This window comes from Deltaproteobacteria bacterium RIFCSPHIGHO2_02_FULL_44_16 (genome assembly GCA_001798185.1).
Classification (GTDB): domain Bacteria; phylum UBA10199; class UBA10199; order 2-02-FULL-44-16; family 2-02-FULL-44-16; genus 2-02-FULL-44-16.
Genome location: MGRM01000026.1, coordinates 1 through 48,121 on the forward strand (window position 1 = coordinate 1; position 48,121 = coordinate 48,121).

At 43.0% G+C, this 48,121-nt stretch carries 36 protein-coding genes; 10 read left to right on the forward strand and 26 right to left on the reverse strand.

Translation table 11 applies throughout. The features are described 5' to 3' along the window. Nucleotides 1–152: 152 nt before the first annotated feature. Nucleotides 153–1,334, reverse strand: a complete 1,182-nt coding sequence (locus A3C46_00110; GenBank protein OGQ21634.1) for a hypothetical protein — start codon at nucleotides 1,332–1,334, stop codon at nucleotides 153–155. A 121-nt stretch (nucleotides 1,335–1,455) separates the two neighbouring features. Beyond that, nucleotides 1,456–1,869: a peptidylprolyl isomerase gene (locus tag A3C46_00115; GenBank protein ID OGQ21635.1), complete on the reverse strand. Its 414-nt coding sequence runs from the start codon at nucleotides 1,867–1,869 to the stop codon at nucleotides 1,456–1,458. A 208-nt stretch (nucleotides 1,870–2,077) separates the two neighbouring features. On the opposite strand from A3C46_00115, the gene A3C46_00120 reads away from it, so the two are divergent. The 3 genes from A3C46_00120 to A3C46_00130 all read left to right on the forward strand — a co-directional run bounded on the left by A3C46_00120 (nucleotide 2,078) and on the right by A3C46_00130 (nucleotide 5,284). Next, nucleotides 2,078–2,287, forward strand: a complete 210-nt coding sequence (locus tag A3C46_00120; GenBank protein OGQ21636.1) for a cold-shock protein — start codon at nucleotides 2,078–2,080, stop codon at nucleotides 2,285–2,287. Nucleotides 2,288–2,354: 67 nt separating this feature from the next. Next, a complete protein-coding gene (locus A3C46_00125) occupies nucleotides 2,355–4,160 on the forward strand; it encodes a GTP-binding protein TypA (protein ID OGQ21637.1) in 1,806 nt (601 codons plus the stop codon). Between the two features lie 68 nt (nucleotides 4,161–4,228). After that, nucleotides 4,229–5,284: a hypothetical protein gene (locus A3C46_00130; GenBank protein OGQ21638.1), complete on the forward strand. Its 1,056-nt coding sequence runs from the start codon at nucleotides 4,229–4,231 to the stop codon at nucleotides 5,282–5,284. Here the strand turns inward: A3C46_00130 and A3C46_00135 are convergent. The 6 genes from A3C46_00135 to A3C46_00160 all read right to left on the reverse strand — a co-directional run bounded on the left by A3C46_00135 (nucleotide 5,251) and on the right by A3C46_00160 (nucleotide 8,230). After that, the gene (locus tag A3C46_00135) at nucleotides 5,251–5,430 is read right to left on the reverse strand and encodes a hypothetical protein (GenBank protein OGQ21639.1); all 180 of its coding nucleotides are present in this window, start codon (nucleotides 5,428–5,430) and stop codon (nucleotides 5,251–5,253) included. The genes A3C46_00130 and A3C46_00135 overlap by 34 nt on opposite strands. A gap of 106 nt (nucleotides 5,431–5,536) precedes the next feature. Further along, nucleotides 5,537–5,944 (reverse strand): hypothetical protein, encoded by a 408-nt coding sequence (locus A3C46_00140; GenBank protein ID OGQ21640.1) that lies wholly within the window; start codon nucleotides 5,942–5,944, stop codon nucleotides 5,537–5,539. After that, nucleotides 5,941–6,273 (reverse strand): hypothetical protein, encoded by a 333-nt coding sequence (locus tag A3C46_00145; GenBank protein ID OGQ21641.1) that lies wholly within the window; start codon nucleotides 6,271–6,273, stop codon nucleotides 5,941–5,943. Before A3C46_00145 ends, A3C46_00140 begins: the two co-directional genes overlap by 4 nt. A gap of 103 nt (nucleotides 6,274–6,376) precedes the next feature. Then, a complete protein-coding gene (locus A3C46_00150; GenBank protein OGQ21642.1) occupies nucleotides 6,377–6,547 on the reverse strand; it encodes a DUF1328 domain-containing protein in 171 nt (56 codons plus the stop codon). 345 nt (nucleotides 6,548–6,892) lie between these two features. Continuing rightward, nucleotides 6,893–7,465, reverse strand: a complete 573-nt coding sequence (locus tag A3C46_00155; GenBank protein OGQ21643.1) for a hypothetical protein — start codon at nucleotides 7,463–7,465, stop codon at nucleotides 6,893–6,895. Nucleotides 7,466–7,579: 114 nt separating this feature from the next. Next, nucleotides 7,580–8,230 (reverse strand): hypothetical protein, encoded by a 651-nt coding sequence (locus tag A3C46_00160; protein OGQ21668.1) that lies wholly within the window; start codon nucleotides 8,228–8,230, stop codon nucleotides 7,580–7,582. A gap of 204 nt (nucleotides 8,231–8,434) precedes the next feature. Between A3C46_00160 and A3C46_00165 the strand changes: the two genes are divergently transcribed. Then, nucleotides 8,435–10,789, forward strand: a complete 2,355-nt coding sequence (locus A3C46_00165) for a hypothetical protein (protein OGQ21644.1) — start codon at nucleotides 8,435–8,437, stop codon at nucleotides 10,787–10,789. Between the two features lie 64 nt (nucleotides 10,790–10,853). Here A3C46_00165 and A3C46_00170 read toward each other — a convergent pair whose 3' ends face one another. Both A3C46_00170 and A3C46_00175 read right to left on the reverse strand, forming a co-directional pair. Continuing rightward, nucleotides 10,854–11,573 (reverse strand): DNA methylase, encoded by a 720-nt coding sequence (locus tag A3C46_00170; GenBank protein ID OGQ21669.1) that lies wholly within the window; start codon nucleotides 11,571–11,573, stop codon nucleotides 10,854–10,856. A gap of 48 nt (nucleotides 11,574–11,621) precedes the next feature. Next, nucleotides 11,622–12,218 (reverse strand): hypothetical protein, encoded by a 597-nt coding sequence (locus A3C46_00175; GenBank protein OGQ21645.1) that lies wholly within the window; start codon nucleotides 12,216–12,218, stop codon nucleotides 11,622–11,624. A 221-nt stretch (nucleotides 12,219–12,439) separates the two neighbouring features. Between A3C46_00175 and A3C46_00180 the strand changes: the two genes are divergently transcribed. The 4 genes from A3C46_00180 (at nucleotide 12,440) to A3C46_00195 (ending at nucleotide 22,792) form a co-directional block, all read left to right on the forward strand. Then, complete coding sequence (locus A3C46_00180; GenBank protein ID OGQ21646.1) at nucleotides 12,440–16,858, forward strand: hypothetical protein; 4,419 nt, start codon at nucleotides 12,440–12,442, stop codon at nucleotides 16,856–16,858. A gap of 2 nt (nucleotides 16,859–16,860) precedes the next feature. After that, a complete protein-coding gene (locus tag A3C46_00185) occupies nucleotides 16,861–21,144 on the forward strand; it encodes a hypothetical protein (protein OGQ21647.1) in 4,284 nt (1,427 codons plus the stop codon). Nucleotides 21,145–21,306: 162 nt separating this feature from the next. Next, nucleotides 21,307–21,582 (forward strand): hypothetical protein, encoded by a 276-nt coding sequence (locus A3C46_00190; GenBank protein ID OGQ21648.1) that lies wholly within the window; start codon nucleotides 21,307–21,309, stop codon nucleotides 21,580–21,582. Between the two features lie 76 nt (nucleotides 21,583–21,658). Then, a complete protein-coding gene (locus tag A3C46_00195) occupies nucleotides 21,659–22,792 on the forward strand; it encodes a hypothetical protein (protein ID OGQ21649.1) in 1,134 nt (377 codons plus the stop codon). 78 nt (nucleotides 22,793–22,870) lie between these two features. On the opposite strand, the gene A3C46_00200 is transcribed toward A3C46_00195, so the two are convergent. From A3C46_00200 to A3C46_00210, 3 genes are all read right to left on the reverse strand, one after another. Further along, nucleotides 22,871–23,659 carry a hypothetical protein gene (locus A3C46_00200; GenBank protein ID OGQ21650.1) on the reverse strand — a complete coding sequence of 263 codons (789 nt, stop codon included), beginning with the start codon at nucleotides 23,657–23,659 and terminating at the stop codon, nucleotides 22,871–22,873. Nucleotides 23,660–23,769: 110 nt separating this feature from the next. Beyond that, nucleotides 23,770–25,833: a hypothetical protein gene (locus A3C46_00205; protein OGQ21651.1), complete on the reverse strand. Its 2,064-nt coding sequence runs from the start codon at nucleotides 25,831–25,833 to the stop codon at nucleotides 23,770–23,772. Beyond that, nucleotides 25,812–27,974: a hypothetical protein gene (locus A3C46_00210; GenBank protein OGQ21652.1), complete on the reverse strand. Its 2,163-nt coding sequence runs from the start codon at nucleotides 27,972–27,974 to the stop codon at nucleotides 25,812–25,814. Before A3C46_00210 ends, A3C46_00205 begins: the two co-directional genes overlap by 22 nt. Nucleotides 27,975–28,377: 403 nt before the next feature. Between A3C46_00210 and A3C46_00215 the strand changes: the two genes are divergently transcribed. Beyond that, entirely contained in the window at nucleotides 28,378–31,590 is a 3,213-nt protein-coding gene (locus A3C46_00215) for a hypothetical protein (GenBank protein OGQ21653.1), read from the forward strand. On the opposite strand, the gene A3C46_00220 is transcribed toward A3C46_00215, so the two are convergent. From A3C46_00220 to A3C46_00255, 8 genes are all read right to left on the reverse strand, one after another. Next, nucleotides 31,587–32,873, reverse strand: coding sequence for an adenylosuccinate synthase (locus A3C46_00220; GenBank protein OGQ21654.1), 1,287 nt, complete (start codon nucleotides 32,871–32,873; stop codon nucleotides 31,587–31,589). The genes A3C46_00215 and A3C46_00220 overlap by 4 nt on opposite strands. 87 nt (nucleotides 32,874–32,960) lie before the next feature. Further along, on the reverse strand, nucleotides 32,961–34,340 hold the full coding sequence (locus A3C46_00225; GenBank protein ID OGQ21655.1) for an HslU--HslV peptidase ATPase subunit: 1,380 nt from the start codon (nucleotides 34,338–34,340) through the stop codon (nucleotides 32,961–32,963). After that, the gene (locus A3C46_00230) at nucleotides 34,337–34,867 is read right to left on the reverse strand and encodes an HslU--HslV peptidase proteolytic subunit (GenBank protein OGQ21656.1); all 531 of its coding nucleotides are present in this window, start codon (nucleotides 34,865–34,867) and stop codon (nucleotides 34,337–34,339) included. Before A3C46_00230 ends, A3C46_00225 begins: the two co-directional genes overlap by 4 nt. A 92-nt stretch (nucleotides 34,868–34,959) precedes the next feature. Further along, nucleotides 34,960–35,862 carry a tyrosine recombinase XerC gene (locus tag A3C46_00235; GenBank protein ID OGQ21657.1) on the reverse strand — a complete coding sequence of 301 codons (903 nt, stop codon included), beginning with the start codon at nucleotides 35,860–35,862 and terminating at the stop codon, nucleotides 34,960–34,962. Nucleotides 35,863–35,902: 40 nt separating this feature from the next. Beyond that, nucleotides 35,903–36,835, reverse strand: a complete 933-nt coding sequence (locus A3C46_00240; GenBank protein OGQ21658.1) for a hypothetical protein — start codon at nucleotides 36,833–36,835, stop codon at nucleotides 35,903–35,905. Nucleotides 36,836–37,059: 224 nt separating this feature from the next. Next, nucleotides 37,060–40,386: a hypothetical protein gene (locus A3C46_00245; protein OGQ21659.1), complete on the reverse strand. Its 3,327-nt coding sequence runs from the start codon at nucleotides 40,384–40,386 to the stop codon at nucleotides 37,060–37,062. Next, a complete protein-coding gene (locus A3C46_00250) occupies nucleotides 40,383–40,670 on the reverse strand; it encodes a hypothetical protein (GenBank protein OGQ21660.1) in 288 nt (95 codons plus the stop codon). Before A3C46_00250 ends, A3C46_00245 begins: the two co-directional genes overlap by 4 nt. Further along, nucleotides 40,667–40,903, reverse strand: a complete 237-nt coding sequence (locus tag A3C46_00255; GenBank protein ID OGQ21661.1) for a hypothetical protein — start codon at nucleotides 40,901–40,903, stop codon at nucleotides 40,667–40,669. The genes A3C46_00250 and A3C46_00255 overlap by 4 nt, the downstream gene beginning before the upstream one ends. Before the next feature lie 121 nt (nucleotides 40,904–41,024). Here A3C46_00255 and A3C46_00260 point away from each other — a divergent pair, with 121 nt between their 5' ends. Further along, nucleotides 41,025–42,068: a hypothetical protein gene (locus A3C46_00260; protein ID OGQ21662.1), complete on the forward strand. Its 1,044-nt coding sequence runs from the start codon at nucleotides 41,025–41,027 to the stop codon at nucleotides 42,066–42,068. Between the two features lie 23 nt (nucleotides 42,069–42,091). Here the strand turns inward: A3C46_00260 and A3C46_00265 are convergent, their stop codons facing one another. The 5 genes from A3C46_00265 to A3C46_00285 all read right to left on the reverse strand — a co-directional run bounded on the left by A3C46_00265 (nucleotide 42,092) and on the right by A3C46_00285 (nucleotide 47,824). Next, nucleotides 42,092–43,231, reverse strand: coding sequence for a hypothetical protein (locus tag A3C46_00265; GenBank protein ID OGQ21663.1), 1,140 nt, complete (start codon nucleotides 43,229–43,231; stop codon nucleotides 42,092–42,094). A 26-nt stretch (nucleotides 43,232–43,257) separates the two neighbouring features. Then, complete coding sequence (locus A3C46_00270) at nucleotides 43,258–45,540, reverse strand: DNA topoisomerase I (GenBank protein OGQ21664.1); 2,283 nt, start codon at nucleotides 45,538–45,540, stop codon at nucleotides 43,258–43,260. 86 nt (nucleotides 45,541–45,626) lie between these two features. Further along, entirely contained in the window at nucleotides 45,627–46,712 is a 1,086-nt protein-coding gene (locus A3C46_00275) for a DNA protecting protein DprA (protein ID OGQ21665.1), read from the reverse strand. Between the two features lie 32 nt (nucleotides 46,713–46,744). Further along, the gene (locus tag A3C46_00280) at nucleotides 46,745–47,035 is read right to left on the reverse strand and encodes an integration host factor subunit beta (protein ID OGQ21666.1); all 291 of its coding nucleotides are present in this window, start codon (nucleotides 47,033–47,035) and stop codon (nucleotides 46,745–46,747) included. Between the two features lie 153 nt (nucleotides 47,036–47,188). Next, nucleotides 47,189–47,824, reverse strand: coding sequence for a hypothetical protein (locus A3C46_00285; protein OGQ21667.1), 636 nt, complete (start codon nucleotides 47,822–47,824; stop codon nucleotides 47,189–47,191). Between the last annotated feature and the right edge of the window lie 297 nt (nucleotides 47,825–48,121).

Genomic DNA, 48,121 nt, shown 5'->3' on the forward strand with positions numbered 1-48,121 from the left:
CGTCGACCAAAAAACAAGGGAGTTTGAGACGATAATCTAACAAAAGTGTTACCTATGTGCTTTTAAAAATCTGTTACCTATGTCCTTGGTTGCACATTGTTCAAAATGTGAAAAGTCAAGACTTGACCCCATGAGTGAGACCCCATGATTGATTAAACATTCTGGCCAGCGGCAAAACCGGACGACCAGGCCCACTGAAAATTGTAGCCGCCAAGCCAGCCTGTGACATCGACCACTTCCCCAATAAAAGAGAGACCTGGAACTTTTTTTGATTCCATGGTCTTTGAAGAAAGCTCGTTTGTATCCACACCGCCACGCGTTACCTCTGCTTTCGAATAACCAACTGTCGACGTCGGAAAAATTTTCCATGCTTTGAGCTGCTGCGCACAATCATCCAGGGCTCGATTCGAAGCACTGGCTAAAATCGTCATTTTTGGAAAATACTGTTCACAAAAGATTTCGCAAAAATGTTGTGGAAAAAATTCACGGAGAAGACTTTTTATCTCTGCATTTGGTCGTGCCTCCCTTTTTTCATACAACCATTTCTTAGCATCAATCTCTGGCAAGAGATCCATCGTCACTGCATCTCCCGAGTTCCAGTAAAGTGAGCCTTGTAGCGCAGCCGGGCCACTGAGTCCCACATGTGTAAACAGAATATTTTCGCGAAATGATGCGTGATCACAGGAGAGAGAAACATCCAGAGAGATCCCCGCCAACGCAGAAAAAGGCTTCCAGGCTTCTGAAGTAACACGAAAACCATCGAGAGCTGGAGAAAGAGATGTAACACGAAGTCCAAACTGTTTTGCCATGCGATAGCCAAAATCCGTGGCACCGATTTTAGGAATCGACAATCCACCGGTAGCAATCACAACACTTGCCACAGCATAGATTCCTTGACTTGTTTCCATGACGAAGCCGGCATGATCTTTTTTGAGAGATTTTACAAAAGTCCCCAACTGAAACGTGACTCCAGCTTCACAACATTCATTGACAAGCATCGAGACAATCTGTTTGGCGGAGATGTCACAGAAAAGCTGACCCAGCTTCTTTTCGTGATAGGAAATGCGGTGTTTTTCAACGAGCGCTATAAAATCTTGTGCTGTAAATTGTGAGAGTGCTGATTTACAAAAATGGGGGTTTTCAGAGACGTAATTTTCAGATGCAGCATTGATATTCGTAAAATTACATCGACCGCCACCTGAAATGAGAATTTTTGCGCCGATCTCTTGAGCATGATCAAGAAGCAGAACATTTCGTCCACACTTCCCCGCCTCAATCGCACACATGAGACCTGCAGCCCCTGCTCCAACAATGAGCACATCAATTTTTTTCATTGGGCGGCCACATCAAGGGGTCAAGTCTTGACTTTTTACTTTTCGATTGAGTCGCTCAACAATTTTGTTCAAAAAGTAAAAAGTCAAGACTTGACCCCATCCACAGGATGACAAAGAGAAATTACTTTACGCTGAGAAGTTCGACATCAAAAATAAGATTCGCATTCGGAGGAATGGCCCCGCCTGCACCACGTTCACCATAACCAAGCTTTGAAGGAATATAGAGAGTTCGCTTCCCACCGATCATCATCCCCGCAACTCCTTCGTCCCAACCTTGAATGACTTGACCGACCCCTAAAACGAAATCAAAGGGAGCGCCATGATCTACGGAGCTATCAAACTTCTTCCCCTTCTTGCCATTCTCATCCAGCCAACCCGTGTAATGGACGACCACTTTCTTCCCTTTTGCTGCTGCTGTCCCTGTTCCTGCCTTTTGATCCTCGTACTTCAATCCCGTTGCTGTTGTTACCATTTTTCCTCCTGCAAATGCTAAAAGTGGAATAAAAAGAGCTCCTGCAATAAGAATACGCTTCATACCGCCTCCTTTTTGGTGAAAATGACCAAAACGCTTTTAGCAGGTTGCTCAAGGAAGTTCAAATAAAAACACTTGCTTTTTTCAGGGGATAGACTACATACGCCTCGAATTATTAACGCTTGTAGTTTGTATCTGAATTCGAACAGGTGAAGTCATCACAGTAGAAATCGTTACACCAAAGACTACAAGCACATTTAAGGAGGACAGTATGTCCAAGAAGAAAGGAACCGTAAAGTGGTTCAACAACAGTAAGGGTTTCGGTTTTATTACCCCAGATGATGGCGAAAAGGATCTTTTCGTCCACCACACCAGCATTTTAGCGGAAGGGTACAAATCCTTAGCTGAAGGCCAAAGAGTTGAATTCAACGTTGGCCGCGGTCCTAAAGGCGAAAACGCCACAGATGTTGTGGTTATCTAACTTTTGAAACCAGCATTCTGAAAGAAAAACCGTCAGGGCAAAACCCTGGCGGTTTTTTATTCCTCTTATGAAAAAAGCTCGAAACGAAAAAATTCGCAATATCGCCATTATTGCCCATGTCGATCATGGCAAAACGACTCTCGTCGATTTTATGTTGCGACAAAGTGGCACCTTTCGCACAAATCAAACCGTCAATGAACGCGTCATGGACAGCATGGATTTAGAGCGTGAGCGCGGTATTACCATTGCTTCCAAGAATTGCTCGGTGCAATGGAAAGGCGTAAAAATTAATATTATCGATACTCCGGGCCATTCTGATTTTGGAGGTGAAGTCGAACGTGGCCTCAAAATGGTGGATGGAGCAATTCTGCTTGTCGATGCTTCCGAAGGTCCCCTTCCCCAAACACGTTTTGTCCTTAAAAAAGCTCTGGAAGAGCATCTGAAAATCATTGTGGTCATCAATAAAATTGACCGCAAAGATGCACGTCCACAAGAAGTGCTCGATGAAATTTATAGTCTCTTTATTGATCTCGATGCGAATGATCATCAAATCGAGTTTCCGATTCTGTATGCCATCGGGCGCGATGGCATTGCGCAAAAAACGCTCGAGGATCGTGGCGAAAATTTAGAACTTCTTTTTGATACGATTGTCAGTGAAATTCCACCACCAAGCTATGATTCCGATGAACCCTTTCAAATGCTCGTCACGAATCTCTCTTACTCAGACTACCTCGGTCGTTTAGCCATTGGCCGCATCATGAATGGAAGAGTCGTTAAAAACGATCAACTCGCTTGTCTTGGAAGCGATGGAGCGCCTCGACGATTGAAAGTTTCGAGTCTTCAAACGTATGAAGGGATTCGTGTTCAAGAAGTCGATGCTGTTGAACCAGGCGACATTCTGATTCTTTCAGGTATAGAGCAGGTGGAAATTGGAGATACGATTTGCACGATTGAAACACCAAAAACCTTAAAGCGCATTGTGGTTGATGAACCGACCGTCTCCATGAAATTTATGATCAACACTTCTCCTCTTGCTGGTCTTGAGGGGAAAATTGTTCAATCCCGAAAAATTCGCGAACGCCTTCTCAAGGAAACACTTCATAATGTTGCGCTTCGTGTTGAAGATGCGGCAACGAGTGACAGCTTTATCGTTAAAGGTCGCGGCGAGTTTCAAATGGCCATTCTCATTGAAACGATGCGACGAGAAGGATTTGAACTGAGCGTTGGCCGTCCCGAAGTTATCCTCAAAGAAAAAGATGGCAAACAACTTGAACCCATCGAGCATCTCTTTATCGATATTCAGGAAGAAGATACGGGAATTATCACCGAAAAAATTTCTCGTCGCCTTGGGCGTATGCTCAACATGGTGAACCATGGCACCGGACGTGTCAGGCTTGAATTTTCAATTCCTTCACGTGGTCTTATTGGATATCGAAATGAATTTTTGACCGACACCAAAGGTACAGGATTGATGAATTCCTATATTGAAGGTTACGAACCGTATCGCGGTGAAATCAAGAGTCGTGTTTTGGGATCGCTTGTTTGTGATCGTGCTGGCAAAACCGTTCCTTACGCTCTTTTTCATTTAGAACCACGAGGGATTCTTTTTGTAGAATCAGGAATGCCTGTTTATGAAGGGATGATTGTAGGAGAGCACAATCGTCAGCAGGACTTGAATGTGAATGCATGCAAAGAGAAAAAGCTGACGAATATGCGTGCAGCAGGTCGAGATGAAAATATTCTTTTAAGTCCAGTCACTCCCATCACTCTCGAGCGAGCCATCACGTTTATTCGCGATGATGAACAGGTTGAAGTCACTCCTCAAAGCATTCGCTTAAGAAAAAATATTCTTTTGCAACAACAGCGTAAATAATTTTGATATTTTTTCATCTTTGCACTATGTAAAGAGAGAAAAAACAACAAGGAGATCAAATTAAAATCATGAAAGACGTCATCACCCAAGAACGCGCTTTCTTTTTTCTTCTTCTTTTCCTGTTCGTCATTGGTATTTTGATTATTTCTCCCTTTTTAGAAGCTATTCTTTTAAGCATCGTTTTTGCTGTGCTTTTTTATCCTCTTCATGAAAAATATCTGCAATGGACATCGGGAAGAAAGAATATTGCCTCCCTTCTTTCCACTGCTTCCTTTCTGATTATACTTATTATCCCCATCTCCATTTTACTGCACTTAACGGCCGTCCAGCTTTCCCATATCCTTGTAACTCAAACGCAAACACAGGAACCAAGTTTATCTGAATCCGTTTTTTATTTTCAGAAAAAGATGATCGTCGGCGCAAAAAAAATTGAATCCCTTTTAGGAATGCAATTTAATTTGGTTCCTCTTATTAAAGAAAGAACACACCAACTTACCCAAGTTTTTGCAAAACACATTCTGGCAATCATATCTGGGATGGCAAATGTGGCCTTAGATTTTTTTGTGATGATGATGCTTTTATTTTATTTTTTTCGACAAGGACCTGAGTTTTTGAGCAAGGGAATCCATCTCTCTCCTCTGAAGGATCGATATGGGAAAAAATTAACAGATGAAATCAAAATCACTATTAAAGGAGTTTTTTATGGAAGTTTTTTCGTCGGTTTTCTTCAAGCAACCTTCGCCAGCATTGGGTATTATTTCGCTCACGTGGAAAATTATTTATTTTGGGGAATTATTACCTTTATTGCTTCCTTTCTTCCCACCATTGGCACTGCCCTTGTCATTATTCCCTTAAGCTTCGCTCTTCTTTTTCAAGGACATGTCAAACATGCCATTTTTCTCATTGCTTATGGAACGTTGATTGTTGCAACCCTTGATAATTTACTCAGACCATTTCTCATTCATAGTCATGTGCATCCGGTTATTCTTTTGCTTGGCATTGTCGGAGGCATTACGCTTTTTGGTCCTCTTGGGTTACTTTTAGGACCCATAATTATGGCAACTCTTATTGCCGCTCTTCGTATCTACGCTCATGATTTCTCTGGGGTGGTTTCCACATCATGACCGAAGAAAGAATAAGATTGATAAAAGTCTCTAACATCATCAGCTTCAAATAAGGTTTCTTTTTTGAAACTTTCATTTCTTTTTTTTGCCTCGCTCTGCTGGTGATTAAAAACGTGGACAACGCTGTCCCAACAGTGCTTGTCCATGGATGTTCTTGAACCAAGCCGTTCACATTCAAAGCACTTCGGAAGTATGAAGCCAAAACATGAAAATCTTGTTTTAGCTGCGCTTTACTGGCCTCACATTGGTGCATCAAAGTTTTTTGATTTGTTTTGTGCATTTTAATTTCCGCGTCCAAAAAAAATACCTAAAAAGAAAACTACCGAATGTTAACCAAAAAAGACCGGAAAGAAATGAAGCAAGCCAAACCTGAATATTAAAAAATGAAACAAGACCAAAAACGATTCCATATGAAAGAAACATGACACCCATTAAAAGAGTAACCAGAGAAGAGATAGCAACAAGTACCGAAAGAAGAGATTGAAAAATAAAACTCTTAAAAGAAAACTTTGCGAGATCTACACGTGCTCGGAGATAATCTAAAACATGAAGAGCAACCTCGCGTAGCTGTTCTAGAATCTGGGATGCTTCCGCTATATTCTCCTCTGTTTTTCTTTGATGCGAGGATGACGCAGGAGAAGACGTGTCCTCAGATTTCATCTACGTCTCCACAATGCTCCTAAGACGAGACCAATTCCCGCAGCAATAAGGAGTGACTTCACCGGGTTTTCTCGGATGTGGCCCTCCATGTTTTTTTCCAATCTTCGCGCACCTTGAATTCCTTCACGATAATATCCTTTTGCATTCTCACCCAAAAATTCCATGGTTTCACTTGCGAGTTCTTTTGTTATTTTTCCCATCTCCTGCACATTGTGACCAATAGCAGCAGCCTTTTCCCGTAGATCCGTACTGTGTTGTGAAAAATCTGATCCTCTGAACTGCTGAGCCTTGTCTTGAGTCTTATCTGATGTTTTTTCTTGTTGTCCCATAAGAGACCTCCTTGAAAGGAAAAAGTGAAATTCGTATTTCAATAACTAATCCTGATTTCGATTACAGTCAAGCATTCCACAACATATTATACCCTTCCCTCTTTCAAAACAGTGGCTTACGCCATGAGGGAATAAACAATGAAAGAATAAAAAGTATCAGAAAAATAAAGAAAAGAATTTTTGCGATACCCATGGCACTTGCTGCGATACCGGTAAAACCAAAGACAGCGGCAATGATCGCAATGACAAAAAAGATAACGGCCCATGATAACATAATGGATCACCTCCTTTGATTGTTACAAACCAAACACTCTATTTTCAGAAAAATTACAAGCTGAAAAAATAAAACGTTTTTCAAAAATCAACAATATGAACGACTTAGGGCGTGTCCTCATTTTGAGCGTAACTATTTGAAACAAAAGAAATCTCGACTATTTGTCATCCCCGCATGCTTAAAGCGGGGATCTCCTTCAAACACTGGAGATTCCCGCCTTCGCGGGAATGACATTTTACCAAATGAGGACACGCCCTAGAAAATAAAAAAAATAATTTTTTATTTTCGTTCGTTGAGACAAGATATTGAAGTTTTTTACAGAAAAGGGAAGTAGATTGCTGTATTTCAATCAATTTGAGTCTGTGAGTTGAGTTGCATATAGGTTTCAAGAACTTTCTTTTGATACCCGCCGTAAGGGACACCACGTTTTCCATAATTTTTTGCAACTGATGTAGGACCGCGATTATACGCCATTAAGGCTTTGCTCAAATCTCCATGAAATCGTGTCAGCAATTCGGTCAGATAATGAACTCCGACATGAATGTTAAAGGAGATATTATGTTGAAGCTCTTTTTCTCTGCTGGGATCAATACCGAGTTCATCGGCGATATCTTCCACCACAATCGATTTTACCTGCATAAGCCCCATCGCTCCACGATGCGAACGAGCAGATGTGCGAAAATGACTTTCCACTTTCATCATCGCCAGGATTAAAACTGGATCAATATCGTAGTCTTGTGAAAGCTGAAAAACCGTCTCCGCAATTTCATTGCGCGTCATTTGATCTAAGAAAATAGCTTCTTCGTGGAGAATAGAATCTATTTTCCACTGAAGACTTTGCTTTTGAAGTGCAACTCCAAATGCAATGCCAAGGGCGCACAACCAAATAAAGGAGGTATAGGTAAAGAGACGTTTCATACCTCCTCACCAAAGCAATTTTCATACCCTTTGTAGGCACAATATAACCCATTAATATATATAAGTTTTTTTCTACCCAGGCTTTTGTTCTTGGGGAGAGCGTCCCCCAGACATTCAGGCTTTTTGAAGTCGATGGAGAACAATTCGGAAAATCATGGGGAGCATTGAAATAAAAATAATACCGAGAATAACAAACTCAAAATGTTTTTTCATCACCGGAATATTCCCGAAATAAAATCCTAAGAGGAGAAAAGAAAGCACCCATACGATTCCGCCCGTAATATTAAAAAGTGCAAAGCGTGGATAATGCATTTTTCCGATCCCCGCTACAAAAGGAGCAAAGGTGCGGAAGATGGGAAGGAAACGCGCAAAAATAATGGTTTTGCCGCCATGACGATCATAAAACTGTTGCGTGGAGATCAAATGTTTTTTGTTGAGCCAACGACTTTTTTCACTTCGAAAGATGCGAGGACCAATGCGAGAACCGATCATATAATTGACCGCGTCACCGAAGATGGCAGCGGCAATGAGAACCATAAGTAATACGGATAATTTTAAAACGGTTTGATCCGTAGCAGCCAAAGCTCCAAGCGTAAAAAGAAGAGAATCTCCAGGCAAGAAAGGAGTGACGACGAGTCCTGTTTCGCAGAAAAGAATCAAAAAAAGAATGACATAAATCCAAAGACCAAAAAATGAAATCCAGGTATTGAGATGAACATCGAGATGGAAAAAAATCTCGATAACATGCTGAAAGAAATGAAGAATAGTTTCAAACAGATAAGCCTCTTTCTGGGTCAAAAGAACCACAGTGTTAAAACTTATTTCTCAATAAAATTCAATGGGAACAAAAAGTATTTCTTATTTCTTAGATAAGATCATCGTGGAAACTCTTTGAAATAATAAAGCATTTTGACAATTTGGTTTTGAGAAAAAAATCTGTAGAATGCTGTTTATAACAAGGGGGAACTTATGAATCGCAGAACTTTTATACATTCTAGTCTTCGTATCTGGTCGTTATGCGCAATGCTTCTTACGTATGGTTGCGGCAACGAAAATAGTACCAGCACGGGTTCAGGAACCGCGCTTGAACTCGCTGAAAAAGTGAGTGTCGTTGATGCCTCGAGCACTCTTGCTGGTTCAGGATCGCTCTCCAAAGCGCTTGTGAGGCTTGCAAAAACAAATCCTCCAAATGCCACAGCGACATCGGAATGGTCTACTGACGAGACACAAAAATTTGTCGCAGAACGATCTGCTGAAGCATTTGATATCGTCAATGAAATTCTTTGTATGATCGCACAAACCGGATATCAGGAAAAGCTCGGCAAAGGAAATTATAAAGCTTTCATTGACATCAATCAGTGCGATCAATCCAATGATAGCGCCGCGAGCGCAGGGCAGAATTCAACGAATCAAACTTCAGGTTCAAACAGAACAGATTATGAAACATGGCTTGTCCATTCTGCGACTGATGGCGATAACCATGTTCTCAAAATGTGGATTCGTGAAGGAGCGGACGATTATGAACCTGCGAAATTGATTTGTCTTAAAACTGTGATTTCTGAAAGTGTCAGCGATACCAATCCCTACGGAATTTTCATATCAACCTTTGCCGCTTACCCTGGAGCAAACACCACATGCGAAGGAATTCCTATCTTTAAAGGATTTTTAAAATCAGAAAAAGATGAGAATGAAAAAGTTCTTCTGAAATTTATTGTTGATGGTGGATTTGCAGGATCGAGTGGTGAATCAACGTTCAGCGAAAAAGCGGTTTTGGATCGAGCTGCTGATGGAAAGAGCATGCAGGGACGAGTCGCAGGAACAAATTCTTTTGGTGGAAAAGCAGATACGTATGATTTCGGTATCGCCTCAAACGAAGAGGTCTTCATGCGAGAGGATGAAGGCTCGACCGTTTGTTTGAGTAGAACAGACTTTCATGAGTCTGCATGGCGTTATGGCGTTTATGATGCCGATGGAAAAAGAGTGACGCGTAATTCCGGATTCCCTATTAAAACATCGGATGGCGCTCATGGCTGGATTGGCTACTGGGGACTCTGGATCGACAATGATGCAAACGTCAGCAATGGCGATACTGTTTATAAAGAAGTTTTTTCAGAAGATGGGGGGACCGCCACACCTTACACGGTCGTCAAAATTGGCGCAAAACTGAAAAAATATACACGACAGACTGCTACCTTGAACTTCATCAAAAATATTCCTCTCGACTGGTTTGATAATGCAAGTATGACGAATTATCGCGTGAAATGGAACGGAAGCAAATTTGTAAAATTTGCAACGATGTCGCAGAGCGACTGGTTCTGGAAAAATATTACAGAATCAGATCTCGATCTCTCCGAACTTGATTTCGGCGAACTGAACTTCTGGAGTCAGGCTATAGGGGGACAGGTTCGCGTCCCGCTTCCCAATTGCACCTGGGATGATGTCGAAATGAAGAGTTCATGTGGATCGCCTGATAACGACACAGAGGTGATTTATTTTACTGAAGATATTGTTTATCCGGACGATACGGTTCCCTCTTCATTCCGATGCTACGACAATTGCCCAAAATACGATGCCTCATCCGGTGTCGTGAACCATGAAAGTGACTTTAGCCCCGAGGCGACTGGACACACATATACTTTTGCCGACATGTTGTTAAAAGATACAGACGATAATTCCTTGCTCATGACAAGTGAAAGTGAATCGATGCAGTGGGGATTTAATAGCGGTCCGTTGTTTGAACCAACAGCGGAAAATCTGGCCTTGCTCGCATGCGATTGGGATCCAACCGAAACGTGCGGTTGGAAAGGCTGGAGTGTCCTCTCTGAGTATTACACCTACGAAACTGGTCCAAATCAGTGGAATCAATTCAGTGGACTGAAGGATTCTTCCGGAGTTTTCCTTGCCTTCGAAGCGCCTCTTGCTGTTGAATATACACATTCACAAACCGATACATCCGCAATCGATTATAAGTACCATGGTGTCAAATTTTTCCTCGATTACGGCGGATTCGGCGACCTTCAAGGTATACCTGGAGTTTGTAGAAGTATGGATACGGGAGAGGTCACAAACTGTTCAGATGGCAGCGACATCCGATGGTCTCCAGAATTTATGGTTCCTGAAGGAGCCACCATGACTGCTGGTGGAGCTACTTACTATGTAAAACCGCTTGAAGTGGAACAGGTGATGAAAAGCACGACATGTCCTTCAGGCTTAAGCGTTACTGACTTTGATCTCCCGGAGATCAGTCTCTGGGAAGATCCGGCAATCGGAGCTGAACCAACAGTGGAAGGAGCGCCAGCAGTGATTGGCGGAGTTCTTCAGTAATATTCTTCAAAAAAGAGTAACCTATGGTAGGGGCGCACGGTGTGCGCCCCTATTTTTTTGCGCCCTATTCTTCTTTTTTCATGATGAAAAGATAATGAAATCCACGCAGAAAATAATTCCCTTCAATCGCTGCCGTATGCCAATGACGACGTTTCATGCTTTTGTTATGTCGCGTCACAGAAATAATATCGATCGGTTTGAATTGTTGAGAAAGCAGCTCAAAAAGTTTAAAGCCAATCGGAATAAACGGTTTCCCTTTTTTAAACGTATCAGAAACATAGAGTCCCATGTAACGACGATTTTTAAGAACGCGAAATATTTCAGAGAAAACTTTTTCCATGGCTTCAAAATATTCTTCACCATGAGCATCAAGTTTTCCAATACATCGCGGATCGTCTGAATATTCAAGATGAGTGGAATAAGGTGGATCGATAAAAACAAAATCTGCACTCTGATCAGGAAGCGGAAGATGACGGGCATCGGCTTGAACAACATCTTCACGCGCAGGAGCGAGATCAAATCCTCTTCCCACACGTTTTAAGTCTTTGCAGACATCAAGAGTTGTTCCACTTCCGCACATCGGATCCACAATCGTGTCCCCTTCTCTCGTATAACGAGAGAGAAGATTCCAGATCACATAAGACGGCGTCGCTCCTTGATAGTTTTTAGAACCTTGTTCACCGACGCCATAATGTTGTGAAGGGTATTCCCAAAGAGTCGTTGTTTGAAGTGCCAGTTCCGGTTTTTTCAAACGTCGAAATGTTTTTCGTTGAGGTTTCTGCATTCGAGTTGATGAAGGCATGTTGCGAAGAATTGCAAGCGCTTTTCACTTTTACTTTTTTAATTCTGAAGCTCTTACGTCTAAGGCTTTTTTCGCTGCATTGATAAAGGGTAAAAGAACAATCTCGGTTTTGAAGCGAGAACGATCCACAAATTCCAATTCTGCATAGATGTTGTTTGTTCCTATTTCCTGAAATGTGATCGTGACTGGTGGCCACTCACTAGTATCTTCATTCCAATCAAGAAAGAGATTTCTTAATACATCCCGAAGAACGCTTTGTGCTACGTGTGCTTTTGGCTGTGCAACAGTAGCAAGCGCTATCAAGTGTTCCCTTGTCATAAAATCTCGGCTCAAAATTCGTGCACGTGCTCGAGCATAATAAAGTTTAAAAATCGGAGATTGAGTCGCTGACCAAAAATTCATGCGACATTTTCCTTCATTTCCTGCTTTTCCCGGATCAGCTTGATAAATGATTTCGAGGACACGTCCAAATTCTGTTGAAAGCGGATCGACTCCATCCGCAGATGCTTCCATCTGCGAAACACATGTCCTGGCAGTATTGGAACATGTACCAGCGTTTTGACCCATTTCTGCTTTGAGTCCCTTAGTGCAATCTGATGACCTTGCTACTTTTCCAGTTCCACTCATAATGTTCTCCTTGATACTGCTTTATCGTCACGGGACGTAAAATGTTGCGTTGAAAAACAAAAGATATTATAAAATCATCAATTATTTCAATGAGTTAAAGAAAATAAAAGAAGCAGAAACAATTTCTCTGATCTACCGATAATGCTGAGGGGCACAGATGTCATTCCCGCGAAAGCGGGAATCTCATGAGATCCCCGATAAAGACATTCGGGGATGACAATATGATCTCAATTAAAACTCCAATTATTTACGGCAACAGCGATGGTCTAGAATCCTATCGATATAAAGACGCGATCGACAAATCTCGTCGGCAGGAAAATGTTGTAGGATTTCTCACAGACATCTATGAGAACGTCTCCGCATGGCTCGAAAAATATTCTGATGATCGTGATTTTATGAGATGGAAACAAAACCGCGCTCAGATTCTTCAAGATTGGGAAAAACAGGTCGAAGACTTTAACCACAATGGTTATCTCGACATTGCCTGGAATGTCATTAAGGGAGCAGTCGCAACGTTTACAGACTTATTACAAACAAAAAAGAGTTCACCAGCAACCGGTCGTCTTCCGAAAGACTATGCCCCAGAATGGGACGACGATGAGAAGTATCTTGTCTCTTTATATAATATTGTTTCCATTCAAGAAGCTGGCGCTTACGTCTTTAACGGTCGACTGTCTCGTGCAGAGCTTCATTCCAAATGGACACTTCTAAATACGAGAAAAGAAAAAATCGCAAGACTTCCAAAAATAATTCAAGCGAATCCTTATGATCTTGCAATCGTCGGGAAGCAACTCGATCATCAATTTAACGACAAACATGCTCTCTCTTTTCGCGATCTCAATACTCTTGCTGCCATGCTTGAAGATTATCTTTCTGTCTATTTTACAAATAATAATTTAAAAGCTTACGGTTATCAAAATGTCAGCGCTCGCTCTCTTCTCACCGATTTTCAGAGAGATCATCTGGGTCGTGCACACATTAATTGTGGAATATTTGCAAAAATCGGTGTTGCACTCTTTCAACATCTCGACCTGACAAAAATTTCCTTGGGTCATATTGATGGCTTTATCGATGGCGAACGTATTGGACACTTAGTTGCTTTTGCTCATTACCGTAATCGTCTCACCAACGAAAAAACGATGCTCGTGATTGACAACGCACAAGTGAGCCTCGTGCCACTCGCGGAAAAAGACGATTTTGAAGAAAAAGCACGTGAATATGCAGAAGCAGTTCCATTTCGTTCGTATGATAAATCTCGTTCTATTTCATTTGAGCTGCAACAGGTCGAAACGGTGGAGATCGAAGAATATCACGAAATGACAGCTCTCCCCTCTTCCCAGAAAAAAGAATCATTTGAGCTTCCAGCCTCAGCTGCAGGCGTTAAGCTTCTCATTCCGATTCCGTCGAGCGGAAAACAAATGAGAGATCTTTCCATCAAAGGAAAAGTCTTCCATATCTCTTCAGAACTTCTTGAGGATGGACAAGTTTTCTACTCGATTGAAATTCCCCATGAAGGTCGGACAGTTTTTGGGCTTTATGAACCTTGGACAGATCGCGCAAAATATAATCTCTCTGCACGTTTCCGTCTCAATCATGCTGAAATGCTTGCCCTCGCTTCTGATCTGGACCGCGCCAAGAAAAAACAAATGATGGGCGCAATCTCTCAAGTGACAGAAGTTTTACGTGATACTCGCGATACTGAATTACGACTTCAACTTTTGGATATCGTTTTTCACATCATGGAAGAGGTTGGATATTTGCCTGGCTTTGATCGCTATTTTGAAAATGAAACCGTCTCTCAAGCTGAATATGAAACACAATTGCGCCGCTTGGCAAACATCAATTTGCAAACACGGTTTGAAAATCGATTCTACCAGCTCACTCCCTCAACTGACGTCAGTAAAGCGGCATTTCAAAAAGTAGGATATGACCTCAGCGATCCTCAAAGAACATTGAGAGATAATGAATCAGCACTGGCTGCTCACCTCCTGGCGGAGTCACTGAAAACCCTCAAGGATCACCTTGAAAGCATCGAAGCACAGCATGTTCTGGATCGACTCTTTACGCTCTATCAACGCACGAGAGATGCTTTTGTTGCACACTCTTTGGATTTTTTATTTCTCCAGGCAATGGGTTGGAGTGAAGAAGCAGAAAAAGAAATAGAAAGACGTTATGAAGCTTTTTATCAAACTGGAGATGGAATGCTCAGGCAATTGAGAAACAAGCCGTATGAAGAGCTTTCAGTTCATGAAAAATCGCTGATCACGTATCGTTTTGAACTTGCAACTCGATTTTCGAATGAAAGCGCTGAACGATATGCGGATCAGGTTTTTGCACAATATACTTCGGTGATCGCAGAGGGTTTCACTCGTTATCGCTTTCCGGCTTCGACTCTTCATGATAGATATCGCTTTGCCGTTGCAACCTATAGCCGGTTAAAAAGAATTTCGAATCCTCTTTCAGAAGAACAAAAAGGAGAACTCATCGCATCTGTGGCATCTGTCATTGCATACGATCTCTCTTTTCATGATAGGCAACTGATGCGTGACCTCTGGGAAGAGATGCTTCAATATTCCCCGCCCTCTTCAGTACGACAGACGAAAATTATCGGACTCTTATTTATGCGCACATACGAAGGCGCTCCAATCACGAGTAGGCTCTATAAAGATGCGATTTGGCCATCGCTTCGCATGCCACACAATCAACCTGAAACTTTTGCCCGAGTTGCACGTGATCTTGCTTGGACACCGGAAGCAGCTGCACTGCTTATTGCCGATCTTTCAAAACCTCCGACTGAATGCAATACTCTGGCACCAGCGCTCTTTGAGCTGCTCGCTCTCTTTCTTGAGCGTGGAATCCTTTTTCAAGGAGAGGTGGAAAAACTTCTCGCAGAATTTTTGAAGAGGCTCGGATCACAAGCACATGATAAATATTTAGCTCTCGCCATTGGATATCTTGCAAAAAATAATAGAGCATTAGCAGATAACATCTACACAAATCTTGTGGTAAAAAAAGAAGAAGAAAAGCGTAAAGGTGAAAGAGATCCAGCAGGCATGGTCACGCATTTTTCACAAGCACATATCCCTATGGAAGCTTATGAAAATAATTCTGCGGTTCTTGCCTCTGCTTCCCTTCTTTGCGAAGGAGAGAATGTTCAAGACGAAAGATGTCTTCAGTTCGGACGCAATTTTGGAACACTACTTCGTACAGCGCTCACGGATATCACTTCCGTACAACTTTCGTCAGAAGCAGAGCATGGATTCAAGAGAGTTCGAGAAATTTTCCGCATTCTTGAAAAGCGCCCGGCCCTGCAACAAGGGATCAAAGATGAACAAATCATTCTTGTTCACGATCTTTTTGAAACACTTCTTGTGCATCCCAACCGACGCATTCGTGATACAACCATCTATCTTATAGCGGAATTTTCAGACCTTGCCGCACTGTATAAAATCGATGTCAGCGAGCTTGAACAAAAAGCGCGCGAACGCCTTGAAAAACAACAGATTCCTCTTGGTCCGGTTATGCGCTACGAAGATATTGTTTCTGCTCTCACTCACAACCCGGACCATTTCTATAGACAACAAGCCGCAACTGCAACGACGTACGTTGTCGTGAATGCTCATGCACTCTCTGAGCTTGATGGAAAAACAGAAGTGCCAGAAGAGATTGCACGAAGAATGCAACATCTCTATGCGCTGACACAAACTGACACATCTTATCGCGTTGCTGCAGCTGGCGAGCGCTCATTACGACTTGCCACAGGCGCTGTTGAATCTTATCGGAGTGCACCTGAAGCTTATCCCTGCCCAAATCAAATTGAGGGAGCACAGCTCTGCTATCGACAGGTATTCCGAACGGACCGCGGATTTCACATGGTCCCGGTCATTCTTGAGGATGATGCTGATATCAACCATGTCACCCAGTTAACAGGATCACTTGAAGCTTATTATAAAACCTATCCCTATCAGCAACATTCCCGTTACTTTCATGCGCTTGAAGGAACGAAAAATCAGCAAGCAGATGTCGTTGTCGATGATTTTGATAATATGCAGAACATCCCAAGAAGTCCACGTCTTGCGTTTGATAGATGGGATCCTGTTCTTCTTGACGTAGACATGGATGAAGTAAGTATGGATGAAACTCGAAAACCTTTAGAAGCAGGTTCGGTTTTTTATACGCTGCGTGTTGGAAAAACGACGCAACTGAACGATCTTGTATCTCAAAATGCAAAACCCGCGTTTGGTCAGGCTTCAACTGAACTTCGCAGGCGCTTTATGGAACTTCATCTCCTTTCAAAAGAAAAAGCATCGCATGCAAATGAAATAGCGCAGCTACCTGAAGATGATTTCCATCAACTCTGGAAAGGGTGGCACGACAACAGTGAAATGCTCTGGACCCAGGCAGTCTCAAAACATGAGGAGGGAAATTCACTTCCCATGGAAAAATTGCTCGTGATGCTTCAGATCCTCACCTCAGAAACATCCGATCTCTTTCTCTTCTCATCATCCTCTTCTGTAGGGAAATGGAATATTATCTATGATGGCACGCAAACAGGTCGTATTCAGAGAATTAAAACACAGAGGAAAGAATTCCAATTTTCTTATGGAGCTGATGGAAGACTTTCGTCGTTACAAGGATAAACATGGCGATACAAAGTAAAAAATTTTCGATTCTTTATTTCTCTGACGGCATCGAATCCTATCGCCACATGCATGAGATTGATGAAGAACGTCGGGAGAAAGCGGTGAGTGCTTTTCTGAATGATATTTACGATGTCATAACGCCAGCGTTCAACTTAAATGCGGCAATATTTCGTGAAACGAATATCAAACAATGGAAGGAAGATCGCGCAAAAATTATTGCTGCATGGCGGCCTTATGTGGAAGACAAGAACAATAATGGTTACCTTGACATCGCAGGAAACATCATTGAAGGATCGCTTCTTCTTTATGACCCAAATAAAAAAGTGCACGGTTATTTCCCAGACGCTGGAAGTCTCGTTGCACTTCAGAATGCAGGCGCATTCATCTTAAACGGAAGGCTCCCCGCAGACGTTCTCGATCCGAAATGGCAAATTGCTTCTGAAACCAGAACAAAGAAAATAAGTCGCCTTCCTGCAAACGTACAAAAAAATCCCTATCAGCTCGCAATTGCAGGGCAAACGCTTTTTCGACGCTTTGGAGACAAAACCCTCACACGGAAAGATCTTCAGGATATGGCGTCAATCCTCTCTGATTATCTTCCAGCTTATTTTGTAAATGCTGGAGCAAGTGGTCCTATTTATGGAATGAACATAACACCCACGAGCGAACTGACCGACTTTAAGCGAGATCGCATGGAGCGTGCTTTAGTGGACTGCGACATTCTGGCAGGTGTCGGCGCGGCGCTTCTGAGAAATATAAGAGCATTTGAAATTTCATATCGAGAAATTTCCGGAAAAAAAGGGGCAGTCGGTCATGTTATTGCAGTTGCTGAGTATACGGATCCTTCTGGTGAACGTTCTGCCTTGATCGTCGATAATGAGATTGTCTCCGTTGTTTTGCTTGAAAAGGATGAATCTCTCGAAAAAAAGATCGAAGAACACGTTGCTGCACAATGGTCTCACAATTATGATGCATCTGAGCCCGTAAAGATTACCTTTCATCCCGGTCCTGTATATGATGAGAGTCTCAAAAAGAGTGACGAGATTGACGCATCCCTTGCACAGTATACTGTCGCCTTTGACGTTCCTCTTCAACAGTATCATGCAACTTTTCAATTTTCTCTTGAAGCTGGAAAAACTATCACAACGACATCTGCTGTTCATGCCGGAATAACGTATCATACAACATTAGAACGCATCAACGATGGATATGTTCTGTATACAGTGAAACCTCAAGGAAATGGGCTTTCGGTTTTTGGACTGTATGATCCCTATATGCGCACCGCCAAATATGCCATTCCCACGACGATTCCCCTTAATCGCGCAGAAATGAAAGCTGTGGTGCTCGACCTCGAAAAATTAAAAACCCACACCTCAAGATTCGATTCTCCCATAAGTCAGATTCTCGGTAATACGCGCGATGAAGTTCTTCGGGTTCACCTTTTAGATCTTTTTTTCAACATCATGAATGAAATTGGCTGCGAACTTGATCTCTATTCCTATTTTGAAAATCCGCTTGCTCCTGAAGATGAAATAGCTCAACAGCTCAGACGTCTTTCAACCATTCCACGACATCCTTTGAATGATTATTTGAATCTGAACGGTCCCATACCCGCAACGATGAGTAAAAATGCGAAAGAGGCATTTCTTCGCGTGGGAAACGAGCTTGCTCAGAAACCCGGTCGTGAAGCGGAAGTGGGAGCTTTTCTTCTCGGCGAATACTTAACAGAAACAAAAGATACTCTTTCAGATTCGGAAATTGATGGCTTACTTGAAAGCCTCCTTTCTCTGTATCAAAGTTCAGAAAATACTTATCTCTGCATCTATATCGTGAAACTTTTTTTAAGGCTCGTGGAACCGCGAGACAGATTACAGAAAAAAATAGAAGAGAAATTTTCTGCTGCGCTGAAAAATAAAAACAAACTTTTCCAACATGTCCAAACAATATCTGATGAAATACTAAAAGAACATGAACGTCGAGCCATTGCATATCTTTATACACTTGCATCTGCATTTGCTTCAGATGCTGCCACAGCGGAAGCAGATGCGATCTTCAAACAGTATCCTTCCATTTCGCTCATGAGTCTTGAATGGAATGCCAAAAATTCCTTGCGTGGACCAGCCGAAGCAGCGCAGATACTTTCCACGTATGAACGAGCCAAACGACTTCGAGGAATACTTTCGGAAGCAGAGTCAAGAGCTTTGACACAACAAGTTGCTCAAGAAGTGCTCAAGGCGGATCCAACCAATGCCTCCGCGATTTTCTCAGGAAATACTCTGCTTGATCTCATCTGCGAATTTGAAGAACTTTCTGATCCTTCAGAAACAGAGCAAGCGCTTCTCAGTCTTTTGCAGATTCCTCTTTATCATCAACGTCCAGTAACTGAAGAATTTTATACCACACATATTCGTCCCATTCTCAAACGCGGTTCAACTGATAAGCAAAGCAATAAACTCGCTGATGTGTTTATTCGCATGAGCACGAAGCTGACCTTTACTGCGACAGCAGCTACTCTTTTTACGAAAGACATTGTGGATTTCAAAATCATCGACACGTGTTATACCTATCTCGATATTCTGAAACATTTTCTGAGCGGAAAATTTTTGTCACCGCAACAAACAGTTGCAGCATTTGCACATTATCTCGATTCTTTATACAGCTCTGATATACAGCAAGCATGCAAAACACAGGCTATGAGATCGCTGCCAGATGCAGACCGAACCATAGCTGATCTTCTTTACCGCGAAATTCTCAACAAACCGCGCAAGACACATCCATCAGGAAAAATGCCAGATGGGATTTTGACCTATGCTCCCGGGACTTATGTTGCTGAACCTGGCGACTCGACAGCAATCCTTATCGCTTCTGCATCGGCGATGTGTAATGACAACGAAAGCGACCATGAAGAAGAGTGCAAGAAGATGGGTCGTTTGCTTGCCGCACGTTTGCTGCTTTCACTGGAAAAAGTGAAAACTGCCAAAGGACCGAACGATGCTGGCGAAGCCAACGCTCAGTTTCCTGAATTTTTACGGCTTCTCAATCATCGTGATATCCTTCTTCATGAAATGCGAGATGAGCAGGTGATTCTTGCTTCCGATCTTTTTGAAGAACTTCTCGTTCATCCCAATCGAAGTGTCCGTGATCAGGTTCTCCGCAATTTCGATTGGTTCCTCCAAATTGCCGAAAAAAAAGGACTGCAGTTTCCAGAGCTTGCCAAACAGGCAATGATTGTTCAAGCACGACAAAAGATACCGATTGGTCCCGTGATGACATATCGTGATCTCAAAACAGTTCTTGCAGAAGATCCGAATCATGATCGCCGAAAAGATGCGGCAGGTGCTATCAAATATCTCGTCATCAATCAGAAAACTCTCCAAGAACTTCATGGGAAAGAAGCTCCACCAGACGATTTGGTGAGAGATGTAAAAAATTTGATTGCGATCACGCAATCAGACACTTCTTATCCCGTCGTCGAAGCTGGAGAACGCTCTCAACGTCTTATCGAGTCAGTGGTCGAATCGTATCGCACAGAACCTGAACTTGTTGCTTGCGAAGATGAAGTAGAAACAAAGTCGTGTTATCGCTCTACCTACAACACAGAGCGAGAGCCAGGAATTGTTCCCGTCTTACTTCGAGAAAATGTGGATGAGGCAAAAGCGCAAGAGACAGTGAAAGTAATTGAAGCTTATTATCGAAGATTTCCGTATCAACAACATACCCATTATTTTTATGCGATTGAATTTTTAGGGAAACCCTCGGGTAAGGGCGAAAAAGCGGTGAAAGTTATCGTTGATTATCCTGACATTCGTGATCGAAGCTCTGCCAACCTTACTCTCCAGGTGGCATCAAATGCTGCATATGAAGATATCATTGCTCATATGGCCTATCCTGCTTTTGGACAAGCGCCAGAGCACTTGCGGAATAACTTTATCAACAAAGGTATATTCGCTACGTGGCAAGCCACGGATGAATTTTATAATCTCTGGAAAGCCTGGCTCTCTGACAGTCAAGGAGTGTGGGAGAAAGTTTACTCGGAATTTCAGAAGAATACCCCGGATTGGGACAGCCCTCTTGCACAACTTTTGATCATGATCCAGATCATGTCCTCTGAAGCAGAAGAAATTATCACCTTTTCTGCTTTCGAAAAAAATGGATCGTGGAAAATTGAATATGATCTTGCAAGAAAAGGAAAAATTCGGTCGATCACGATGGGAGAGAAAAAATATCAGTTTTCCTATAATAACTCTGGAATGCTCATAAAAGTCATGACTTCCGCTTCATAATTTTGTATTTGTTGTCCAAACTTATTTCAAAACATTTTCGCTGATACGGGTCCTGTCACCTCAGTCGTTCCACCTCCCCGCTGACGCGGGGCGCCCCTTGGATCCGACCTCGGTGCCACCCGAATCATTTGTCAGTTTTGAAATAAGTTTTTGGAATAAAATATGACCGATATTAATGACATCACTATCACTTACGAAGAAGATGGCGTCGAACTTGTGAAAGAGGTCGATAAAATCATTCTTGCGCGCGGTACCTGGCCAACGATTCTTTTCAAATATCTCCAATGGGATCCAAAAAAAGAAACGTATAGTGAAGAAAAATATACGCTGCGCCGCTATCGTAAGATCGGGGATGAATACCGTCAACAGTCCAAATTCAACATCTCCAATCAAGAACAGGCTCGACAAATTATCGAAGCTTTGAGAAAATGGCTGTGACGTCATCCTCGCGAAATCGGGGATCCAGGTCTGGATTCCTGCTTTCGCAGGAATGACACACGGGGAGTAAAATAAAATGAAAATCAAAACTCTTATCAAACGCATTGAGTGGGTCAATTTTCTTTTTCTGCTTTTGAGTCCTCTTGTCGGTATCACCGGAACAATCTGGATTTTCATGCACGGCGGCCCGCATCCGGCAACCATTGCTCTTCTTCTTCTCATGATGGGCCTTACAGGGCTTGGAGTTACTGCAGGCTATCATCGTTGTTTTACGCATTGCAGTTTTAAAGCGCATTGGGCGGTCAAACTCTATTTTCTTCTTTTTGGGGGAGCTGCCTTCGAAGGCTCAGCGCGCGAGTGGTGCTGTGCTCATCGCAAACATCACTCTGATGTCGATACAGACGGCGATCCATATAATATTCAAAAAGGATTTTGGTATGCACATATCGGTTGGGTGGTATTCAAATCAGATCAATCTGATGAGTCGTGCATTCCCGATCTTCTTCGCGATCGTTTGATTACCTGGCAATCTCGTTATTACATTCCTCTCGCGGTCTGTATCGGTTTTGTTCTTCCAACAGCTCTCGCTGCTCTTTGGGGAGATCCCATCGGAGGTTTTTTTATCGCCGGCGTTCTCCGCGTTGTCATCAACCATCATTTAACATTTCTCATTAACTCCTACTGTCACTTTTTTGGGAAGCAAACGTATTCTGATAAAGATTCCGCGCGCGATAGTTGGCTCATGGCCTTTTTCACGTACGGCGAAGGCTATCATAATTTTCATCATGCCTTTCAAACAGATTTCCGAAACGGTTTTCGTCCTCACCATTTTGATCCCACGAAATGGTTCATTCATGCGCTGCATCGTCTCGGACTCGCTTCTGATCTTCATCGTGTGCACCCTGAACGCATTCTCAAAGCAAAGCTTGCGATGGATGAAAAACGTTTGCGAACCCTTACGCCTTTTCAACAAAGGTTCCACGACGGAGAACAATATATCTCGAAGGTACGTCAGAATATTGAAGATCAATATGCCAGACTTCTGGTCCTCAAGGCGCAATATCGTTCCATGAAAAAGGAAAAAATGATCACGATGCGTGAAAAAATAGAAGAATTAAAAATAGAGATTCGAACGGTTCAAGAAGAGTTTAATGAATCCATTTTACTTTGGCATTCATTGTTAAAAGGAAACTTAAAACCTATTTCATAATTTTTGTCATCCCTGCGAAGGCAGGGATCCAGCACTCAATACTTTCTGGATTCCCGCCTTCGCGGGAATGACAACGATTCAAGGAATACAAACAAGATAAACAATCCACGTCGAACAATCTTCCACTTTTTCTTGAGGACGGAAAATGCCATCGCCTCCACCGCGTTTATTGTCTCCTTCCCAATAGACAATTGTTTTGCGAAAACCAGCTTCTTCCAAAACATCTCGCACTTCCGGAAGAGTCCAATACCGCCAATCATAGGTAAACACACGCTTTCGAAGGCGTTCGCCTTTTTCCTTAAAATGAATTGAAAAATATCCCCGATGAGTAATTGGATTAAATCGTTCGCACTCCCAGATGTACTTCATCCCACGCCACTTACTCTCCTCACGAGCGACTTCGACCACTTCACTCCCACCCATGGTATCCAGAACATAGAGACTGTCACGTTTCATCGATTTTCGAACTGAACGAAAATAGCGAAGGAGCTCACGTCGTTCCTGAAAAAACCAAAATGAAAAATTATAAGCGATCACAATATCTGCTTTTATCTTTGCATGCGTCACATCGGCATTGAGATATTTCAGACGCTTTTTTTGACGTTCCGTTAAACGTTTAACGTGGCGCTCTCGTCCACTTTCAATCGGTTCAAGATCGAGATCAATGCCGACAGCGGTGTGTTTCTCACTCTGTTTGACCCATTCTGAACAGAAATAACCCGTGCCACAAAAATCTTCTCTCAGAGAAAGGGGCTGGCGCCCTTTCCTGAGCTTGGAATAAACTTTATTCAGAAATTGAATTTCGAACGTCGGTTCTTGGACAAATATTTCGTAAGCAATGTATTTATCAAACGGTTTTTTCACGATGTTCTTGTAACTCGAGAATATTTTGAATGAAGATGAAGATCAGCGTAAAAAGTCATACATCCCCTCTTCATCTATTCATGAAGGAATGAGAAGAGAAAAGCAAGGGAGGATCATTCACTGGAGGGTGAACCAATATACTGCCATCTCAGATTTCTCCAGATGAAGATAATTTGATGCGCTGCTTTATTGAATTCAGCTTGAGTCCAGTCTTGACCAAGATTTACTTTCCATCGCTGTCCCTTGATTTCAATCTCATAACCATTCAGAAAATCATGTTTTAGTTTTTCAAAATCCAGTGAGCTTGAGACGACCGAAAGAAAAATTTTTACCTTGTTAGGTGGCCGCCGCACTCTACTCCGACGTTGACCACGCTGTTCATCCCAGTCGGGCATTTCCATATGAACCTTGTAGGCACATCCAACACCACCAGTACAAGCTGTTGTCGTTCCTCCGCTTGCACCAAATTGAAGTGAATAGACCTTCTGATCGCGACCATCTAACAAATCGGAACTGATGTAACGAAACGTTTCTAAAAAAGACGAAGGAACTGGAATCGTAAGATCGAATTTGCTTTCGAGGGCCACATTCACAATACGAAATGTGCGATGGAGAGTAGTAGTCGGATTGGTTGGTTCTCCATAAACGATCTGAGAAGCCCCTTTTGCTTCAATCCAAATTTCATGCGTAAATTCACCGCATGTATAGAAAATTTCTGAGTGGAATGTCCTGGGAACTGGGCCCCCGCCAAAGTTATATCGATTCTCGCCAATTTCTTCTACACTCCAGGGTAAATAAGGTAATTGCGCGGCCGCTTGACAATCGGGATTGCTATTGTTGAGAAACCTATTTTCTGTGCGTATGGAAAAGGTATGCGGTCCAACCAAATTTTGAACCGAAAAATCTTCTTCATATTTGCTGTAAAGTGGCAGATAAATCAAAACATCATTTCGCCGCTCTCCAAACCCTTGAGCGCTGTTTGTTGGAACTTTTGATACACGCACACGATAGGATTTTTGTCCTATGACATTCCCACCGATATCAAGCACACGAACTGGAATGGAAAGTTCATTCTCATAATAAGCTTCTTTCACACGAAGATAGAGAATTTTCTTGAATTCGCGATCCGGAAAAAGCGAACTTTGGAACGATAATTTTTCATGAGTATCAGGTTGAGCGGTTACGAATGACGCTCCACTATAATAAGATATTTCTTCGACTCGTTTTTCCAATGCGCTTCCTAATTGGGAAATATCATAATCATATTCGACAGTGTAATCAGAACGGTGACCAATCACTTCTATTTTTAAAATCTGTTTCTCATCAAGCATAAAAAGTTCTTCCGTTGCGACAATCGGTTTCTCCGATGAACGAAGTGAAGTGCTCGTGAAATCAATAAGGTCTCCATCTGTTGGACCTGACTGCAATAAGGCTCCAATACGTGATGTCTGCATGATCGTCACGTTCGGTTGAAATTTATTTTGACGTGGCTCGGAAACACTTTGATGATAATGTGCGTAACCTTTATAAATTTTAATTTCAGCAGTTTCTGAAACTGTTAGCTCAAAAGTCTTTGAGACTTTGACACCTCGACTGTCTGTCACCATCACATCTACTTTTGAAAACTTTCCAACATTGAGCGCTTTTCCTTTCAAGAGAACATAACCATCCTGATCACAGGTGAGCTGTCTTGATGGATCCTGCAGACATGAAGCTCTAGTCGACGCTTGATCTTCGAAAAAGAGTCCCGCTGGCGCATTGAAAAGATCCCATGCATAAGGCGCAACACCACCCACCACACTTAACGTTTGAGGTTGTTCTACATTAAACACTTGTGCTGAAAGTGGACTTACAGTTCTGATTTCAAGATCTGCGACTGTTGTTCCTCCACCCCCGCCATTTCCTGCACCACCGTTACCACTGCCTCCACCACTACTACCACCAGATCTACTTCCTCCACCCCCGCCACCACGAGCTATGCGATCGCGAATTTGTTCTTCACTTTCTTCATTTCCATTATTCCCTGTGACGTTTTCATCGCTCTCAAAAACAGTGACCGTCCCACCTTGAGAAGGATCATCCTTCACACGAACCGCTGCAGGGTCAGATGAATTGCCACATCCCACAAAAAGAAAACTTATAAAAAAAAGCGCTCTTACTTTCCGATGTATCGCCACTGAATATTCTCCCAGGTAATCTTATAGCCTTCATAGCCTTTGGATCTTGACACTTTTTCAGCCTTGCTCCAGTTGCGATCTAGAGACACAGCCCATGTTGAACCTTTTATTTCAACAGGAGACCCTGTCAGAAAAAATTTCAATGCGTTTTCTGTCGTTATTCCAGCTTGAGATGCGAATTCAATTGTTACTTTTGTAGGTGGACGACGAAGTGTTGCTCGTTTTCTATCATATTCCACATCGACATCGGGAATGAGCACAGTAGCCAGTTCTGCACAAGAATCTTCTACATTTCCTGCCACTTGTGGACAATCATTTGAGAAGGTCATTAAATCACGAGTCCTGGCATAAACTGCCTCACCATATGAATCCAGTAAATAAACTTTTAAGCCACGATTAACTTCACCTGGAAGAGGTATCGTCGCTATAAAATTTTGTTCTAAGGCGACATTACTGACGTGCACGAGGCGATTGAAGAGATAAGATGAAAACGCATGATTACTGATGCTCTTTGGTTGTGGACAAGAATCTTTAGCTTCGATCCAAACCGATTCATAAAAATCGCCACAGAGGGAAATACGATTCATTGTTTCCGGTGTCGATAAGGAATCTGTTCGGTAATGTGTAGCACCATAGAAGAGATAACTGTCATTTCCGTTGGAAATAATGGACCAGCTCCTATTGATCATTTCTTTAGCAAGCGCGGCACAAACCGGATCGTCATTTCTAAATCTAAAATCTTTGTAAGAAATAGAAAATGTATACGGCTTTATCCCACCTCGAATCATAAGCCCTTCTTCATATCCAGCAAGCAGAGGCAAATGAATATCATTCAATTGAGTAAAAGATTCGACAGAAAAAGGCGGCGCTGAAACGCAGGGATCGACTCCTCTCACTGTGAATGTGTCTTCTTTGATATTGCCCAAAGAATCACGAACACGTATGGGAATTGTCAGGTTCTTTTCATAATGGTGATGCTTCACACGCAAATAGAGAGAACTTGTAGTACTAGAAGAAACTGGAGAAGCATCCCCTACTGAAACTTTGGTACCGTCTGACTTCGCTGTATAAACAATAGGAGCTTGTGGTACAGAAATTGCTTGAACTCGCTTTTCATGTGCGTTTCCCCATTGCGAGGAATCATCATCAAACTCCCATACATATCCAGTTCCATGTCCAACAATTTCAATTTTTAAAATTTCATCCTTTGCAAGAGATATAGTACCTGACGATATGATTGCACTTGGTGCTTCATCATATCGATCAGGGGTGGATGTGAACGCAATTAAATCTCCTTTTTTGGCTTTCGGTTGCAACAAAGCACTTAAATCTCCTTTTTTGGCTTTCGGTTGCTGCAAGAGAGAAAAAAGTCCTCTTGAGTTCAGAGTCTTTTGAACAACGGAGCCATTTGAGGGATTGACGTCCTGATCTTCTGAATCTTCTCCTTGATAATGACCATAACCTTTATAAATTTTAATTTCAGGAGTTTCTGAAACGATTAATTCAAAAGTTTTTGATACTTTCACTCCTCGACTGTCCGTTACGATCACATCGATCTTCGAAAACTTTCCGACATTAAGAGGTTTCCCTTTCAAGAGAACATAGCCATCTTGATCACATGCTAATTGTCCTGATGGATCCTGAGAACATGATGGAGCACTTCCTGAACGTTGATCTTCCAAAAAAAGCCCTGAAGGTGAGTTGAGCATATCCCACGCATAAGGAGGAACACCACCTGTGACCTTTAATGTTTGAGGTTGTTCAACATTATAAGAAAGTCCTGAAAGAGGACTCGATGTTTGGATCTCAAGTGGCGCAACTGGACCACTTCCGATTTCATTTTGACACGCGCTGCTGCAGCCATCACCGCTTACTGTACCACCATCATCACACTGTTCTCCAGTTTCAGTGCGCTGATTCCCGCATATCGATCCGCTTCCACCTTGTTCCCTATCACGACCAAGTCGATCGCGTAATTCATCTTCACTTTCTCTCTCTCCTGTTACATCTTCATCTGTTTCAAAAACCGTGACCGTTCCACCTTGAGAAGGATCATCCTTCACACGAACCGCGGCAGGGTTAGATGAATTGCCACAAGAAACGAACATCATAAGACAAAGAAGAAATAAAAAACGTCGCATTGAAACTCCTTGAGATATTTCTTCGCCCTTTGAGAGTTAAGAAAAGCAACTTTTATGCCATAAAAGATCGTTATAACTCTATGAATTTTATAGTTCTTTTTTGGTGTTGCGGACTGGCCCTGGGGGATCAGGTCACCGAAAACACCTTGAAAGGAGAGAAAAGAGACCACAGAGAACGAAGACAAACTTGTCGATCTTTGAGCCAAATTGTTTCATAATGATGAAACTTAAAGGCTGTCATCGCGAGCCCGAAGGGCGTGGCGATCTCATTTTTGTCATCCCCGAATGTTGTTATCGGGGATCCAGGACTGGATTCCCGCTTTCGCGGGAATGACTCATTGGGATTGCTTCGTCGTTGATGCTGCTCGCAATGACACATTTTAAAATTTTCCAAGGAGATTTCATGAATATGAGAAGAAGCATTCTTTGGATACTTGTTACATTTCTTTCTGCCTGCGCTGGTTCCTCTTCTCCGGTTTCTCCACCACCTTCCCCCTTTCCTCCTTTACCCGCGGTAACTTCGACTTGCGGTAACAGTCTCATTGAAAGTCCAGAACAATGCGATGATGGAAATCAAATCAATACTGATGAATGTCTACCATCGTGTCTCTTACCAACATGTGGCGACGGATTTGTAAGAGCAAATCAGGAAGAGTGCGATGATGGGAATACAACCGATACTGATACGTGTAACAATCTATGCCGACTCAATCCAGCAAATGGAAATAACAATGTAACGAATAATAATACGACGAACAATAATTCAAATAATAATCAAACAACACAAGCTGTGTGCGGTAATAATATTCTTGAAGGAAGTGAAGCTTGTGATGATGGTGGTACTGTCAACGGAGATGGCTGTAGTAGCGCATGCAATTTGGAACAAGTCAGTGGTGACAACTCAACGCTGTCGATTCCTCTTATTGTCAATGATGCGAATAATACAGTAAGTCGCGATCCAGTTCTGACTTCATTTTTAATTCCTCTCAGTCGAGGAGCAAATATTTTCACCACCAACAATTTAGCCGTACGAAATATTCAAGGGGCTCTTCTTCCTGCACAATTTGAAATCTTGAGTCGCTGGGGCGCATATAATGATACACAAGCACCGATACGATTTGCTTATGCCTTCGTGCGTTCAACCCCTCCAGTCGGTGGTCAAACCACATGGCGCGTGACGAATGAAACACCAGCGCCAACACGATCTCCAGGAATTGTGACGCAAGATACAAACGGGCAATGGATTATCACTACAGGCCCTGCTCGATTTACGATCAGTCATCAGCGAAATGCTCGTAATTATTTTGAAGGTCTTTCTCGTGTTGAACTTCAAAATGGAGGAACGTTTCAGACCGTGAGTCAAATCACCGGAAGCGGAACCGCCGGTTTTTTGATGCAACACAATGGCAACAAATCAACCGAGTTTAATGCACCGTGGTATTTGGAAATGGAACGGAGTGGTCCTGAAGTGGTGACGATTGCAGCACGGGGTTACTATGTGAATGCTGCAGGTCAAGGGGATGCCAATGGAGATGGACAGATTGATATTGGCTACACCGTGCGACTCCATTTTTATGCAGGTTCCTCAGCCGTTAAAATTGACCACACGTATTATCATTTCGATGTCAATAACTCGAATGCTGATGGCGCTTCAAACACAACAGTCGTTGATCGTTCATGGATGCGCATTCCGATCAGTGCTCTTCCAAGTCAAGCGCTTGTTCGAGCTGAAACAAGTCGTTTGGTCAATGTCACAACTCCAGTTCGTGTGGAACAACTCAAACGAGTTCCTCTGGATGCAACGCTTCCATCAAACCCCGATGCAGGAAGCGCTGTAACGGTGACCACTCGCTACGCTCTTGAAACAAATGGCAGCACGGCGGTAGTCCCTGGCCGAGGAGCTCCGCGTCCATTTCTGGCTGTGGTAACACCACAATATTATGCGATGGGAACAATTGCTCGCATGGCAGTTCGTGAACCTCAAGGCTTACGATATAATCCTACGGCACGAGCATTGGAACTCGATTTCACCTCTTCACGAATGCAAATCGGCGGAGCGCGAGGTATTTGGTCAACTGCGGTTGTCGATTTTGGTCTCACACGAAATAATTTAGAAGCCCGTGCAGATCAAATCCAACTCCATGCTGAAGCGCCACTTCTTGCGACACCAAATCCGAACTACGTCAATGCAACACAGACGATCGGTCCTTATGCCACAAATATTCAAACTCCGTATGCTCGATTTTTTCCTCTCTTGGATTTTATCCATCGTAATACAAATACAAATCTTCAAATCACGGGAAATACTGGATTACAAACGTGGCCAGACCTTCCCATTACTTCATGTAACGCGAACGGAAACTGTCGTCAGCCCACTGATCCTGAACAAATGTTTGAAGGGGGACATAATAATTATTGGAATTGGTCGAAACCTGGCTTTGATGAATTCTTCCGCACAGGCCGAAATAATTTCGTTTACGATTTCTCGCTTGGTGAAGCGATTTCATTTGTCGAAACATTTGATATTCGCACCGATCATTTTCTTGATGGACGCCAAGGACGAAACGAAGCCTCAACCGTCAGAGGTGTTGCACCTTGTTACGATTCTTCGCGCGCTTTTGGAGATCCGTATCGGGAAGGCTTAGGTCATCGCATCAACTGCCCAGCAAGCTATGAATATAATAAAACGTTTAAGCTCGCCTATCTTGCAACTGCAGATCGTCGATTTGTCGATTTCTTTGAAGAGGCGGGCGTCACCGCCATCAATCGATTTGGACTTCCGCCGGTTGACAGACCAGATCAATATCACAAACTGCAATTCAATCGTTTTAGCGAACAACGACTTGAAAATATTGCCAATGGCGCTGAGTTTTCTCGTAGCACCGTCGATAGTCCCTATTTGCTGAACACTCTTCGACAATATGTCGATTTCATGTTGCCTCGCGCTCTTATCGATGGACATTCCTGTAATGCGCCAGATCCAAATGTAAACGCTCCTGATCAGCGAGGATATAATTCGGTGCTTGCTGGAACTGGAGCGGGACAATGTGGATCAGCACAGGGCTGGATGATGCCGACGCCGATTGAGTGGACCCTTCGTGTCTCGCGTCTTTTAAATCATGTCCCTCTTCAGAATTGGATCATTCGACATGCACAGCGAGCAGCCGAAAATCATACCGTCCTTGGAACAAATGGACTCCCCGATTACTCACAGCGACAAGCTTCGGTTCCAGGAAACAATAATCGTAATGGTTGGCGCACTGTCTATAATTGCTCAACAACAACGACGGGAATTGGAACGTGCACAAAGTTTACCGATCCTGCTTTTGAAAATAGCGGATATTTTTACGATGATGGTCTGATGGCGTTTCTCAATGTTTTTGGATTTATTCTCGCAGCGGATCCGAGCGATCCCAATCGCATTTGCCAATGGCTTCCAACAACCTACGCACAACATCTGAATGGACTAGCTGGAACGCAAGATGTTCAAGGAAACTTCGCCGGGAGTACCGATTTTGCCGGAGGAGTGAACGGTTATGTTTGGGGAAAACCATCTGGTCAATCTTTTGGCATGGCCGCTGAAGCCGTTGGAGCGCTCACTGCGTACTGTCCTTAAAAAAACGTATGCAGATGAATCGTGTGTTTTCGATCAGGTCCAACTGAGAGAAGTTTGATCGGAAGACGAAGCTGTTGTTCGATATAGCTCACATAATATTGCGCTGCGCCCGGAAGCGCTTCGAGATGATCGGCTTGAGAAATATCTTCATTCCATCCTTCGAGTTCTTCATAAACAGGTTCGCATTGTAAAAGTTCTTTTTCAGATACCGGAAAACGATCAAGTTTTTTCCCCTTCAGTTGATACGCAACACAGAGCTTGAGTGTTTTCATCCCCGAAAGGACATCGAGTTTTGTGAGTGCAAGAGACGTCAACCCATTCACACGACATGCATGCTGCAACAAAGGGACATCAAACCAACCACATCGTCGAGGTCGTCCAGTCGTGGCCCCAAACTCACTTCCCTGCTTTTGAAGCCACTCACCCTTCTCATCCGTGAGTTCAGTAGGAAAAGGACCATTTCCGACTCGTGTAGTATACGCCTTCGTCACCCCCAAGACCTCGTTAATACTGGTAGGACCGATACCAGCGCCTGTACAAGCTCCGCCTGCGACTGTATTCGATGACGTGACATAGGGATAGGTTCCATGATCCACATCGAGCGCTGTCCCTTGCGCTCCTTCAAAAAGAACTTTTTTCTGTGCTGCGAGCGCTTGATGAAGTGGAAGAATTGCATCTCGAATAAAGGGCCGCAATTTCTCTCGCCAGAAAGCGCCCAGCTCAAGAAGAGTTTTTAATGAGAACTCTTCTTCTCCAAGAGCTTCGAGCATACGGTTTTTTTCCGGAAGAACTCTTTGCAATTGTTCTTCAAAATCGTTTTCATGAAGAAGATCGTACATTCGTATTCCAAGACGCGCGACTTTGTCTTCATACGTAGGACCAATCCCTCGCATCGTCGTCCCAATCGCTTTATCTCCCTGTTTTTTCTCGCGGAGTTTTTCGATACCACGATGATACGGAAGCACGAGATGTGCCTGTTCGCTGACAATCAGTCGTGTCAGATCATTCAAATATCCTTTGGATTGCATGAGTTCGATTTCTTGAATGAGGACTTCAGGATCAACGACGACACCATTTCCGATAATACAGAGGCAGGCGATATGAAGAATACCCGAAGGAAGGAGATGAAGAACGGTCTTTTCTCCATTGACGACAAGTGTATGCCCAGCGTTCGCTCCACCTTGATAACGCACCACAAGATCAGCTTGAGGCGTGAGAAGATCGACAACTTTCCCTTTGCCTTCATCTCCCCACTGAGCTCCGATAACAACGAGGACAGACATGAACATTCCTTTCATTACGAATTTGTCATTCCCGCATGCTGTAAGCGGGAATCTCATGAGATCCCCGATAACAACCTTCGGGGATGACTAAAGAATATAACGACTTAAATCTCGATCGCGAACAATCTCCGCCAATTGTTTATTGACGTAATCACGATCAATAAAAATATCTTTTTCAGTTCGTTCTGGCGCACTAAATGAAATTTCTTCTAAAAGTTTTTCCATAATGGTGTGAAGACGACGTGCACCGATATCTTCTGTCTGAGTATTGACCTCAGCTGCCACTTCACACAAGAGAGAAAGCGCTCCTTCGGCAAATTGAAGGTTCAACTTTTCTGTTCCCATGAGAGCACAATATTGTTTTGTCAGTGAATTTTCGGGTTCTTTGAGAATGCGTAAAAAATCTTCTTTGGTAAGAGATTTCAGCTCCACTCGAATGGGAAAACGTCCTTGAAGTTCGGGAATCATGTCGGATGGTTTCGATGCATGAAAAGCGCCTGCTGCAATAAAAAGAATATGGTCGGTATTCACCATTCCATATTTTGTCGTCACCGTAGAGCCTTCGACAATCGGAAGAATATCGCGCTGCACTCCTTCGCGAGAAACATCGGGACCGTGACGAGACTCCCCTTTACCACTTACAATTTTGTCGATCTCATCTAAAAACACGATTCCATTTTGTTCAACACGATCGACGGCATCGGCAATGACATCATCCATATCAATGAGCCGAGCAGCTTCTTCTTGCGTGAGAAACTCAAGCGCTTCCGAGACTTTTACTTTTCGACGTTTCTTTCCTTGAGGCATCATATTCGAAAACATGTCGCGTAAATTGGCATTCATCTCTTCAATACTCGTCGCAGCAACGACTTCAATTGACGGCATCGGTCCGCCTTTCGAGGTCGATTCGAGTTCCACCGTTCGTTCACCCAATTTTCCGTGACGAAGCATGTCGCGTAATTGTTCTCTGGTTTTGAGATGACTCGTCTCTTGTTCCTTTATTTCTCCTTCTTCGGTAAACGAAAGTGTCGATTGAGGCAGGAGAAGATCGAGCAGCCGTTCTTCAGCAAGCTCCTGCGCTTTCACCTGAACTCCTTCTTGCGCTTCATCTCGAACCATTTTCACCGAAATATCGGTCAACTCGCGAATAATAGATTCGACATCTTTTCCGACATAACCGACTTCGGTAAACTTCGAAGCTTCCACTTTAATAAAAGGAGCACGCGCAAGTTTCGCAAGTCGCCGTGCAATTTCTGTTTTTCCAACGCCTGTAGGTCCGATCATAATAATATTTTTCGGTGCAATTTCATTTCGGAGACTTTCATCGACCTGTTGACGTCGCCATCGATTACGAAGCGCAATCGCCACAGCTCGTTTTGCCTCTTTTTGTCCGATAATAAAACGATCCAGCTCCGAAACAATTTCGCGTGGAGTCATATTGGTATTTTTTGAAGTGATTTCTTTCATGAAATTTCCTCAAGAGTAATTTTATCGTTGGTATAAATACAAATATTGGAGGTGATCATCATCGCCTCATGCGCAATTTCTCGCGAGCTGAGTTTGGTATGCTGAAGGAGCGCGCGTCCCGCCGCAAGCGCATAAGGCCCGCCAGACCCTACAGCCGTAATATCATCATCTGGCTCCAAGACATCCCCATTTCCAGAAATCGTAAATGTTTTATCTCGGTCAGCCACAATCATCATGGCCTCAAGTTTGCGCAAGACTCGATCGGTTCTCCAATCCTTCGCAAGTTCAACTGCAGCGCGAGTGAGATTTCCACGATGTTCATCAAGTTTTGCTTCAAAACGTTCAAAGAGCGTAAAAGCATCTGCGCTCGAACCTGCGAACCCTGCTAATACTTTTCCCGAAAGCATGGTGCGAACTTTTTTAGCACCGTGCTTAATGACGGTTGATCCGAAACTGACCTGACCATCGCCTGCCATCGCAACATGATTTTGTCGTCGGACACATACAATTGTGGTCGCGTGAAACATTTTTTACCTCGACTATTGACAATGGACCACTGACCATTGACCAGGTTGAATAAAAAAGTCCATAGTCCATCGTCAATGGTCCATGGTCACCATTACGCTTTCGGGTGGGACTTATCATATACTTCGATCATCTGATCAATACCAACATGCGTATATTTTTGTGTGGTGGAGAGACTCGAGTGTCCCAAGAGTTCTTGAATCCCACGCATATCTGCGCCAGCTCCGAGCAAATGGGTTGCAAAGGTGTGACGCAACACATGAGGCGTCACCGATTTTTGAATTCCACTTCTTTTCAAATATTTGAAAAGCATTCTTTCCACACTTCGAACCGAAAGTCTTCCTCCTTGTCGATTTAAAAAAACAGCCTTGAAATCACGATCGCTCGTAAATGCAGATCGCTTTTCAAAATAGAGGTGAAGAGCGTCAGCTGCTTTTTGGCCAACGGGAACAATTCGTTCTTTTTTCCCTTTTCCTAAAACACGAAGACTTCTTTCCGAAAGATCGATATTAGCAATATTTAATCCCACTAATTCACTCACGCGAATCCCTGAAGAATAAAAGAGCTCCAGAATCGCACGATCACGAGATCCCATGGGTGTCAGATTGTCAGGGACATCTAACAAAAGCATCATTTCATCGACAGTTAAAAATTTTGGAATTCTTTTGGGAATGCGTGGCGTGGCTACTTCTTTTGCCGGATTTTCCTGCATCCAACCACGACGTTGGCAATAGCGAAAAAAAGTTCGAAGAGTCGCGAGTTTTCGCGCCACCGACGACGCTTGTTTCTCTTTTAAAAGATCGGCCAAATACTGACGGACCGTATCGACATGGATATCGGCAATCTTCTCTTTTCCTTGAGTTTTTAAAAAAGCAAAAAATTGCTGCACATCGGCCAGATAGTTTTTATGCGTATGCTCCGAGAGCTGACGTTCATCTTTTATATATGAAGAAAAGGCGAGAAGAACTTCGGAAAGAGAGGGAAGCTTTGAACTCATAAAATGGTGCTAGCCTTTAAAAGAAAGAAGTGCAACGAGTTTATCGTCGCATAATATTGCGAGGCAGGAACATGAGGAAGAGAGCTAAAAGGTATAAAAAATAAGGAGAAATTGACTTTTGAACTCCCTCTGAAAGGCTGCAAGAAGGTCCGCCCACTCCCTCTCGAACCCAGTTTGGGAGCACGGGAACTTCATCTACGTGTTCGTTATCTGCAGGAGCAAGATTGCCTCCTCCTCCGCCACCTCCAAAGTTTCCTGCTCCCGTGGTCTTCGTGGAGCATGAGAGAGCTTGAGGATCAAAAACGTCCGGAATGCCATTCTCATTCTGATCATTCTCCCCCTCTTCTTTGTCAGAGCAACCGTCATGATCAGAATCATCATCGCGTGCATTGGGAATCGTATCACAATCAATATCATCAACTGAGGTAGGCCGCAGACAATTTCCACTTCCGACAATTTTTTTGATGTCAAAATCGGGAAATCCATCGCGATCAAAATCACCATTATTTTCGATTCCATCCTCAAGACCATCGGCATCGCTATCGAGGTGAGAGGGATCCGATTCATCACGAGCGACCCAGCCGTTTCCATCACGATCTTCTTCGCCATCGGATAAACCGTCTCCATCAGAATCAGTATTCAGCGGATCCATCTCCTTGGGCCTCGCGTAATTTGTGCCACCCGGAGCAAGACCATGACATCCTGATTCTCCTTTTGGAGAGATGATCTGAAGCTCTACTCCATCAGACAGGCCATCTTCATCTGAATCGCATTGCTCAGGAGAGGTTCCCCTGCGGATTTCTTCAGCATCTTCCACGCCATCACCATCTGTATCTTTTTTCTCTTCGCTCTGCGCTACTTCATCGTCATTGATGGCATCACCTTCTGTGACAGCGTGAGATACACCCTTCGAAAGAAGAATAAAAAAGAAAATAAAACCGCATAGCAAACTAAAAGGAATTTTTCGTTTCATATTTCTTTTCACCTCCCCAACATGAATTTACCAATAACTGACAGTCAGTTATTGGTATCTCCAAAATGCTTATAGTTCTCTATCGGCTTCAATCAAAAAAAGTTGTCTTCTTTAGGTTTTCTGCAAAAATCGATAAACTTCTTTACGGTGGGCTATAAGGAGGATGTCAAGTTTTCGCTTTTTTTGAACGTGAATACAAAAAAGAATTCTATGCATTTGGATTTTTAGTCAGCAGAAAAGAGAAAATGATAAATATAAATCTTTCCGGTATTATTGTCAGCGGATGCTCCCGTATAATAATAAGGATCTGAAATAATAATGTCATTAAACCCATCGCCGTTAATATCCCCTTCATTTCGAGAAGCGGATGCTCCATAGGCGTAAGACTGATCTCCCTCAGGAGGAACAAGTTTGAGATCCGCATACAAAGGAGATTCAAATTTAGACCATTTTCCCGACAATTCAGACGCGCCTAATATGATGAAGGTTTGATTATATCGTTGAAAATCATATCGATGGTTCGTCGGAGATGCCCCTACCAAGAAATCATTATATCCATCATGATTGAGATCTCCAATCGAGGAAAACCACGCTCCAAACATAGGTGTCGTAAGCAAGAGTGGATTATAAATTGTAGATCTAGAATAATCGTTTGCTGGGGTAGCTGATCCGAAGAAAAACTGTAGAGAAGGGCTAAACGCCCAAACATCTTGGAGTGATGGCGCCCCACCAATAAGAATGTCATCCATCTGGTCTCTATTGACATCATTTACAAGAGCGATTCGATGTCCCCCTAGAAAAGAGGTATTCCCAGGAGTAATTATTCCAGTATGCGGTATATTTTTACCCAAAATGAGCCTTACACATTGGTTGTATCCGCCACAGGAAACCAGGAGATCATCCCGGCCATCACCGTCAACGTCCTTCCCTGAAGAAAGGTCACTTCCAAAAAGAGTTGCACCCGCTACACCCTGTATATGAACGTCGGCCCGAGAGATATTTATGTTGCGTGACCAAGTAGAAGAATTCTTTCCGTAAAAAATGTAGACTTTTCCTCTTTTAGAACTCGCAGTAGAGGAATCTCTCCATCCAATTGCTGAGAGAGCAATATCCTCGATGTGGTCAGCATCAAAGTCTCCTACAGCGATGTCGAACCCTAAAAGCCCGTATTCTTGCTCTCCAATCCATGAGACAAAGCGACGCGGGCCACCAGTCAGTGGTCTTCTGAGCACTTCATTTATGGGCAACGAACTCAAGTCCCTACCAAACACCAGATAAACCTTTCCTACCACTGGCTCATTAGGTGCACTATAGCCAGGTTCGCTAATGAGAATTTCGTCCAACCCATCTCCATTGAGATCTTTGACAGGAAGAACCTTCCACCCGAAATAAGTATCTACATCTTCTGCTACCCAAGAAGCATGTTGAATTTGTGTAATGTTTGTATTCAGGCCATAAGATGCCCGGTTTCCAGGAATCAAATAGACTTTCCCTTTATCGTGAGTGGGTATTCTATCTCGGGGAGGTAAATCAATGAATCCCTTCGTTCTCAAATCTTTATCTATTCCCCTCGGAGCTCCCACTAATATTTCATCAAAACCATCTCTATTAAGATCTTGGATGATAGCGATGGAAGTTCCAAATGCAGTATTATTTTCGCCAACAATGGAACTTGCTGGTGTAATATTATTGTGAAAGAAGACTGTCATATCCTCGCCACAAGGTTTTTGATTGGTCAAGGCGTTGTCATAAACACGTAGCCGTATGAAGAGTCTCTGTTGAAGAGTACTGGAAAGAGAGTATAAGGCTTGCTGCCTAACGGCAGTATTATTTCTGGTCAAAAGTTGCCAACTTTCGCCGTCCACACTACTTTCGAGGGTGTAGTAAGCGAACCGTTGACCAGATGCCGTACCTCGTATCTCAGTCGGTGAAGATATGAAATTAAGTGAGCCGAAAAAAGGAACTTCAATCCGAGCTTCACAGCGAGACTGAGATGTTAGTGCCCGATAAGCATTAAGTCTCCCCCAGCCACTTCCCTTGTCCCACCCAACACTCAAGATATCATCGGCATTCATTCTGATTTTTTGGCGTACATTCTCTACAGTCAAAGTTGGATCAGCGGCAAGAAGAAGCCCGACAACCCCTGTAACATGTGGTGTTGCCATGCTGGTGCCGTCAGATTCAATATAATCATGACGAAAACCAAGGTGTCTATTGGACGCTTTCAGCGAGAGAATTGAGGTACCTGGAGCCACTACATCTAACCCCATGCCAATATTCGAAAAATATGTAATTTGATCTTCTGACGTTGATGCCCCTACGGTAATACCCATCTTAAAATGGGCAGGTTCAAACTGGCTTAGTTCTATTCTACCCGTATTGCCCGCTGCTGTTACAACTATTGTCCCCAACGAATTTGCATAAAGCAAGGCATCTCTCATCATCTGCGACGGTTGTTCACCGACAAGGCTTAGGTTGAGAATATCTGCACCGCGATTCACGGCACCTGCGATCCCATTTACAATTGTATCAAGAGGACATTCCATCTCTTCGCCGCATACCTTGATTGCCATCAGACGTGCATGCCACAGCACTCCGGCTATCCCGATTTTATTATTGGTGTGTGCCGCAATTGTACCAGCTATATGAGTTCCGTGCCCCAACTTATTATCATCAAAAGGATCGTTGTCATCATTGAAAAAATCATATCCGACAAGACCAGGCATTGATGGATTTGGATTTTGCCACATGTGTGCCCGTATGTCTGGATGAGTATAATCAATACCGCTATCGACGACAGCGATTGTGAGAGTGTGCCAATTTCCTTGGGAGATTTGCCATGCATTTTCCACATCGATTTTGCGAAGGCCCCATAGATTTCCTGATCTATACAAAGGGTCATCTGGAACAACCGTAGTTTGACTTAAATAGAGATAGTGATTTGTGGAAACTGCTTCGATATTCTTGCTCAATTTAAGTTGTGAGATTAGGTTGGAAAGGGAGATATCTTTATCTCGCAGTGTAATTTTGAAATAACGGTGCAAGTTGGGAATTTCCTGAGTATAAGCTCGAGAGGCGCGAAGATTATAAGATCGGCGCATTTCTTCGAAATGCTGCACCATTTCCTCTCGCGTAGCTCCGAAGCTATCAAAGACTTTTTCCACTTTGGTAAAAGGGTTCTCTTTCATGAAATTTGAAAAAATGGAATCCACTATTTTTTGTGATAAAATTTCTTCTCCTCGATCATGCACAAATTTTATAAGAATCTCCCCCGGAACATAGGCATTGTCCACAGCAGGGATACTACGGTAACTGTTGCTCTCCTTAGCTTGTTCTATGTTTGTAGATCTGCCAGGAAAATTGTTGTTAGTTTTATTGCTCGCGTTGGAACTGCCTCTTGCAGTCGGAACATCTGGTTGAAAAGATTTTCCGGTGAGTTGCGACGTCAATTTTTCTGTAACTGTTTGAAAGGCTGAATTCCCACTTTGCGCTTCGTCGCAGAAAGTGAAGAAAAAGATGAGAATGACTAACAGTAAACTCAGGTAACTCATAAACCTCCTTTTATCAAAAATCGATAAACTTCTTTACGGTGGGCTATAAGGAGGATCATAATTTTTCGTTCATTTCTCTTCACATAATAAACAAGGCGATAATCACCTAAACGATAACGATAGAGATCTGTGTACCCCACAAGTCTTTTCGCAGCCACAGCGAAAGGGTCTCGCCGAATATTTTCAAATACCAACGTAAGTCGATCTCGAATCTCTTTTGGCAACCGCTTCAGATCCTTAAAAAAAGAGGGCTTAAAAAGAAGTTCGTAAGGAAGAGGCGTCATGTTTTAAGACGTCCAACCGCTTTTTTATATTCAGCAAATGAATGCTCACCTGGCTCTGACAATCGTTTTAGCGCCATCTGCACTAAAGCCTCTTCTTCATTGAATTCATCGATTTTTTCTTTGAGAGCATCTTCAACAAGACGACTAATGGTAAGTCCACGCTTTTCACAAAGCTTATCGACTCGATTTTTGAGTGATGTGGAAATTTGAGTTGCCAATGCCGTTTTTCCCATAAATACCTCATTTCTAGTAATTTCAAGTAAATACTATTATTTTTAAGGCAAAAGATCAACGAAGAAATATATTGTGACATTTTAAAAAATTCCGTATGAAGGAGGGATGTCAACGTCCAAAATGCAGACCGCATTTCTCGTGTTTTTTGCCGCTCTCACTCTTCTTTTTCTGGCTCTTTTATGGCCCTTTGCAAAACCGGCTTTTTTGGCATTAACGCTCACCATCGTTTTTGCTCCTTTATACCGTTTTATTCTCCACAAATGTCGATTGCATCGGTATCTGGCGTCGGTTCTGACCACTCTCATCATTGCCGCCTGCGTTCTCATTCCATTGATTGTCCTGGGAACTGTTCTTGTGACGCATGTGGGAAGTTTTCTTCAAAACATCTCATATCAACTCGCGCAGGGTTCTTTTTCTGATGTTTTTCAACCGATCCTTCAAACCCTTTCTCAATGGATCGAACGTTTAACCGGCACAGCCCCATTTCGGGTCGATTTAGAACAGGAAATCTTCAAGGTCCTTCAAGGTTTGGGAAAAAGTATTTACAATTTTTCGCCTCGTGTTTTGCTGACAACCTTTTCAATCATCTTTAATTTTTTTCTGATACTGCTCTTTCTGGTCGTCTTCTTCGCAGAAGGCGTTCAACTTCATAAATGGCTGATGGAAGCATCCCCTCTCTCTTCTCTCCATCTTGAAAAAATGCTGACGGAGATGCGTCTCACGATTACCACCTCGCTTACTGCTTCTCTTCTCATTGCCGTGGTTCAAGGTTCTCTTTTGGGATTAGGGTTTTGGATTGTCGGATTTAATCATCCTTATAGTTGGTGGCCTATCGCCATTATTCTTTCGGTCATCCCCATCATCGGAGCTGTCTCGTGCTATATCACCGCTTCGTTGATTCTTTTAGCAACCGGTCAAACCGAGTGGTCCATTGCTTTTTTTGTGTATGGCGTCGCGATTGTCTCAAGTGTCGATAACATCATTCGTCCCTTTCTCGTTCGAGGAACGACCCGTATTCATCCTGTCTTACTCTTTGTCACGTTGATTGGGGCCGCGAAACTTTTTGGACCGATAGGAATTATCGTAGGACCTGTCTTACTCTCTATTTTTCTTGCTGCTGTTCGTATTTACCGACTCGAATTTGCAGCCGAACGATCTTATTGATTTACCGTTTTTTACTCCGCACTTTATCTTTTTGCAGATGTTGTAGTACGAACAGTCGCACGTAATCGCACTTGCTCTTCGAGATGATGAAAAACATTATGAAAAGATGCATTCGCTGGAAGGGTTCGAATCCATTGACCCTCCGGTGTATCAAGCAATTGTTGGTATAAAAGAATATCATCTTCTGTCCATGCTTTTGCAGCATCTCTTCTTCTTGTCTCTTCAATCTGAAAATCGGAAAGCACCCCATTCGATTCATTAAAATGCGCATAAAATTGATCGTGCGCCTTTTGTTCTGCAGGATCAGAGATTAAGTCAGAAAAAAATCCTTTTAAAAGTGCTTCGTTTGGTATTGCTAAGAATAATACTTTAATCTCTTTCAGTTTTTCCGCTCTTTTTTGAGTTCTATTGAACGCGATGAGTTTCCCAAAGTTGGGCACAACATCATCGAATTTATCCACACTATATTCAACGGTTTCAACGAAGTGCTGTGCATCAGCTTGCGATAAACTTTTTGCGCGATCGCGTTTTTTGAATTCATGAAGAACACACCTCTGTGCTTCATTGAGCCATGCTGATTCTTTCCCAAAATCTTGAAGATAATTCTTAAACCATGAAGGAAGATGACGCCCTTGCGTATCAGGATGACACTCAAACACTTTTTTTTCGCAGTGATACCAGGTTTTCACATCAACATGATGAGGCATCGAAAGTCCATTCTGTCGCTTTGGCCAAAGAGTAGCTGCAATCTCGATTAAATCAGAGTTTGATACTCGCTCCATCTGTTCGGGTAGCAATCGAGACGAGTTAAAATTCGCCAACAAAAAAGGGTCGATTTTTCTTGTTCTCTGGGAAGAAGAAAATCTGGAAATATATTCGAATGCCAATGCAAAGGCTTCTTTTATTTCCATTATGTTTTCATTTTCGAACGCAGGCAGATCATGTAAACTCGAAATGGTTCCATCTTCAAAAGAATCACGCTTGCGTAAATGTTCACCAAAATAAGATGGATATACGTCTAAAAGAGCCCCTAATTCTGGTTCTGTAAAATCTTTATTGCCATCGTGAAGATGGCGAAGATTCTGGTTCTTGTACAATTTTCTTAAGCCATTTTCAGCAACAACATTATGAACTCTTTTCCCAGCAATTGTAAAATGAGCCATAAAAACATCTCCATTGATAGAATATATTATTCATCAGATTGTTCTGCTTTTGTCTTCTTAAACCCACATTCTTTTTGAGGACATGCAAGACTGACACTGGAAGTTTTCTTGGAATACTTTTCAATCAGATGGGGATGACCACATTCCGGACATTTTTCTGCAATCGGTTTATCCCAAATCGCATACGTGCATTTCGGATATTGATTACAACTATAGAAAATTTTTCCCCGTTTTGAACGACGTTGCACAAGCTCTCCACCATCATTATTGGGACACGGTACTCCTGTCCCAATGGAACGTGTGGTTTTACATTCCGGATATTTCGAACACGCTAGAAATTCTCCGAAGCGTCCACGCTTAAGCACCATGGGACTTCCACATTTATCGCAGATCGCATCGGTCTTCTCTTGCTCACGAATTTCAACTTTTCCTTCATCCGTTCGCTTAAACTCCTTCGTCGTTCGACATTCAGGATAGCCAGAACACGCGAGGAACTGCCCATGTCGACCCCACTTGATGACCATCGGCTTTCCACATTTTTCACACGTATGTTCAGTTGGAATTGATTCGCGTTTCACGTCTCTCATGTTTGCCTTTGCTGTTTTTAACTTCGTTTCAAACGTTCCATAAAATTGTTTTAAAGTTGTAACCCAATTTCGTTTTCCTTCTTCAACTTCATCGAGTTCTTCTTCCATTTGCGCTGTAAATCCGACATCAAAAATACGAGGAAAACTCGCGACCAAAAGTTCTGTAATCAGCTTTCCCAGTTCTGTAGGCGAAAATTTATTTTGATCTTTCAGGACATATTCTTTTTCCTGAATCACACTCATAATGCTGGCATAAGTCGATGGACGTCCAATTCCGAGCTCTTCCAAAGCCTTTACAAGTGAGGCTTCCGTATAACGAGGAGGCGGCTGTGTGAAATGTTGATTCGGTTCGATCTCCATCAGCTTTAATGTTTCTCCTTCTTTAAGATCTGGAAGTGAAGTATTCTCCTCTTCATCTTTTTCTTTGCCGTCATCTTCCCCTTCCATATACACTGAAATAAATCCCGGAATACGAAGGACTTGGCCTGATGCGCGAAGAAGAAAACGTTTTCCAGCTTGAATATCAAACGACGTTTGATCAAAAACAGCAGGAATCATCTGGGACGCCACAAATCGTTTCCAAATGAGATCATAGAGACGAAGCATATCTTTTTCTAAAAAGGCTTCGACCTGTTCTGGGGTATATTTCATCGATGTCGGACGAACAGCTTCGTGCGCATCTTGCGCCCCCTTTTTGCTCTTATAAACATTCGGCTCTTCCGGAAGAGAATCTTTTCCATAACGCTCCACAATAAAATCGCGAACGTCGGCAAGTGCAGAATCCGCAACTCGTATGGAGTCAGTACGCATATAGGTAATCAGACCGACAAGACCTTCATCGCCGAGTTCAACACCTTCATAGAGACGTTGTGCGAGCATCATCGTCTTTTTTGCTGAAAAGCCGAGTTTGCGCGCCGCTTCTTGCTGAAGTTTACTCGTAATAAACGGAGGTGTCGGATGACGTTTGCGTTCTTTTTTGGTAATTGTTTGTAGGAGAAATGTTTCGCGTTTTAAGGACTCAACAATTTTGGTGGAGTCTTCAGCAGTAGAAAGATCGATCTCTTTCCCATCGATTTTAAAAAGTTTCGCTTCAAATGCAGGTTCTTTGCTTCCCAAAAATTTTGCAATGATGGACCAGTATTCTTTTGAAACAAAAGCTGCGATCTCAGCTTCACGTTCACACACAATGCGCACCGCCACTGATTGAACGCGGCCAGCTGAAAGACCACGTCGTACTTTATCCCACAAAATCGGACTGATCTGATAACCGACAAGACGATCGAGAATACGACGCGCTTGTTGCGCTTCAAAGAGATGTTGATTTAAATCACCAGGGCTTTTGATCGCATCTTTAATCGCGTGGGAGGTAATTTCGTTAAAACGAGCGCGATAAATTTTGGGGCCTTTTTTCTTCCCCAATTTTTTATGGATCTCTTCCGCAATATGCCAGGCAATGGCTTCGCCTTCTCGATCAGGGTCAGGAGCAAGATAGACATGCGAAACTTTTTCTGCTGCGTCCGTAATTTCTTTTAAAACCTTATTTTTCCCGCGAATAGGGGTATAGGTCGGCGCAAAGTCATTCTCGATATCGACACCGAGTTCTTTTTGCGGAAGATCCATAATATGACCAACCGAGGCCAAAACTTTATAGCCTGCACCTAAATATTTCTTAATGGTTTTAGCCTTTGCCGGCGACTCAACAATGACAAGTGCGTTTGCCATACGATTCCTTTCTCATACGAAAGTGCGGTGTCATTCTGAACGTTAGCGAAGAATCTCGAGTGATCACAGGAGATCCTTCGTTTCACTCAGGATGACACCACCTCAAATCTCTTTCCAGGAAGTTCTCGAATCTTTCCATTCAAAATCATTTCACTTAAATATTCTCCTGCTTGCGATGGAGAAAGTTGATGTTGTGTCACATAATCCTCTAACGAAAAGCTCTTTGCCTTAACAGGGAGCTTTAAAGAATGTCCAGCCTTTTTCGTTTCACTCGTATGCTGAGGTGTCAGTTGTGTCGTCACATGTTCAAGAATATCGTCAGCAGTTTCTGCAAAAAGAGCTCCCTCTTTGAGGAGTCGATTATTTCCTGACGTGAAAACATTTCGTGGAGTTCCGGGAAGAGCAAAGACAAGTCTCCCTTGATCGAGTGCATATTGTGCCGTAATCAAACTTCCACTTTTTGCAGCGGCCTCTACAATAATCGTTGCCACACAAAGACCGCTGATAATTCGATTGCGCTGTGGAAAATGATGCGCTTTTGCGCTCGTGCTCCGAGGAAATTCGGTGAGCAGAAGTCCCGCCGCAGCAATTTCATGTGCCAGCGTTGAGTGTTCGACAGGATAAGGTCGATCAATTCCTGTCCCCCAGACTGCAATTGTTTTTCCTTTTGCAGAAAGCGCGCCTCGATGAACCACAGCATCGATACCGTAGGCCATACCACTCACAATCACAAAACCGAGAGATGCAAGATCCACAGCAAGTTCGTACGCAACGCGTAAACCATGAGCTGATGCTTTTCGCGAACCGACAAGAGCAATGGCCGGTTGCTGAAGCAATGAGAGTTCGCCTTGAGCAAAAAGCAAAAGAGGAGGATCGAAAATTTCTTTCACGAGTGAGGGATACAGATCGTTCTCTTGCGTGAGAACATGTACTCCTTGTTGGGCATACCACTTCTCTTCTTCTTCGCATTGCTCCCACTTCTGAAAAGTTGAAAATTCTTTCCAGAGTTGTTCTTTTTCTCCAAAGAGTGGGCGCATAATCTCATGCGAAGTCTCAAAGCAAACATGAGCAGAACCGAAGTATCGTATGAGATCGGCTGCAAATTTTGGTGTCGTTCCAAAGAGATGTTGAAATGCCAGACGCGCAAGACGTTCGCGCTTGGAGAGATGCATACAAAACTCCTTTTTCTGGCGCAGCATGAAGGTTAAGGTTGAGTTGAATCTTTATCGACTCGCTCTTTTAATTCCTTTCCAACTTTAAAGAAAGGGAGTCGTTTCGGTTTGACTTCAATCGACGCTCCTGTTCGAGGATTTCTCCCCTTATAGGAGGCATAATTTTTTACCATGAAACTCCCGAGGCCACGTATTTCGATACGCCCACCTTTGACAAGGGTATCGGTCATAAAGTCAAAAATGAGGTTCACCACATCCTCAGCCTGCTTCTTGGGAAGCTTTGCTTTTTCTGAAATCTTTTCGATGAGTTCTGATTTATTCATACATCACCTCCGTAATTATCTGATATTGTTCGCAATTTTAGCACCTTCGGGAAGAACCTGTCAATTTTGTTCTTTTTGCTTTTAAAATCAATCTGTTAGAGAAATGGGCTCAAAAAGGGAGGAAAAAGACCTAAGTAATTAAAAATAAAGGGATTATCGTTGATCTTTATAAATTGCCATAAGAACGCGATCATTCTTTTCAGGGTAGGACCATGCCCGATTAAAATCCTTTTTACTGGCACGATGGTAAGGCTTTCCAGGAAGACCTGGATCGTGAAGGATCACCTCCTCCTCAGTCACGTCACAGATCACTATATAATGTCCCGTGTATCCTTGATGACCGTATAAACTTGCAGGGTTAATATGGCAAATCACGACGAAGCCATCCTTTAAAAGATGTTCAATATCACTGAGGGAAGGAGCCCGGACTTCGAGGGGAGCAATGTCAGCAAACGCTTTTGCATATTTGATTTCAGCTTTCACATCACTTTTTTCAATCTGCGCTCTCCCCACTTCTTCGCCGAGTCTGCGAAGAAGATAGGCTTCGCCTTCGTTTGCAAATGCATGATAATCAAATTTTCCAATGAGCTTCAGTGTGTACCCTTGTTTCAGTAACCAAAGAAATCCTGCCGTTGGCCAGGTCCACTTTCCCGGTTGTTGATCCGTGATCTTATCGAGCTCCGCATAGGAATATTCACGTGAAGGTTCAAACACCGCAAGCGCCATTTTTAATGCCGCTTGCCAGCAATGAATACCATCTTCGGTGTTTGGGTAGAAAGGGATGTTCATTTTCAATTTTCAATTTTTAATTTTAAGAATCGCTGCCCATGCAGCCAATGCACTAATAACAGAAGCAACAGTAGAAATAACAGCAATTAGCCACAATGATGATTCTCGCTTTGATCTAGCTGCTTCATGAACTCGACGCACTAATTCTTCTTCTGGAGCATCATTTTTATATGTCCCACTTAAAGCAAGACTGCATCCTAACTTTTTTGCACCTAACTCTCTGACAGGTAAGCCACTGGTTTGACCAGTGAGACTTTCAAGGTTTGACAGTTGGATTCAGTATGACAGAGCCTCCGA

Bases quoted from the DNA above. Each gene is read 5' to 3' on its own strand.
- A3C46_00110 (OGQ21634.1), bottom strand. From the start codon at position 1,334: ATGAAAAAAATTGATGTGCTCATTGTTGGAGCAGGGGCTGCAGGTCTC.
- A3C46_00115 (OGQ21635.1), bottom strand. From the start codon at position 1,869: ATGAAGCGTATTCTTATTGCAGGAGCTCTTTTTATTCCACTTTTAGCA.
- A3C46_00120 (OGQ21636.1), top strand. From the start codon at position 2,078: ATGTCCAAGAAGAAAGGAACCGTAAAGTGGTTCAACAACAGTAAGGGT.
- A3C46_00125 (OGQ21637.1), top strand. From the start codon at position 2,355: ATGAAAAAAGCTCGAAACGAAAAAATTCGCAATATCGCCATTATTGCC.
- A3C46_00130 (OGQ21638.1), top strand. From the start codon at position 4,229: ATGAAAGACGTCATCACCCAAGAACGCGCTTTCTTTTTTCTTCTTCTT.
- A3C46_00135 (OGQ21639.1), bottom strand. From the start codon at position 5,430: ATGGACAAGCACTGTTGGGACAGCGTTGTCCACGTTTTTAATCACCAG.
- A3C46_00140 (OGQ21640.1), bottom strand. From the start codon at position 5,944: ATGAAATCTGAGGACACGTCTTCTCCTGCGTCATCCTCGCATCAAAGA.
- A3C46_00145 (OGQ21641.1), bottom strand. From the start codon at position 6,273: ATGGGACAACAAGAAAAAACATCAGATAAGACTCAAGACAAGGCTCAG.
- A3C46_00150 (OGQ21642.1), bottom strand. From the start codon at position 6,547: ATGTTATCATGGGCCGTTATCTTTTTTGTCATTGCGATCATTGCCGCT.
- A3C46_00155 (OGQ21643.1), bottom strand. From the start codon at position 7,465: ATGAAACGTCTCTTTACCTATACCTCCTTTATTTGGTTGTGCGCCCTT.
- A3C46_00165 (OGQ21644.1), top strand. From the start codon at position 8,435: ATGAATCGCAGAACTTTTATACATTCTAGTCTTCGTATCTGGTCGTTA.
- A3C46_00170 (OGQ21669.1), bottom strand. From the start codon at position 11,573: ATGCAGAAACCTCAACGAAAAACATTTCGACGTTTGAAAAAACCGGAA.
- A3C46_00175 (OGQ21645.1), bottom strand. From the start codon at position 12,218: ATGAGTGGAACTGGAAAAGTAGCAAGGTCATCAGATTGCACTAAGGGA.
- A3C46_00180 (OGQ21646.1), top strand. From the start codon at position 12,440: ATGATCTCAATTAAAACTCCAATTATTTACGGCAACAGCGATGGTCTA.
- A3C46_00185 (OGQ21647.1), top strand. From the start codon at position 16,861: ATGGCGATACAAAGTAAAAAATTTTCGATTCTTTATTTCTCTGACGGC.
- A3C46_00190 (OGQ21648.1), top strand. From the start codon at position 21,307: ATGACCGATATTAATGACATCACTATCACTTACGAAGAAGATGGCGTC.
- A3C46_00195 (OGQ21649.1), top strand. From the start codon at position 21,659: ATGAAAATCAAAACTCTTATCAAACGCATTGAGTGGGTCAATTTTCTT.
- A3C46_00210 (OGQ21652.1), bottom strand. From the start codon at position 27,974: ATGCGACGTTTTTTATTTCTTCTTTGTCTTATGATGTTCGTTTCTTGT.
- A3C46_00215 (OGQ21653.1), top strand. From the start codon at position 28,378: ATGAATATGAGAAGAAGCATTCTTTGGATACTTGTTACATTTCTTTCT.
- A3C46_00220 (OGQ21654.1), bottom strand. From the start codon at position 32,873: ATGTCTGTCCTCGTTGTTATCGGAGCTCAGTGGGGAGATGAAGGCAAA.
- A3C46_00225 (OGQ21655.1), bottom strand. From the start codon at position 34,340: ATGAAAGAAATCACTTCAAAAAATACCAATATGACTCCACGCGAAATT.
- A3C46_00230 (OGQ21656.1), bottom strand. From the start codon at position 34,867: ATGTTTCACGCGACCACAATTGTATGTGTCCGACGACAAAATCATGTT.
- A3C46_00235 (OGQ21657.1), bottom strand. From the start codon at position 35,862: ATGAGTTCAAAGCTTCCCTCTCTTTCCGAAGTTCTTCTCGCCTTTTCT.
- A3C46_00240 (OGQ21658.1), bottom strand. From the start codon at position 36,835: ATGAAACGAAAAATTCCTTTTAGTTTGCTATGCGGTTTTATTTTCTTT.
- A3C46_00245 (OGQ21659.1), bottom strand. From the start codon at position 40,386: ATGAGTTACCTGAGTTTACTGTTAGTCATTCTCATCTTTTTCTTCACT.
- A3C46_00250 (OGQ21660.1), bottom strand. From the start codon at position 40,670: ATGACGCCTCTTCCTTACGAACTTCTTTTTAAGCCCTCTTTTTTTAAG.
- A3C46_00255 (OGQ21661.1), bottom strand. From the start codon at position 40,903: ATGGGAAAAACGGCATTGGCAACTCAAATTTCCACATCACTCAAAAAT.
- A3C46_00260 (OGQ21662.1), top strand. From the start codon at position 41,025: ATGCAGACCGCATTTCTCGTGTTTTTTGCCGCTCTCACTCTTCTTTTT.
- A3C46_00265 (OGQ21663.1), bottom strand. From the start codon at position 43,231: ATGGCTCATTTTACAATTGCTGGGAAAAGAGTTCATAATGTTGTTGCT.
- A3C46_00270 (OGQ21664.1), bottom strand. From the start codon at position 45,540: ATGGCAAACGCACTTGTCATTGTTGAGTCGCCGGCAAAGGCTAAAACC.
- A3C46_00275 (OGQ21665.1), bottom strand. From the start codon at position 46,712: ATGCATCTCTCCAAGCGCGAACGTCTTGCGCGTCTGGCATTTCAACAT.
- A3C46_00280 (OGQ21666.1), bottom strand. From the start codon at position 47,035: ATGAATAAATCAGAACTCATCGAAAAGATTTCAGAAAAAGCAAAGCTT.
- A3C46_00285 (OGQ21667.1), bottom strand. From the start codon at position 47,824: ATGAACATCCCTTTCTACCCAAACACCGAAGATGGTATTCATTGCTGG.